The organism is Pseudomonas sp. NPDC086581, assembly GCF_044746165.1.
Classification (GTDB): Bacteria; Pseudomonadota; Gammaproteobacteria; order Pseudomonadales; family Pseudomonadaceae; genus Pseudomonas.
Genome location: NZ_JBIVBR010000002.1, coordinates 333,622 through 391,292, shown reverse-complemented (window position 1 = coordinate 391,292; position 57,671 = coordinate 333,622). Strand labels below are relative to the sequence as shown.

Here is a 57,671-nt window from a genome sequence, read left to right as displayed (position 1 = left end):
CCTTCAAACCTTCTTGATCGTCCGGCTGCGCTGCCCGTCGATGCCCACCGGCACGTCGCCTTCGAGGGTCACGCGGCGCACGATGCGCGGCTGGGTGCCGTAGTCGTCCACGGCGTAGTGCTGGGTCGCGCGGTTGTCCCAGATGGCCACGTCGCCCGGCTGCCAGCGCCAGCGCACGGTGTTCTCCAGGCGGGTGACGTGGCCCTGCAGCACCGCGAACAGGTGCGCCGAGTCATGCTGCGACAGGCCTTTCAGGCGCTTGACGAAATGCCCCAGCAGCAGGGTCCGCTCGCCACTGACCGGGTGCACGCGCACCACCGGGTGTTCGGTTTCGTAGACGGTGGAGGTGAAGATCTTGCGGTACTCCTCCAGGCGCGCCGGGTCGACGTTCGGGCGCACGCTGGCGTAGTCGTACTCGTTGCTGTGCACCGCCCACAGCGAGTCGGCCAGCGCCTTGAGTTCCGGCGACAGGTCGTCGTAAGCCGTGGCGGTGTTGGCCCATACGGTGTCGCCGCCGGCCTCGGGAGCGACCACGTTGCGCAGGATCGAAGCCTTGGGGTAAGCCTCGACGAAGGTCACGTCGGTGTGCCAGGAATTGGCGCGGCGGCCCTGGGCGCCGTCCAGCTCCAGCAGGTAGTGGGTGCCGTCCTGCACCGGCACGGTGGGGTGCGCCACCGGCTTGCCGAGCAGGTGAGCGAAGGCCTCCTGGCCCTGGTCGTCCAACTGTGTCTGGCCGCGGAAGAAGATCACCTTGTGCTTCACCAGCGCCGCCTGGATGGCGTCGACGGTGGCGGCGTCCAGCTCGCCGGAGAGCGTCACGCCGCGAATCTCCGCGCCGATGCGCCCAGCGACCGGGTGGATGTCCAGATTGACGAGGTCTTGCTTGATAGCCTGTGCTGCGTTGCTCATCTCATCGTCCTCTTGCTGTGCAATGGCGCCGCGCACTCTGGCGCGGCGGATGGGGATCAGAAGTCGTAGCGAACCGAGGCGCCCAGCGTGCGCGGCTGCCCCACCGAGGCGGTGTAGGAGCCGTTGATGCTGGCGAAGGCGGCCAGGTAGTAGTCCTTGTCGAAGGCGTTCTTCAGCCAGACGGAAGCGTCCAGCTGGCCGTCGCCGATGTCCTTGCGCAGGCCGACGGAAAAGTTCGCGAGGCCGTAGCCGTCGATCTTCGACAGGTCGGAGTTGTCCAGCGTGCCTTCGGCCTCGGAGCGGTAGGCATAGCTGCCGGTCACGTAGGGGCGGATGCCGTCGTCGAGGTTCCAGGCGTATTCGCCGTTGAGGTTGGCGATCCACTTCGACGCGCCGACCACGCGCTGGCCGGTTAGGTCGCAGCTGGCCGGGGCATTGGGTTGAGTGGAGACTTCCGCCGGGCACGGGGCGTCCTTGAACGACAGGTAGGTGACGTCGTTGTAGGAACCGTTGAAGTTCAGCGTGAGGCCACGGATCGGCAGGGCGGTGGCCTCGAACTCCAGGCCGCGCGAGCGCACGCTGCCGGCGTTGGAAAGCACCGAGACCAGCTGGGTCGAGCCCGGCGGCTGGTACAGGGTGGTCGCCTGGTAGCCGTGGATGCCGGTCCAGAAAATGTTGGTGTTGAGCTGCAGGCGGTTGTCGAACAGGGTGGTCTTGATCCCCAGTTCGGCGTCGTTGGCGCGCTCCGGGCCGACCAGCAGGGAGTCCGCGCCCGCCGTCGGCGCACTGGCCACGGCCAGGTTGACGCCGCCGGATTTCTCGCCGTGGGACAGCGAGGCATAGCCCAGCAGGTCATCGGTGAACTGGTAGCTCAGGCTCAGCAACGCCGAGGGGGCGAAGCTGTAGAGGCTCAGGTCGCCCGAGTCGTAGGCACCCAGCTGGTTGCGCCGCACCACCGCGCCGACACCGGTCACGGGCGCGCCGCCCAGCGGCGAGAAGCGCTCGACCTTGGCATCCTTCTCCTCGTAGGTACCGCGCAAGCCGGCGGTGAAGTCCAGCTTGTCGGTGAGGTGCCAGGTGCCCTGGGCGAACAGCGCGAAGCTGTCGGTCTCGATCTTGCCGTTGGCTTTCGAGTAGGTGTTGTTCAGCGCATTCAGGTCGGTGCCCAGCAGGTAGCGGTCGGCCAGCGGGCCGTAGCTGGTGAAGGTCTTGTTGCCCAGGTTCTGATTGAACGCATAGGCGCCCAGCACGTAGTCGAAGAAGCCGCCGGTGGGCGAGGCCAGGCGGATTTCCTGGGAGAACTGGCGGTCGTGGACTTCCACGCCGGTGTTGTTGATCGCCGAGACGTCGAGCTGCTCGTCGTTGGCCGGGGTGAAGTGCCAGTAGCGGTAGGCGCTGATGGAGGTCAGCTTGTAGCCGCCATTGAGGTTCCAGTTGGCCTCCACCGAGCTGCCGCCCTGGTGCACGCTGACATGCTGGCGAGCGTTGATGTTGACCTTGTGCCGGTCTGGATCGCGCACCGGCGAGGCACCCACCGAGGCGGCGCGCTGCCAGAAGCGGTCGGCGGCGCCGTACACCACCATGCTGCCGTTGCTGGAGTCCTCCTCGTTGTAGTCGTTGATCCAGCGCAGGTCGAAATCTTCGTTGGGCTTGAACAGCAGCTGCCCGCGGATGCCCTGGCGCTCGCCGCCATTGAGGGTGTTGTCGTCGTGGATGTTCTTGATGTAGCCGTCATCGCGGGTGCGGTAGGCCGAGACGCGCCCGGCCAGGGTGTCGGTCAGGGCGCCGGAGACGCTGCCCTTGCCCTGGAAGTAGCCGTCCTGGCCACCGGAGACCTCGACGCTGCGCTCGGGGGTGAAGGTCGGCGCGCGGGTGCTGATGTTCAGCACGCCGGCCGTGGTGTTCTTGCCGAACAGCGTGCCCTGTGGGCCGCGCAGCAGCTCAAGCTGCTCGATGTCCAGCAGGTCGAACACCGCCATGCCGGGGCGGCCGAGGTAGACGTTGTCCAGGTAGACCCCGGCGCTGCCTTCCAGCCCGTCGCTGGCCGGGTTGTTGCCGATGCCGCGCACGGCAATGCTCGATTGCCGCGCGTGAATGAAGGCCACGTTCACGCTGGGCAGGATCTGCTGCAGGTCCTGCACCTTGTAGACGCGCTGGGTCTCCAGGGTCTCGCCGCCGACCACGGTGATCGGCGTGGGCACCTTCTGCGAGTCCTCCTCGCGACGGCGGGCGGTGACGGTGACCTTGCCCAGGGTGGCGTCGGCCTTGGCTGGCGCGGCGCTGACGGGCTTGCTGGTTTCGCTGCCGGTGGCGGCGTCCTCGGTTTCCTCGGCAAGCACGGGCAAGGCGCCGCCCAGGGCCAGCAGCAGGACTACGGCATAGTCCGGAGCACGCAGACGGCGCGGCTTGAAGGGGAAGGGCGAATGTCTCGAAGTCATGCTGTGTCCTTGTCTCTGCACGCTGTTCGCGGGCAAAAGGGGGCCGCGCCACGCAAAAGTGGCGAACGACGTTTTTCGTAGTGGGTGGGTGCGGCTTTTGCTGTCAGCGACAGCGGGACAGGCACATTCGCGAGGAAAGGAGGTGCAAGGCTGGCATCGGGCGACTCCTGGTCTGAGCTATATTCTTAGTTCATAAAAGAATAGATGCTTGCTTTATTCTTCGTTGACGGAATAAGAGCTTGCATTTAAAACCAGCGCATACCCAGCGGCAAATGCCTTTGCCCACTATTTTCTATGCCGGAAATGCATCATGGATTTGCGCCAACTCCGCTACTTCATCGCCCTCAACGAACACCGCAGCTTCGTTCGCGCCGCCGATGCCATGGGCATCACCCAGCCAGCGTTCAGCCGCAGCATCCAGGGCCTGGAGCAGGAGCTGGGCTGCCGTCTGGTGGATCGCGGCAGCAAGGACCTGCGCCCGACCCCCGAGGGCCAGGTGGTGCTGCAGCATGCGCTGAGCCTGGTGCAGGGCGCCAATAACCTGAGCCACGCGGTGGCCCGTCTGAACAAGCTGGACTCTGGCGAGCTGCGATTCGGCAGCGGGCCGGCGCCGGCGCAGAAGCTGGTGTCCGATGCGGTGTCACGCTTCGTCCAGCGCTACCCGCGCATCCACATCCAGTTCGGCGTGGACAACTGGGAGCGCCTGGCGCGCAGCCTGAGCCGCGAGGAGATCGAATTCTTCGTCGCCGACATCCGCCATTTCGAAGCCGACCCGAACTTCCAGACCCGCGCGCTGAAGCCGCGCAGCGGGCTGTTCTTCTGCCGCGAGGGGCACCCGCTGCTGGCCAAGGAAAGCCTCTCCACCAACGACATGTTCGCCTATCCGCTGGCGGCTACGCTGATTCCGCCCAGCGCGAGGAAGATGCTTGCCAACCTCAGCGGCAAGATCGACATCACCACCAATGTGCAGTGCGAGGACATGGCCTCGCTGGTGCGCATCGTCGGCCAGACCGATGCCATCGGCATCGCCGTGGAGGAGGCGCTGAGCGAACCGATGGCACGCGGGGAACTGGTGCGACTGCACTTTCGCAACCTGCCGCAGAATGTCGATATTCTCCAGGCGCGCTGCGGCATCGTCACCCGCAGCGGCGACCGCCTTTCGGCGGCGGCGCGGGCGATGATCGAGTTGCTGGTGGATCTCGATGCGGGGGTGGAGAGTGAGGTGGCGTAGAGCGTCGCTGAACCTGCTGGAGAGGGTTATGCCCGCGGTCTGCTGGCAGTGTTCCTGACCTCCTGACCTCCTGACCTCCTGACCTCCTGACCTCCTGACCTCCTGACCTCCTGACCTCCTGACCTCCTGAGCTGCAATTATGCTGCCTCGGGCTGGGTGTTCCAGCGCCGCTTCGGCGTACGCGCGGACTTCTGGTTTCGCCCCCTCGGGCGACCTTCTTTGGCAAACGACCCAAAGAAGGCAAAGGTCTTGCCCCAATCATCCGGTTTTTCGCTTGGGGCGAAAAATACCCTCGTTGAAGCGCAGTTTAAGGGGCCCGCGTTGACGGGCCATCCCTCGCCCGACAACGCTCTCGCGACATCCATGTCGCTCAACCCCTGAAACTCCGCTTCAACGAGGCCTCCTGAACGGGGCAGTCGGAGTGTGCGGTCATTTCCCTGGAAGACTTAAGAGTCAAAGCCAAAGCTGGATCGGTGGGCTCTTCGTAGGACCGAGGGGGACGCCTGGTCCTTGCTCGCGAACCGCCCAACGCTGAACGGCCCCTGCAGGAGCAATTGTCCTTCCCCGTTAGCTCCGTGTTTGTGCTTCCCCCTCACCCCAGCCCTCTCCCTCAGGGAGAAGGGGCGGATCGTGCCGGTGGGAACCATGGTTTCATCCTGCCCCGAACGGTCCCGGAGGGAGTAGATCGTGCCGGCTGACGCTGGGGCTTCAACCGGCACCGCACAGTCCCCTCTCCCTCTGGAGCGGGGCGCGCAGCCAGGGTTAGGGTGAGGGCCGATCCGAGCGCAGGAGTATCTGCTGGGAGCTAAAACCCACTCTCCCGCAAAGCCACCGCCAGCAATCTCGTAAACCCTTCGCCCAGCCAGCTGCGCCGGGCGCCTTCGATCTGCAGGTGGCCGCGGGTTTCGTGCAGGCCCGGTGGTGCGCCGTCGAGTTTCACCAGCACATGGAACAGCGCCGGGTTGGGCACCAGTGCCTCGCCCTGGGGATTGACGTTCAGCGGGCCGCCGTAGCGCGAGGCGAGCATCGGCTGTTCCAGCTGGCTGATGCGCGTGGTGCCGATCAGCACCACCTGGCCGTCGATGGGGTTCGGCACGCCTTCGGGATAGAAGTGCACATGGCCGCCGTCGGTGAGACGCTGCACTTCGTCCTGTTTGACGTAGGCGTCCACCAGCCAGTGCTGCGGGTCCACCAGCACGCCGATGGGTTCGCGGGTGTTGATCCACTGGCCGGGCTTCCAGTCGGGGTTGACGTCCATCCAGCGTCCGCTGAAGGGAGCCTGCAGGTTGAGGCGGGCCATCTCGTTGCGCGCGGCGCGGGCCTGCTGGTACTCCACGCCCAGGCGCTGGCGGGTAACGGCTTCCTCGGAGAGACCCGAAGGATCGGCCAGCATGCCGGCCAGGCGCCCTTGATAACCACGAATGCTGGCCTCGCTGCCGGCCACCTTGGCGGCGATATCGGGCTCTTCCATCACCGCCAGGGTTTCTCCCTTGCTCACCTCGCCGCCGGGGCGCAGGTCGCGCAGCAGCGCGGGGAAGGGCGCGTAGACGTGCAACTGCTGCGCTGCACGCGCCACGCCAATCGCATGCACCTGGGTGCGCCAGGGAATGGCGAGCAGCAGCACGATGGCGCCGAGCAGCGCGATGCACACCAGCTTGCGCCGCGGCTTCACTTCCGCACGGCGCTGCCACCAGACCTTGAGTTCGCGCCACACGGGCTGAACGATGAACCAGCTGATTTCCACGGCGAACAGGAAGATCCCCAGCAGTTTGAAGAAGAAGTAGTAGACCGCCACGGCGATGCCGAGGAACAGCAGCAGGCGGTAGACCCAGGTACCGAAGGCGAAGGCCACCAGCAGGCGGCGCTTGCCGGCGGGGAAGTGCTCCGGCCAGGGTTCGTCCAGCCCCAGCAGGTTGCGTCTTAGCGTGGTGCGCGCCAGTGCGCCGGCGCGTTCGTGCAGGTTGGGGAAGTCCAGCAGGTCGGAGAAGATGAAATAGCCGTCGAAGCGCATGAAGGGGCTGGCGTTCAGCGCCAGCGACAGCGCCCAACTGGTGGTCGCCAGGTACAGCAGGGCGTTGCGCAGCGGGCCTGGGTCGGCCAGCGCCCAGCCCAGCGTCGATAGCCCGGCCAGGCCCAGCTCGGTGATGATCCCGGCGCTGGCAATCGCCAGGCGCTGGCGGTTGCTGCGCAGCTTCCAGCTCTCGCCGGTATCGGTGTAGAGCATGGGCCACATCACCACGAAGGCGATGCCCATGTGCGCAACCTTCAGCCCCAGCCGCGTCGCCACCAGTGCGTGACCCAGCTCATGCAGCGTCTTGGCCACCACCAGTGCGGCGGCGAAGCTGAGCAGGCCCTCGAAGGAGAAGGACTCCACGACGTCGTGGGTGAAGGTGTCCCACTGGTGCGCCACCAGCACGATGCCGGCGAGGCTGAGCAGCAGCACCAGCATCGCCACGTAGCGGTTGAACAGCCAGTCGAGGCTGCCGGCGACGGCGCGCAGGAAGCGCTGCGGGCGCAGCAGCGGGATACGGAAGAACAGGTAGTGGTGCAGCCACCAGTTCCAGGTCGTCCACTGCTTGCCTTCGCTGCGCGCGGCCAGCCGCGCCAGAGCTTCGGGGCCGGGACGGAGCAACTGGTGGCGTTCGAGGAACTGGCGGAAGCCCAGCACCTGCTCGGCGTCGGGCTTGAGCGCGGTCTGCTCGGCGATCTGCTCGCTGATCTGCCGGGGCGTCTGCTCCCAGCGCAGCAGACATTCGAACTCCAGCCAGCCGATGCGGTAGAAGCGGTTGAGCACGCTGTCCTGGATCACCCACACCGGCTCGCCATCCGGGCCGGGCGCGGCTTCGTCCAGGCGCAGATCGTCGCGTAGCGGCGGGGTGGGCAGGTCTTCGGCGGCGATGTCCATCGCTACTACCAACCGGTCCAGGCGCGCAGGGATGCCAGCGGGCGGCGCAGCAGGTAGTAGCCGAGCATCACTCGCTCGCCATACAGCTTGGCCGTGCCGTGCAGGCCGAGGCGGGCATGGGGCGGGGCGTCCTGCACGCTGGCCAGCAGGCGGTAGGAGGCCACGCCTTCATCGCTGGGCTTGGCCTGGTAGCTGGTGTCGAGGATTTCCCCGTGCAGCTGGTCGAGCGGGTAGGCGGTGAGGAACAGCGCCACGGGTGCCCCCGGCTCCAGCGCGATGGCATCGGCCACCGGCAGCTGGATGCGCATACCCGGTGCCTTCGGGTCGGCGATCTGCAGGATGCGCTCGCCGGTCACCACCGGCTTGCCCAGCCAGTCGTTGGGGTCGCTGTACACGGCCACGCCGGCGCGCGGCGCGAGTACGCGGGTGCGCGCCAGTTGCGCCTGCACGGCGGCCAGTTCGGCGCGGCGCTGTCGCGAGCGGCCGTCGAGCACCGACAGTTCGCTCTTGCTCTGCGGGTTGTCGAAGGCGCGCTGGCTGGCGGCCATGAGTTCGGCGTCGGCCACGGCAACTTCCTTGGCCAGCACGTCGGCGCGACTGCGCAGGGTGGTTTCGTCCAGCTCGAAAAGAGGCGTGCCGACCTCGACGCTCTGGTTCGGGCGCACCAGCATCTTGACGATCACGCCGTCGATGGGCGAGCTGATCACCTGAGCGTTGCGCGAGACTATTTCCGCCGGCGCCAGGGCGGTCTGTCGCACCGGAATCAGCAGCAGCGCGGCCAATGCAATGACGCCGACCATTACCTGGCGCGTGCTCGGTCGCCAGTAGCGCAGGCGGGTGCGGGGCCCGAACGACGCCCAGGCGTGCGCCCAGGTCTGCCAGATGCCCTGCAGAAGCGGTTGCAGGTTGCGCGCCGGCGGCTCGTCGAGCAGGAACAGCACCAGCCCCAGGCGCTTGCCGGCGCGGTCGTGCAGCGGCACGCACCAGAGTCCGGCTGGCCACCATTCGCTCCAGCCCTCGGCGATGTCGGCGGGCGGCTCGATGGCGTCGCGGGCGAGCCAGGTGGGTGTGGCGTCGGGTAGTTGTCCGGCGACCCAGCGGCTGGCGCGTTCCAGCCAGACCAGATAGGGCGAGTCTTCCGTGGGCTTGGCCAGGCCGGACACCGCCAGCAGCTCGTTGCGCGATTCATGGCAGGCGAACACCAGCGCCTGGTGGAAACGCAGCAGCGGGAACAGGTCATTGGCGATGCTGAAAGCGAGGCCTCCGAGGGAGTCGGCCGTCAGCGCCTTGTCCCGCACATTGGCCAGGCTCAGCAGCAGCTGGGGTGGCGGCAGCAGCTCACTCATGGCTTTCGGGGAAGCGCGCGACCCCGCTCATGCCGGCGATCAGTTCGGGGTAGCTGGCGTCCAGCTTCGCTTCCAGCTCGACGGTTTGCGCCACGGCGTCGACCCGCGCGTTGATCACGCTGACCTTGGCCGGGTAGTGCTTGCCGGTTTCGTGGATGTCCACTTCCAGCGGCATGTCCGGGCGCAGGCTGGGCAGCATGGACGAGGGCACGTTGAGGCGGACCTTCAGCGCGCCGTCGCTGACCAGGTCGAACAGCGGCGTGCCGGCGGTCACCGTCTGGTACGGCTTGACGTAGACCTTGGCGATACGCCCGGAGAAGGGCGCATCGACCAGGCAGTAGCCGGCCTGGGCGCGGGCCAGGGTGAGGGCGCCGTCGGCCTTCTGCACTTCAGTGTTGGCCATGGCGACTTCGAGGTCGCCCACGGCATCGAGCTTGCGCAGGTTCTGCTTGGCGGCGAGGTTGGAGCGGGCCATGGTCAGTTCGGCGGCGGCGACCTTGGCGCGGGCGTTGACCTCCACGCAGTTGAGCTGGGCCAGCTCGGCGTCCTTGGCGACCTTGTCGCCCAGGCTCGCCTTGAGCGCGCCGAGGGTGCCGTTCATTTGCGCGGAAAGGGTGGTTTCCAGGTTGGACACCAGCAGCACGCGGATGGCGCCGGGGTCTTGGTTGTCCGGCAGCGGCGGCAGGCCGTCGGGGGCGTCATCGGCCAGCGCCGGCTGGAGCAACATCAGGCAGAGCGGGAGGAGCAGGTACGGCTTACTGCGCGGCATTGGCGGTTCCTTCTGTGCCACTGGAGGTGCTGCTGGCGAGCAGGTTGGTACTGGTCTGTTGTTCCAGCGTGCGCTGGATTTCCCGCGCCAGGGTCTTCACGTCGTGGTTCTCGATTTCCTTGGGCATCACCTCGAAGCCCACCGAGTTGTATAGCCGGCCCCATGCGGCCTGGGCGTCGGAGTAGGCGGCTTCGCGCTGGTAGCGCGAGAGCAGGAAGCGGCCTTCGGCGCGGATCAGCTCCAACTCGCTGCCCAGGGCGGCGCCACGGGCGGACTGGGCATAGCTGAGCAGGCTCTGGTCGACGCGCAGGCTCTCGTCGGCGAACTCCACTTCCTGCCTGGCCAGCTGATAGCGCAGCAGGCCGACGCGAACCTGGGTGAGGATGGCCATGGACAGCGCGGTGCGGCGCATGTCGTCAGTCTTTTCCTGGCTGGCCTCGGCGGCCTTGATGTCCGGATACTGTGCCAGGCGCAGCAGGTTCATCGAGACGTTGATGCCGGTCTGGTTCCAGTCGTTGTTGTACAGGTACTTGTTGGAGTCGTACTCGTAGCCGTAGTTGAAGCTGACGTTGGGCCACAGCTGGGCCTTGGCGATCTTCAGGTCGTTCATGTCGACCCGCTTTCTGTACCACTCCTCCATGATTTCCGGGCGGCGCTCCAGGGATAGGCGTTCGAGCTGTTCGACGTTGTTGGTTACCAGCGGCAGCGGCTGCTCGCCGATGTCGGCCAGGACCATTTTCGTGTTCGGCGGCAGCGACATCAGTGCGGCCAGTTCGGCGCGGGCGAATTCCAGGTCCTGGCGGCGTACGGTGAGCATGTACACCGAGTCGAGCAGGGCGCGCTGGTAGGCGAGGATGTCCTGGCGCGGCAGCAGGCCCTTGCCCTCGGCCTCGCGGGCGGAAGTCAGCGCGCGGTGGGTGCGCATCAGCAGGCCGTCCACTTCCGGCAGCAGACGCTGGGCGCCCAGCGCGCGCCAGTAGGCGTTGCGCACGTCCTGCAGGACGTTCTGCGCGACCTTCTCGCGGCGCTCTTCGGCCATCAGCATCTGGTCGTTCTTCTGCTGGGTGCGGTAGTAGGCGACGCCGAAGTCCAGCAGGCTCCAGGACAGGCCCAGGCTGTAGAGCTGGCGGTAACGCTCTTCCGAGGTGGACGGACGCAGGCTGACCTGGCGGTCCTCAATGCCGATGGAGGTGCCGCCCGAATCGTTGTTGCGCCCGGCGTAGCCGGCGGAGGCGACCACCCGCGGCAGCATCTCGTGACTGGTGACATCGCGCAGGTCGGAGGCTAGCGCGCTTTCCAGCAGTTTCAGGCGGTAGTCGAGGTTGTATTTCAGGGCGCGCGCCGAGGCTTCGTAGAAGGTGATCGGCCCGCTGACCGGCTCCTGCTCCTTGTACATCCGCGCCTGGTCGTCGATCACCCGCTGGCGCATTTCCTCCTCGGTGTAGGGCTTGGGCTCGAACGCCGAGCATGCGCTGAGCAGGATGCTGACGGTGATGGTGGCGCTCAGGCATTTCAGTGCGTAGGCGGGCATGGTCTGTCCTTGATCGATCCTAAAGAGTCGCGAGTTCCTCATTGGCCGCTCCTGCGCTGGGCGGCCTCGCGCAGCTGGGCGCGGAAGCCCTGGGTGTTCTGCGCTTTGTCGGGCTTGCCGACCATGTCGGCGGGGAAGGGAGCCCACAGCGACGGGTCGGGCAGCAGTCCGTCGGCGCTGAGGCTGATGACGCCGTGGCGGCCGTCCACCCAGTTCTTGTCCAGGGCCGCTGCGCGGCGGCTTTCGGCCACGGCGCGGGCTACAAACTGACCCTTCACCACGCCAAGCTGCGCGCCCAGTGAGGGGCTTTCGATTTCCGGCGTGGCGAAGATGTCGATGTTGCTGCCGTCGGCACCCCAGGCGGAAAGCGACAGGCGATCGTCGATACGCTCGACCACTGGTTGCACGAAGATCGCCGGGTCCACATCGGGAAGTCGATCACGCGGATAGCCGTCGTCGCCGAAGCGATCGAAATGCGGGCCCGGCGGGATGTACGGCGTGGCGATGTCCAGGGTAATGGTCAGCACGGCATCGTCGGTGGCGCCGGCCAGGTCGCTGATGGTGTAGGTGAAGTAGTCCTTGAGCACCTGCCCGAGCCCGGCCGCCGCCAGCACTTCGCGGTTGCTCAGGTCGATGGTGTAGGTGTAGCTGCCGTCGGCATTGAGGACGAGCGTGCCGTAGCGCCCGGCAATCGGCTGGCCGATCACACCCGCAGTGCCGCTGCCGGTTTCCTGGCCGGTGCGGATGCCGGTGACAGTCAGCGAATCGCCGCCATCCACGTCGCTGTCGTTGGGCAGCACGTTGCCGGTGGCCTGCGGGGCCGGCGTCTGGTCGGTGGCGCTGTTGCTGTCGTCGCGTGCCACCGGGTTGTCGTTGGCGCCCTGGATGACCACCGTCAGGCGTGCGTCGGAAGTCGCGCCGGCGGTGTCGCGCATGCGGTAGATGAAGACTTCCTGCAGCTTCTCGTTGGCGCTGCGCATGGCCTGTACGGTCGGATTATCGTTGTCGACGCGGTACTCGTAGCTGCCGTCGGCGTTGATCGTCAGCTTGCCGTAGAGACCTTGCAGCACGTTGCCGGCATTGGTCGTGGCGCCATTCTGGTTGGTGAAGTTCACCACCGACTTGGTTTCGCCGTACTGCACGCCATCGACATCGGTGTCGTTGTCCAGCACGTTGCCGCGCGGGTCGAAACCAGGCGTGCCGTTGTTGATCCCGCCCGCTTCCACGGCCAGTGCGTTGTCGTCGCTGGCAATCGGCGTGTCGTTGCGCCCGTCGATGGTGATGGTCAGCACTCCTGGCGTGGCGCCGCCCCAGATGTCCGCGCTCAGGTAGGTGAACTTGTCCTGCAGGGTCTGGCCGCTGGCGCGCAGGGCTTCGACTTCCGGCAGGGAGTTGTCCAGCTCGTAGCTCCAGCTGCCGTCGTAATTGATCGTCAGGGTGCCGTACAGGCCGCGCAGACTCTGGCCGGGAACGGTGGCATCGGGCGGAACGGGGCCGTCGCCGGCCCAGTACGAGACGACGTGCATCACATCCTGCGGGATGGTGGTGATGGTGTCCGGATCGGTGTCGTTGGCCAGCACGTTGCCCGATGGATTGCTGCCCGGCACGTTGTTGTGCAGGCCGCCGTCTTCGACCGCCGTGCCGAAGTCCGGCGCGGTGTCCGGTGGCTGGTTCTGGCCACGGATCAGGATGATCAGCGTGGCCTGGTCGTTGAGGCCGCCATCGTCGGTGACCTGGTAGGTGAAGGATTCCAGGGCGAACGCCAGCGGGCCGAGGGCGATGATGTCCGCGTTGGAGTTGTCGACGAAGTACTGGTAGCTGCCGTCGGCATTGATCACCAGGGTGCCGAACGCGCCGACGATGGTCTGCGGGCTGCCGGGTGTCACCACCACGGTGTTCACCTGCGCACCCTCCGGGCCCACCGCGATGGTGGTGACACGCATGTGATCGCCGGCATCGACATCGGTGTCGGCACCGATGCCGGCGAAGATCCCGGTCAGGCCGGTGATCACGTTGCCGGTGGGGTTGCGCCCGCCGCTGCCGTCGAGGTTGGCCACCGCGTAGTTGATGTCGTCGTTGGCCACCGGGGCGTCGTAGCGGCCTTCGATGGTGATGGTCAGCTGGGCAATGGAAGTGGCGCCAGCGGTGTCGTGCATGCGGTAGGTGAAGGCTTCGGTCAGCGAGTCGCCGTTCTTCAGCGCCTGCACGGCGACCAGGCTGTCGTTGACGGTGTAGGTATAGGTGCCGTTGGCGTTGAGGGTCAGGGTGCCGTAGGTCCCTGCGATCACGCCGCCGCTGGCGGTCAGGTCGATCAGCGTGCCGCCGGCGCCTTTGGTGCCAGTGCGCACAGCGTCGACCACATGGGCTTCTCCGTAAGCCGCGCCGTCCACATCCAGATCGTTGGGCAGCACGTTGCCGGTGGCGGGCGCGCCGGGCGTGGTGTTCAGCGTGCCGCCGGCCTCGATGGCGGCCCCCGTGTCGTCGGCAGCGATGGGAGTATCGTTCTGCCCGTGGATGATGACGGTGAAGGTGCGGGTGACGGTCTTGCCGTTCCCATCGCTGACGCTGTATGTGAAGACTTCGCTGAGCGTATCGTTGTAGGTGCGCAGCGACTGCACCGCCGGATCCAGGTTGTTGACTACGAAGCGGTAGCTGCCGTCGGCGTTGAGCAATAGCACGCCGTAGTTTCCGGCCAGGTCCGTGCCCACGTTGCCACTGACGCCGTTGGGGTTGACCACGGCGGTGATGGTGAGGACATCGCCATCGGGGTCGGTATAGGAGCCTCGGATACTGCCGGTCGGGTCGAGCCCTGCGACGTTATTGAGCAGGCCGCCGGCTTCGGTGGCGTGGATGACGACGGGCTGCACGATGGGCGGGTCGTTGACCCCGAGCACGGTAATTACCAGCTGCGCCTGGTCGGTCAGCCCGCCCGTGTCATGGATGCGGTAGGTGAAGATCACGTCCAGGCTCTGGTTCGCGGTGAGTGCGCGGATGGCCGGGTCGGCGCTGTTGACCACGAAGGTGTAGGTGCCGTCGTCGTTCAGGCTGAGCTGGCCGAAGTTGCCGCTGATGATGCTGCCGTTGGACAGCCGGGCGACCGTGCCGGTGATGTTGGTGGTGATGCCGTTGACGACGCCGGTCAGGGTGCCACCGGCGGTTTCCAGCCCGGAGCGCACGCCGTCGACCTTGAGCTTGTCGGCGTTGGGCCGGTCGACAGTGTCGACATCGGTGTCGGTGCCCACCCCGGCGTTACCGGTGATCACATTGCCGCTGGCATTCACCGCTGCCGGGCTGCCGTCGCTGGCGCCGGCCGTGGCGTTGCCGTGATCGTCCACCGCCACCGGGGCGTCGTTGGCGCCCTGGATGCTCAGGGTCAGCGTAGTGATGGCGCTCAGGCCGCCCTTGTCGGTGAGCTGGTAGGTGAACTGTTCGGTAAGTGGAGGATCGCTGGGAGCCAGCGCTTGGACCACGGGGTTGCTGTTGTCGACCACGTAGCGGTAAGTGCCGTCGGCGTTGATCGTCAGGCTGCCGTAGAGACCGGCGACGGTGGTCGGTGAGCCGGGGGCGACCGGGAGGATAGCGCCACCGCCGGTGCCGTCGAAGCGCACCAGGGTGACGGATTTGGTTTCGCCCAGGGCCACGGAGTCCACGTCGGTGTCATTGGTCAGTACATTGCCGGTGGCGTCCTGCCCCGGCGTGCCGTTGTTGGTGCCGCCGGCCTCGATGGCCGTGGCGGTATCCGGCACCGCCACGGGGGTATCGTTGGCGCCGTGGATGTCGATGGTCAGGGACGTGGAGCTGGAAAGCCCGCCGGTGTCGGTGATGAAGTAGCCGAACGAATCGCGCAGTACGTCGCCCGCGGTGCGCAGCGCCTGGACTTCGGCATTGGTGTTGTCGACCACGTACTGGAAGCCGCCGGTCGCGGTGATGTAGAGCGTGCCGTAGCGGCCGGCGAGGCTGACGACACCGGCAGCGGGCACCACCACGAAGCCGCCGGTGGAATTCTCCAGGCGGGTGACCTTGAGGATGTCGCCGTTGGTGGCGATGTCCACGTCGGTGTCGTTGTCCAGCACGTTGCCCGTGGGGTCGACGCCGACCGTGGCGTTGTTCGAGCCGCCGGCTTCGATGGCGATGGCAATGTCGGGACGGGCGATGGGCGCGTCGTTCACCGGGTCGATGACGATGTTCAGGGTGTCGGTGTCTTTCAGGGCGTCGTCGGGGTTTTCGCCGGGGATGCCATCGCCGTCCGCGTCACCGAAGTTACCCTGGTCGTTGGTGACCATGGTGAGGGTTTCGGCATTGCGGGCGGTGTTGAAGTCCTGGTCGCCCTTGTAATAAATCTGGCTGAGCAACACGTTGATCTGCTGCAGGGTGCCAGTGAGCACCAGGGTGCGGCCGGCGCCGGCCGGAGGTGCATCGTTGGCGCCGGGCGTCGTTGCGCTCTGCCAGAGCACGCCGTGCACCACGCTGAGGGTGACGGTCATGACGCCGTCGGTATTGCCGGCGTTGACGTCGACATCGCTGGTGGCGAGGCCGACGATGTGCAGCACCGTGTCTTCCTGGCCGTGCTGGTCGGCGACGGTGTTGATCGGCGCTTCGTTGAGATGCACGTAGCCGGCATCGGCGATGCCGATGGCCCCTTCGGCGAGGTTCAGGTTGATGTTGCCCAGGCCGACGGTGGAGGTCCCGCTGTCGGAGTCGACGCGCACGTGGAAGCGGTTGTTGCTCGCCTGGGCGAAGTTCTGCGCCACCGCCACCAGGTAATTGCCCGAGGGCAGGATGGCGAACTGGTAGGTGCCGTCGGCGGCGGTCACCGTGCTGAAGGTGCGGTCGTCGGCGTTGCCGAACACGCCGTCGTCGCCGGCCCAGGTCAGGGTTACGTCGATGCCGCCAAGGCCAGGGCCGTCAGGCGTCACGCTATCGGTGGCCGACTTCGTGTCATCCCACAGGGTGCCTTGCACCACGCCCATGCCGGCGCCGTCGCTGAGGATGTAGTTGTTCAGCCCGCTGACGCCGTCCTGGCCGGTGCGCTCGCCGTCGGCGCCGCCGGCGGTCAGTGGCAGCGAGCCGCCCCAGCCGGCGTTCTCGAAGCTGGTGGGTAGGCTGGTCCAGGTCAGGACCGCGGAGCTGGTGACGTCGTCGGGAACGGTGGTGTTGGGCAGGGTGACGCTGTAGATCACCTGCACCTTGTCGTTGACGTTCAACTGGTCGAAGTTGAGCACCACCTGACCGCCCACCACGCTGGCGGTGACGCCTGCCGGCAGGTTGCCGGTGGTGTAGTTGGTGCCGTTGATGACGATGCTCTGGATCGCGTAGTCGCTGCCGTTGGGGAACTGGTCGCGCAGCACGACGTTGTACGCCGGTACTTCGCCGTTCTGGGTGAAGCTGACCGAGACTGTCGCGTTGGTGGTGCCGGCGACGCTGCCGGCAGCGATGTCGATCACCGACTTGTCCATGCCGGTGAAGCTCGGTTCCACGACGTGCTCGAAGATCGTGGCGCTGTGGCCGCGGTCGACCCCCGCGCCGTCGCCGACATGTTCGAACACATTCATGCTCAGCTGCGCGCCGCTCTGGTTGCTGGCGATGTTGGCGACACGGACGTTGAACTCGAGGATCACCCCTTCGATGTCGCCGTCGTTCACCTCGGTGTTGGTCAGGTTGCCGAGGTTGAAGGTGATGGTCCGGCCGTCAGGAGAAATCTGCAGGCGCCCGCTGTTGATATTGAAAATGCCGGTGGGCTTGTCACCGGAGAGGTCCGGATGGATCGGCAGCGAGACGTCGCTGTTCTGGTTGCCGATCATGGTCAGCGAGCCGCCGCTGATCAGATTGGTGGCGTCCGTGGTGAGCCCGCCCGTGCTGGAACCCAACGCGATGAGAATGTTGTTGAGGTCGGCGGGAATGAATTCCAGTCCGGGGGCCAATTCGATACGAATCTGGTAGTTGGGGTTGTCGCCGGTGGGCACTACGATCGCCACGCGGTAGCGGACGATCTCGCCGACCACCACGGTTTCCTGCAGGCCGGCGGTATCGGTGGCGCCCGAGGAGTTGGTCGCTGGCGGCGTGGCGTCGAGACCGCCGACGCGGGAGACCTGGATGCCGTTGGTGACGGGAATCAACAGTGTGTTGATCTGCCGGTAGTCGTTGAGCACCCCGGAATTGAGCAGTCCGTCGTCGCCGCCGCGCTCGCCCGCGAGGGTGTCGGTGGTGTTGCTCAGGCCGTCCAGGCTGGTCCAGCGCACCACGACGTTGTTCGTGATGACCGCCTGGCCGGCTGCCGAGGCGTTCACCACGCCCGACAGGGAAATGATGATGCTGCCGCCATTGGCGATATCGATGTTGGCGCCGCTGGCGGTGACCAGTTGGCCGTTCTGGATGATGAAGTCCACGCCGCCGTTGTTGGTAGCGCCGTTGTAGACCTTGCCGGTGATCACGATGTTGTCCATCTGCGTGGGCAGTATGTTCAGCAGGCTGAGATCGAAGGCATTGGTGCCGGAAGTGTTGCTGATGGTGATGGTGTAGGTGACCGTGTCGCCCTCGTCGAAGCCGCCGTAGGTGGGGGGGGCCGTGACCTGCTGGCTCACCGTCAGGGTCGGCTCGACGATGGTCACCGAAGGCTGCTGCGGGCTGGCGACGGTGCGGTCCACCGCCGTGGCGCCGTTGGGGGTATCGCCGTCGGGGTCGCTGTAGGTCAGCTGCGCGCCGTTGTTCAGGGTGACGCCCTGCTGGTTGCCCTGCACGTTGCTCGCCACCAGCACCAGGCGGATGACGAAGGCGTTGTTACCGATGTTGTTGTCCGCCGTGGAGCCGGCGGCACTGAACAGCAGGTTCAGGTCGCCGCCATCGCTGCCGCCGCCGCTGAAGGTCAGCACCGAGACGTTGCCACCGAAATCCTGGCCCAGCGCGCCGCTGCCGGCGACCGTGGTGATGATCTGGTAGCCCGCACCGCCGAAGGCCGTGAGATCCAGGCGCAGACCCGGCGGAATCAGGTCGGACAGTCGCAGGTTGGCGGTGCTTCCTTCGGGCAGGGTGACGACGATGTCGTAGGTCATCTTCTCGCCGATCACCAGGTTGCTGCCGGTGGTGTGCCCGGCGCTGGAGTCGTCGTCGGTGAGGCTGCCGTTCTGGTAGGTCTTGGTGATGGTCGGCGCGGCCACCTGCTGGTTGGCGACTTCGACGATGTCCACCGGCGTGAAGTCCTGGCCGCCCTCGACGCTGGCGTAGTGGGTCAGCGCGGCACTGCTCTGCAAGGTGCGTGAGGCGAGGATGGCGTTGTCTACGGTGACATCGTAGGTGATCACCACGACGTTGGCACCGGAGAGGTCGTTGGCCGTGCCGGCGCGGCCGGCGAGCAGGGTGCCCTGGTTGTTGGCATCGAGGAAGGTAATGCTGTTGCCGCTGACGCTGTAGTCGACGCCCTGCACCAGCAGAGAGCCGTCGCCGCGATGGATCTGCAGGTTGGCGGTCGACAGGCTGCCGCCGACGAAGGCCAGGCCCGCCGGCAGGGTGATGCTGGTGGCGACATCGTAGGCGTTGCCACCGCCGCTGTTCTTGATGGCGGTAGCCAGGCGCAGGGTGTCGGCGCCGTCTATGCCGCTGACGTTGCCGTCCACCGCCGCCAGGCTGGTGACGCTGCCGCTGAAAGGTGTGCCGGTGGTGCCTGGCTGGGCCCAGGTGCCGGTGGTGCCGGTGACCGTGCCGTTGGTGGTGGAGACCACGCCGTGCTTGATGTCCAGCACTGGCTCGGCGACCGATTCGATGACCGCCACGTCCGAGGAAATCAGCACCGTCTTGTCGATGGTGGTGGTCTGGCTGGACTGTGCCAGCACGTCGAGTTCGCGCTGGTCCGCAAAGGGCTGGTCACCCACGACCATGGTGAACTGCACCTGTACGCGGCCACCGTTGAGGCCGCCGGAGGTGAAGTTGCCGAAATTGAAAATGATCGAGTTGCCCGGTCCGGTGCTTACGCTGTCGGGAATGTCGGCAATGTTGTTGCCGGCCCCGAAGGTCCACTGACCCACACCTGTGCCCTGTGCCCAGTTGACGCCCGGGGCTGCCAGCAGGGGCAGTGGCAGGTAGGCGGTGAGGGTGAAGTTCTCGTAGTCGGCCACTAACAGGTCGTAGGTGATGGTGAAGGTCACTACGTCGCCAGGGCGCAGCTCGCTGTTGGCCGGTGGCGCGCCGCCGTTCACCTGGGTCAGGCTGATATCGATCTGCGAGGTCTTGATGGTGCTGGTGGTGCTCGAACCATCGGTCTGCTCGCCGCCGATGTTCAGCGAATCGCGCAGCACGCTGGCATCTACCACCGCGTTGTTGCTGACGCTATCGCCTTCGTTGAGAGGGTCGTGGGGCGGGTGGTCGGAGGTGTAGGCGGTGTCGATGGTTGCGTCGTAGACCAGGGTCAGGCGCGTCGCGCCTTCCTGCACGTCGCCATCCCACAGATCACCGAACAGCGCGTAGAGTCCCGGCCCCTGGACGGCGGCGGCGATGGAAGCGCCGATGTCGAAGATCAGGGTGGTGCTGCCATCGGCGTTCACCGTGGCGGTGTAGATCACCGGGATGACCTGCGACGCGCCGTGTTGCTGGATGACGATGCTCGGCGGATTGGCGGCGGAGAAGGTCTGGCCGTCGCTGAGCAAGTCGGTGACGGTAAAGCGGCCCTGGCCGAGGATGTTCTTGCCGAAGGCGTAGAAGTCCGAGATGGCCACGTCCATGGTGTAGCGCAGGGTATCGCCGGGGGTGATGCCGGGGGTGCCGACATCGGTCTGCAGGTTGACCGTCTTGAGCAGGGTGATCGACTTGGCGACGAAGGTGACGCCCGCGCCGTTGCCGGTAACGGTGAAGGGATAACCGTCCGGGTCGGTCGGGCGATCGCGCACGTCCAGCGGGTTCCAGTCGCCGTTCACGGTAGCGGTGCCGAAGGTGATAGTGCGCGGGTTGCCCGTGGCGGGGTCGAGCACCGGTCGCCCGGCGGCGTCGATCTCCGGCACGTAGAAGCCGACCGTGGTGGTGCTGGCTGCGCTCAGCGTGTCGTAGTGAATCGTGTAGCTGGCGACGAAGGCGTTGGGGTTGTTCAGCGCCGCGGCGATTAGCGTCGGATTGGTCAGTACGGTGCCATCGTGCAGGGTGATCGAAGTCAGGGTGCCGCCGGCGCCGGGGGTGATGGAGCTGACGTGAACCTGGTCGGGCACCGTCTGGGTGACGGTCACGTTGGTCAGGGTCTGGCCGGGCGCTGGCGTCACGGTGACCGTCTCGGTACGGGTGAAGTTCGGCCCGGTGACGGTCTCGCCTTCGGGCATGTCCACCGTCTGGGTCACAGACAGAAGGGTCGGGGTGACCACGAAGCTGTGCAGCGCCGCTTCCACCAGCGTCGGGTCCTGGGCTGGGTTGTTCAGCGAATCGTTACCGTATTCGAAGCCGCCGCGAGCGTTGATGGTGAGGTTGGGGGCGCCATCGGAATAGCTGGTGTCGGCCAGGTTGCTCAGTTGCGCGGTGACCTGGATGTCGATGGCCGGCTGGCCGCTGGTGACGCTGGCGTAGGGCAATTGCAGCACCACCATCTGGTCGCCGGGCTTCATGCCGACACTGGCCGCATTGATCACCAGGGCATTGCCGTTGGCGTCCTTGGCCAGCGGGTGGGTGGCGTTGCCATTGGCGTCGAAGGTGATCACATAGCTGTTTACCGCCTGGCCAAGGTAGGTGGCGGAAACGAAAGTGGCGCCGTCATTGCCGTCGCGGCCGGTGGCGGGCATGAACAGATCGATGTACGGCGCGAAACCAACCTGGCTGGATGGGTTGCTGAATATGACGTCGAAGGTAAAGGTATCGCCCAGCCGCACTGCCGCGCCGCCGCTGCCCATGGCCACGGTGGGACTGGCATCGGCGAGCAGGCCCTGGAAACTCACCAGGGTGTCGGCGCTCAGGGCGATTGACTTGTCCACGTCGCCCGCGCGCACCTCCAGGTTCCAGTCGCCGCCCGCGCCAGTGGAACCGGTGGCATTGCTGGAGGCTCCGACGTCCGCGCCGGTCCAGCGCGCCAGCTCGTTGACCAGCGCCTGTCCGGCGCTACCCGCGCCGACGTCGCAACCATAGAGCTGGATGTCCGCACCTGCGTTGAGTTCGCCGCGCCAGGCGCTCAGGCGATCGCCGAGCTGGTCTACGCTCTGGCTGGTGAAGGTCTGGTTACCCAGGGTGAATTGGCCGGTGGCGCCGTGAGAGAAGATCTGGATCGAATCGACCTTGCCCAATTGGGCCAGCGCGTTGCTGATGGCCGCGATGGCGTCCTGCCCGGCGTCCACCACCAGGGCGGTGGTGCCTACCGGCAGGTTGGCGGCGAGTTGGTCGCGGTTTTCCAGCCGGGCATCGATCACCACCAGGTTGCGCGGCGCCGCCTGCGTGGGCGCGGCTGCCTGCGCGCGAGCCTCGACGGCGGTGGTCGGCTTGGTCGTATCCTTCGCCTCGGCGGCGGTGCTGTCGTGATGTTGCTGATCGACCGCCGCGGCCGCGGCACCGTCGAAAAGGATACGTTGTTCCAGCGCCAGGGCGTGGGCGACTGGCTGGAAGAGCTTCGAGCGGTATTTGGCCTGCATTTCCCTAATTCCGGCTAGTAATTCCCCAGAGAAAAGCAGTCCTACGCATATCTGCTTACGGAATTGACGCTAGTCGGGATTGGAATTTTCGCCAGCAGAACAGAGACATAACCGACACACTGGCGCCGAAAATGTCGCGGAAATGTAACGGCGATCCTACAGGGGCATGGCAAAACACCTGTCAGACAAAGCATCTGGAGAGGAGTCGGGCGAATTGCCCGATCTAGAGCCTGTGCGAGTTTGTGCCGAGCGCGGCGCGCAGTGATCAGGCCCAACAGGCGCTGTTTTTCTGCAGCGTAGTGCGGGAGCAACTGGCAGCCGGTGGAAACCAGCGCCTATTCTCATTCCTTTCTCCGCTCCCCGGCTCACTGCGGGGGTTCTGTCATTCCCACCGTTGGAGGCACCATGAACCTGTACCTGTCAGACAAGCTCGCCTTGGTCAGCGGCTCGACCAAGGGCATCGGTTTCGCCATCGCCCAGGGTCTGGCCCGCGAAGGGGCGAGGGTGATCCTCAATGGCCGCAGCCAGTCCTCGGTGGACCAGGCGCTGGCACGTATACGCGCGCAGCAGGCCGATGCGAAAGTCGAGGGCTTCGCCGGTGATCTGTCCGACCCGCAGCAGATTGCCGCGCTGGTGCAGCGTTATCCGGCGGTAGATGTGTTGGTGAACAACCTGGGTATCTTCGATCCCAAGCCCTTCGAGGAGATTGCCGACGAGGAGTGGCTGCGCTTTCTCGACGTCAACCTGCTCTCCGGCGTGCGCCTGTCCCGTGCCTACCTGCCGGGCATGAAGCAGAAGAACTGGGGGCGGGTGGTATTCATCAGCAGCGAGAGCGGTATCCAGATTCCCCTTGAGATGATCCATTACGGCGTCACCAAGACTGCCCAGCTCGGTCTGTCCCGCGGTCTGGCCGAATACTGCGCGGGTACCGGGGTGACGGTGAACGCCGTGCTGCCGGGGCCGACCGCCTCCGAGGGGGTGGGTGATTTCGTCGACAAGCTCTCCGGCGGCCAGCCATTCGAGCAATTCGAGGCGGAGTTCTTCCGCACCGCGCGGCCGGGCTCGCTGCTGCAGCGCTTCGCCCGCCCCGAGGAGATTGCCAACCTGGTGATCTACGTCTGCTCGGAGCTTTCCTCAGCCACCAATGGCGCGGCGCTGCGGGTGGATGGCGGGCTGGTGCGCACGGCGTTCTGAGTCACTCGGCGCTGCGGCTTTCGAATTCCAGTCCCAGCGCCAGGTCGCCACAGCCGAGCCGGCCGAGCCACTGTTGTGCTTTCGGGCCGGACAGGTGCGCCTCCAGCTCGGCCTGGCTGGTCCAGCGGGTCAGCACCTGCCAGCGGTCGGCGGCCAGTTCCTGCAACTCGCTGCCCTGGCAGCCGGGTTGCTGGCGGACCTGGGTGACGAGTTGATTGAGGTGCTCGCCCAGCGCGGCAGCCTGACCGGGGAATGCCTGGACGCGAACGATGGCGATGGCGGACGGGGACATGGCGGGGCTCCTTTGTGCTGGGGTGGCCATTGGGCGCTGAAGCTGAAGCCCGGTAAAGGCCGGAACCGGCTTTCAAAACCGATGCTGGAAGATTACGTGCCCGCTGGCGGCGGCTGAACAGCCAATTCCGGGGAAAACCACAGGGCCAATACGCGTGATTTGAACTCACCCAGCAGAGCCCGCGACCGCCTATCGGTACGGGCCGCTTTTCGTAGGAGCGAGCTTGCTCGCGAACCCACTCAACAGCAGGGGCTGTTCGCGAGCAAGCTCGCTCCCACAGTCCATATCCTTTAGCCGTGCGGCTCAGGCCAACTGCTGCAACAGGTCGCGAACCTTGTCCAGCGCCGGGTCGATGTCCAGCGTGTCGATGGCGCCGAAACCCAGCAACAGCCCGTCGCGCACTGGCACCTGATGGTGGAAAGGCGCCAGCCCGTAGAGGCCGACCTCGACCTTGCGCGCCAGCTCGCAGAGCAACGCCACGTTGAGCGGCTCGCGCAGGAGAGCCGTGAGGTGGAAGCCGGCCACCGAGGGCACCGTTTTCAGCCAGGGCGACAGGTCGCTCGCCAGCCGAGCCAGGATGCGCTCGCGGCGGCCAGCGTAGATGACGTGGCAGCGGCGAATGTGCTTGAGCAGGTAGCCCTCGCTGATGAACTTGGCCAGTGCCCACTGCGGCAGCGTCGAGCTGTGCCAGTCGGAAATCTGCCGCGCCCGCACCAGCGCCGGGAACAGGCTGGGCGGCGGAATCAGGTAACCCAGGCGCAACTCCGGCAGCAGCACCTTGGAAAAGGTGCCGATGTAGGCCACCACGCCGTGGCGATCGAGGCTTTGCAGCGCGTCGGTGGGCCGTCCTTCGTAGCGGAACTCGCTGTCGTAGTCGTCCTCGATCACCAGCGCGCCCAGTTCCAGCGCCCGTGTAAGCAGCGCTTCGCGGCGTGCCGGGCTCATCGGCATGCCCAGCGGGAACTGGTGCGAGGGTGTGGTGTAGATCATCCGCGTACCCTCGGGGATCAGTTCGACGCAGATACCCTCGGCATCCACCGGCACGCTGGCCACCTCGGCGCCGAGGGTCTGGAAGATCAGTCGCGCCGGGGTATAGCCAGGGTCTTCCATGGCCACCTTGTCACCGGGGCGGAGCATGACGCGGGCGAGCAGGTCCAACGCCTGTTGCGCGCCGTTGCAGACCATCACGTCGTCCAACTGGCAGTTCACCCCGCGGGCATAGGAGATGTGCTGAGCGATTCCGTCCCTTAGCGGGGCGATGCCTTCGGGCGCGCTGTAATGCCCGCGCAAGCCGGTCATCTGGCGCATGGCATGGTTTACGCAGCGCCGCCATTCCTCCTGGGGGAACTGCAGTTGGGTCGTGGCGCCACCGATGAAGTCGGCCTTGGCGGTGCCTTCGGCACCGGGATGGCGCAGGCGTGTGTCGAGGTTGGCCCAGCGATCAATGTTGTCCTGGCTGGCGAAGCGCACGCCGTCCTGGCGCCTGTCGTGGCGCGGCAGGTGGGTGTTGACGAAGGTGCCACTGCCGATCTTGCCCACCAGCACGCCTTCGTAGGTGAGTTGGGCGTAGGTGTCGGAGATGGTCTTGCGCGAGATGCCCAGCTGCTCGGCCAGCAGCCGGCTGGGCGGCAGGCGGGTGCCGGCTGCCAGGCGACCGGAGTCGATGGCTTCGCGCAGCTGGCGATAGAGTTGCCCGGCGAGATCCTTCTGGCCGTGGATGATCAGGTGCAGTTCCAAGGACGAACTCCGCAGCTTCTGGGCAGTGGCGCAAGCGTAGCGTCGACGGCTGGTACGGTGAAGTTGCGCGGTGGAAATTCCGCGGATTGGTCACCGTGTGCTGGTGAAGCGGGGCGCACAATGGCCGGGTCATCTACTGGAGTGCCGTCATGGAGCCGCGTCTGGATTACTACACCGCCTCGCCGGAAGCGCTGAAGGCGGTGCTGGCGCTGGAAGCCGCCATCTTCGAGCTGTCGCTGGAGAAGCCGCTGCTGGAGCTGGTGCGTCTGCGGGTGTCGCAGGTGAACAACTGTGCGTTCTGCGCCGACATGCACGCCATGGAAGCCCGGCGCAACGGCGAGACCGAGCGACGCCTGTTCGCCGTCAGCGTCTGGCGCGAGTCGCCGTTCTTCAGCGAACGCGAGCGGGCGGCGCTGGCCTGGTGCGAGTCGGTGACGCTGCTGTCCGAGTCGAAGGTGCCGCTGGAGGTCTTCGAACTGGCCCGCGAGCAGTTCAGCGAGCGCGAACTGGTGGACCTGACCGTGGCCATCGGCGCGATCAACGTCTGGAACCGCCTGGGCGTGTCCTTCCGCCAGCAGCCGACTGCGTGAGTTGCGCCTTGCGTGCTGGAACTCCTGCGCTCAGGGCTGGGGTGAGGGGATGCACGCGCACGGACTTGCCCGGTGCAAAGCGCGCCCTTACAACGGCCGGCCAAGCGCCTCAGTCCTGCGCAGCGGCAAACAGCACAACGCCCCAACCAGCAACGCGCTGGCCGCAGCTCCCAGCGCCGGGATGAAGCTGCCGGTCAACCCACGCAGAGCGCTCGCCGCCAGCGGCCCGACGATCTGCCCGACGCCATACAGTGCGGTCATCGCCGCGAGCATGTTGAAGCGTACCTGCGCGGCGACCATGCGGGCCGCCGGCATGGCGATGGTCACCGTCCCCATGAAGCTGCCGCCCACCAACACCGCGCTGCCCAGATAAAGGAAGGCCGAGTCGCCCAGCGCCGGCAGCATCACGCCTACCGCCTGCACCAGCAGGTTGAGCGCCAATGCACGCCGACCCCCGAGCTTGAGGTGTAAGCGGTGCCAGAGGAAGCACGATGGCGCAGCGCCCAGGCCGAACGCGGCCCAGACCTGCAACGGGTCGATGGCGCCCAGGCCACTCTTCATCAGCAGCGGCAGGTAGGTGGCAGTGATGATGTAGCCGAAGCCGGCCACCCCGTAGACCAGCAGGATGATCGGCGCGGACAATTCGGCCGCCGGCCCCGTGCCGCCCGCGGCCTGGTGCGGCGCGGCCGGCGCTTCCCGGCTGAGCGCGGGCGCGGCCAGCAGCGACAACACCAGCCCCGCTAGCGCCAGCACGCACCAGATCGCTGCGCTGCCGAGGCCGAAGGCGTTGCCGGCGGCGATCAGTTCCGCCGAGACCAGGATGCCGATCCCCACGCCGGCAAACATTATCGGCGCGCCGTGGCTTTCGCCCATGCTCTGCAACAGCCATTGCGCGGCGCTGACCAGGGCCATGGCGCTGAGCACGCCAGCCAGCAGGCGCACGCCGATGGCGAACCAGGCTGGAGCTGGAATGGCCATGGCGGCCAGTGTGGCCAGGGTGCCGACCAGGGCGATCACGCAGATACGTGCGGCATGCCGTTCGTGGCTGCGCGCCAGCACTAGCGCGCCAAGCAGGTAGCCGGCGTAGTTGGCCGAGGCGGCCAGGGAACCGCCGGTGACGCTGAGGACGCCGTCGCTCACCATCAGCGGGTAGAGCCCGGTGAAGGCGAAACGGCCGAAACCCATGCCGACGGCCAGGATGAGTGCCGCCGACAGCGCGGCGGGTAGGCGACGAATGCGGCTCATGGGCGTGCCTCCAGGGCTTCCCGCCAGCGCTGGAAGGCGCCGGTGGCGTAGCCGTCGCGCCAAATCAGCAGGGTGTCCACTTCCAGTAGCGGCACCACCTGCAGGTCCGGCATTTCCCGTTGCAGCTCCAGCACCGAGCGCGGCAATACGCCAAAGCAGGAACCGGCGTTCACGCAGGCGAGGATGCCGTGGTAAGAGCCGACTTCCTGCACGGCGAGCGAGGCTCCCTTCAACCAGCGTTCGAGCAATTGCCGGTACGTGCAGCCGCGAGCGAAGCCCACCAGGGTGCGAATCTGCACATCCTCGGGACGGGTTACCGGCGGGTGGTCCCCAGGCAACACCAGCAGCAGCTGCTCGCGAAACACCGGTTCAGCGCAAAGGCCGCGCTCGAGTAGCGATTCGAAGCCCGGCTCGGCGTGGAGGATGTCAGGGTGGGAGATCAGCGCGCAGTCCAGTTGGCGGTCCAGCACCTGATTGATCAGCTTCTGGCTGTGCCCTGTGCTGATGTGCAGTTCCACCTCCGGATAGGCGCGGTGAAAGCGCGCGAGGATTTCCGGCAACCGGCTGGCGGCGGCGGCCTCCATGCTGCCCAGGCGCAAGCTGCCGGTAGCGCTTTGCGGGTGCAGCGACTGCCGCGCTTCGTTGGCCAGGGCCAGTAGCTGCTCGGCGTAGCGGAGGAATTCACGGCCCTGGTCGGTCAGCGTCATGCGCTTGCCGTCGCGCAGGAACAGCGCTGCGCCGAGGTCTTCCTCGAGCTGGCGAATGCGTGTGGTGACGTTCGATTGCACGCGCTGCAGGCGCGCCGCGGCGCGGGTGACGCTCTGCTCCTCGGCCACGCAGCGGAAGATTTCCAGGCTGGAGAGATCCATGATTGATCTTCATTAGAGAACAAGTTGAAGTTAATATTCTCTTTATGAGATTGTTGGTCAAGTGCCAATCAGCCAGGCGGCCCTGTCGCCGGCTCCGACCCCGAGGACCCCGTCATGCCCATCACCGAACTGCTCGGCATCCAGCACCCCATCATCCAGGCGCCCATGGTTGGCGTATCCACCCCGGCGCTGGCGGCGGCGGTGTCCAATGCCGGCGGGCTGGGTTCCATCGGCCTGGGCGCGAGCAACGCGATGCAGGCCCGCGCCCTGCTGGAGCAGACCCGCGCACTGACCGACAAGCCGCTCAACCTCAACCTGTTCTGCCACCGTCCGGCCGTGGCGGACCCGGCGCGCGAAGCCGCCTGGCTGGAACATCTGCGGCCGCTGTTCGCCGAGTTCGATGCGCAGCCGCCGGTGCAGATCACCGAGATCTACCGCAGCTTCCTGGCCGATCCGCGGATGCTGGAATTCCTCATCGAGGCGCGCCCGGCGGTGGTCAGCTTCCACTTCGGCCTGCCGCCGCAGGACTGGATCGACCGCCTGAAAGCCGCTGGCATCCGTTTGCTGGCTACCGCTACCTGCCTGGCGGAAGGCCGCGCCATCGAGGCCGCGGGCATCGACGCCATCGTCGCGCAAGGCTATGAGGCCGGCGGCCACCGGGGCGTGTTCGAGCCGGAGAAGGACGCTCGTATCGGCACCTTTGCGCTGGTCCGTACGCTGGTGAAAGGCACCGGGCTGCCGGTGATCGCGGCGGGCGGAATCATGGACGGGCAGGGCATGCGCGCGGTGTTCGAGTTGGGCGCGCAGGCAGTACAGATGGGCACGGCGTTCATCTCCGCCGACGAATCCTCGGCCAGCGCCGCGTTCAAGGCGGCACTGCGAGGCGAGCGCGGGGAGCACACCGAAGTGACGGCGGCGATTTCCGGCCGCGCCGCGCGGGGCATGGTCAACCGGCTGTTCACCGACCTGGGTAGTGCCGATGCGCCAGCGCTGCCGGACTACCCGATCACCTATGACGCTGCCAAGTCGCTGACCGCCGCCGCGACCGCCAAGGGCAACACGGACTTCGCCGTGCAATGGGCCGGGCAGGGCGCGCCGCTGTCGCGGGAAATGTCGGCGGCGAAGCTGGTCGCGACCCTTATGGCCGAGTTCCGTGCCGGCGCTGACCGGTCGGCTTGACACGTAGGTCGGATAACCTGGAACAGGTTATCCGCCGGTCCACTCCCGGCGGATAACGCTGGCGCGTTATGCGCCCTACAAGAGCCCCCGACTCAACGTGCGCTGACGGCTGTGGCGGGCTTCTCCCGAGGCCGCCACAGCTCGGCCAGCAGCACGCCGGCCAGGGTCAGCGCGCCGCCCACCAGGTGGTAGCTGGTCAGCCGTTCGCCCAGCACCACGGCGGCGATGGCGGCGGTCAGCACCGGCAGCAGGTTGAAGAACAGCGCCATGCGGCTCGGCCCCATGCGCTGCACGCCCTGCATCCAGGCCAGTGCGCCGACGATGGACGCGAGGAGCCCTGCGTAGAGGATCAGCGGGATATTCTCCGCGCTCAGACCATGGTGGGGCGAGGCCACATACAGCGGCGCCAGCGCAACGATGGCCACCAGTACCTGCAGGTAGAGCATCAGCAGCGGCGGCAAGGGCAGATTCCACTTCTTCAGCAGCACGCCGTACACGCCGTAGGCGAGGGTGGCGATGATCATCATACCGTCCCCCAGGTTCACGCCGTGGCTGATCAGTTGCTTCGGGTTGCCCTGGGTAATCACCAGCAGCACGCCGCCCAGAGAAACGAGGGCGCCCAGCACGGCAGCGACGCTCAGCTTGTGGCGCAGCAGCACCGAGGCCAGCGCGAGGGACATCAGCGGCATCAGCGAGAGGATGATGCCCATGTTGGTCGCCGAGGTCAGCGCGGCGGCGTAGTAGGCCAGGCACTGGTAGACGGCCATGCCGAGCAGGCCGAGGGTGATGATCCTGCCCAGGTTGGCGCGGATCACCGTCCAGTGAGCGAGGGTCGCGCGCAGCAGGAAGGGCGTCAGCAGCGCGCCGGCCAGCAGCCAGCGGAAAAAGCCGATCTCCGCCGGGGCGATCTGCCCCACGGCGAGCTTGTTGACGACGGTGTTGCCGGACCAGATGACCACGGCCAGCAGGGGGAACAGGTAGTTCATTGAGGAGCACTTCCGGGGATAACGGTGCGTATTGTCCGTCCGTCCGAATCGAGACGTATAATGAAATCCGGACAATCCACCCCGGCTTTCGGACATGACCCGCATCCTGCCGCTCCCGCTTCCCGATATCGACCGGCTGCCCTCCGATCTCTACTTCCGCTACGACGAGTTCGACGCCGGCAGCCACTCGCCCAGCCACCGCCACGCCTGGGGGCAGCTCAACTACGCGTCCCACGGGGTGATGGAGTTGGAAGTGGATGGCCAGCGCTTCCTCTCGCCGCCGCAATACGCCGTGTGGGTGCCGCCGGGGCGTGAACACAGCTGCTACAACCGCCAGGCCATCATCTACCGCTCGCTTTACGTGTCCGCCGAGCTGGCGCGCAAGCTGCCGCAGAGCCCCTGCACGCTGGCGATCAGCGATATCCTCAAGGCGATCCTCTCCGACTTCGCTGCGCGCGGGGTGAACATCCCGCAAAGCGCCGCCGACCAGCGCCTGGCCGACGTCGTAATCGACCAATTGCAGGCCGCGCAGCCTCATGACGATTACCTGCCGTACGCGAGTGGCGGCGCGCTGGGTGAGGTGCTGGCCGCGTTGCAGGCCGAGCCCGGCGACAACCGCACCCTCGCGCAGTGGGCCGAGCAAGTGCACAGCACTGAGCGCACCCTGGCGCGAGCCTGTCAGCGGGAATTGGGAATGTCGTTCGGCGAATGGCGTCAGCGCCTGCGTTTTCTCGCCGCCATCGAGGCACTGGCATCGGGGGAAGGGGTACAGCAGATTGCCTTCAACCTGGGCTATAGCAGCCCTTCGGCGTTCATCGCGATGTTCCGGCGGTTGTCCGGCACCACGCCGGAGCAGTATCGCTCGACCTTCCGCGCCCTGGCGGAAGGCTGAGTATTACAACTTGCCGTCTTCCAGCCCCTTCAGGGTCTTGCGGCAGTGAATCAGCGCATCGCGCACCATGAAGTTCACCAGGGTTGGGGAAACACCCAGCTCCTCGGCGATCTCCTTCTGCGTGTGGCCGTGCAGGCGGTACATCTCGAAGGCGTAGCGAGTGCGCTCGGGCAGCGTCTGCAGGGCGCTGGAGATGGCTTCGAGGGTCTGCCTGTCCTCGTGCTCGATCTCCGGTGACGCGGACGCCGTCGCGATGTGCATGCCTTCTTCCTCGCTACCCGAGTAGCGCTTCTCCAGCGCCTGGCGGCGATAGAGGTCGATGGCCAGGTTGCGCACCACGCGCATCAGGTAGCCGCTCTGCGACTGGATGCCGGGAGTGAGGTCGCTCGCATTGAGCTTGATGTACGCATCGTGGACCACGTCTTCGGCATGGCTGCGGCAGCCGAGGATGCGTGCGGCCGCATTGATGAAGGTCTGCCGGTGGGTAGCGAACAGCTCGTGGAGAGCGGGGCGCGGCTCGGCGGGCATTGGCTTGGACATGCAAGGTTTCCTATGCGGCGGCGGAGGCGGGGACGTCCACATGGGTTGAGGCGGCCAATCTAGATCAAATGATAATTATTATCAATTTATTCGGAAGACTCCGACTATCGCTCTGCGACAGGGTTCCCGCACAAGTGTGAAGATTTTTCATTCGCATCCGTTCGTCAGATATCTCAGCGCTCGGGTGAAGGACAAGCCAGAAAATTTCGCCGGCGCATATCTTATGAGAATTAATCGCATCCGAGAACACTAACTATTTCATCGCCTCCCTCGTCTTCATGGCAGAGCTGGAAAACATCGGTAATGGCCGGTGGCCGGCATCCCATACAGCGGAAGGAGAAGGGCGATGGCGTTCGATCGCGAAGATGCGATTTACAAGGTGCTGGTCAACGGTGAAGAGCAGTACTCGCTGTGGCCGCAGTACAAGGAAGTTCCGGCCGGCTGGCGCGAAGCCGGCAAGCAGGGGAGCAAGGCCGACTGCCTGGCCTTCGTCGAAGCCAACTGGACCGACATGCGCCCGCTCAGCCTGCGGCAGAAGATGGCCGAGGGGCAGTAACCCATGCTGCGTCTGTTCTGCCTGCCGTACTCCGGCGCCAGCGCCATGGTCTATGCACGCTGGAAGCGCCAGCTGCCGAGCTGGATCGACGTCTGCCCGGTGGAGCTGCCCGGCCGTGGCCGGCGCTTCGCCGAAAGCCTGCAGACCGACTTGCGCGCCCTGGCCAGCCAACTGGCCGATGAAATTGCCGCACGCCTGGACCAGCCCTACGCCCTCTTCGGCCACAGCCTCGGCGGCCTGCTGGCCTTCGAGCTGGCCCATGCGCTGCGTGAGCGCGGTCTGCCGATGCCGCAGGCGCTGTTCGCCTCGGCGGCCTCCGCGCCGGCGCGCCGCGACAGTCATCGCGAGCTGGCGCAGGAGCAGAGCGACGCCCAGTTGATCGAGCGCATGCGCCGCCTCGGCGGCACCCCCGAAGCGGTGTTCGCCGACCAGGAAATGCTGCGCCTGACCCTGCCGGTGATGCGCGCCGACTTCCTCCTCTGCGGCCTCTACGACTACCGCCGCCGCGCGCCGCTGGCCTGCCCGATCCACGTGTTCGGCGGCAAGGGCGACCGGCTCTCGGTGGAGTCCCTGTCCGCGTGGCAGGACGAGACCAGCGCTGGCTTCTCCCTGGAGATGCTCGACGGCGGCCACTTCTTCCTCAATGCCGGCGAGGCGCGTTTGCTCGAGCTGCTGCTCGGCCACCTGCGCCAGCCCGGCCAGTCGACCAGCGCAGCGCTGGCCTGATCGATTCAAGCGGAGACCCAGATGCCCAGCTCCACTCTGTTCGACATTGCTCCCCTGGCCGAAGCGCGCGGTGGTCTGCCACTGCTGGTGCAGGCCCGCGGCGACGGCATCGACCTGCTCGACGCCCTGGCCGAACTTTGCCCGCTGGTGGATGAGCGCCTGCCGGTCTGTGCCGGCATTCTCTTCCGTGGCTTCCAGGTCGGCGCGCCGGAGCGCTTCCGCGAGTTCGCCGCCGGCTTCGGCCATCCGCTGCTCAATTACGAGTTCGGCTCCACCCCGCGCAGCAACGTCACCAGCGGCATCTACACCTCCACCGAGTACCCGCCGCACCAGCACATCCCGCTGCACAACGAGCAGGCCTACACCCGCGAGTGGCCGATGAAGATCTGGTTCTACTGCGTGCAGGCCGCGCAAAGCGGCGGCGAAACGCCGATCGCCGACAGCCGTGAGATCTATCGCCGGGTCGATGAAGGCATCCGCCGCCGCTTCACCGAGCGCGGGCTGATGTACACCCGCAACTTTGGCAACGGCCTGGACGTGGCCTGGGAACAGGTGTTCAACAGCGCCGATCCGGCGGTGGTCGAGGCCTACTGCAAGGCCCACAAGATCGCCTGGGAGTGGAAGGAAGACGGCGAACTCCGTACCCGCCAGGTCTGCCAGGCAGTGGCGCAGCATCCGGTCACCCGAGATTGGGTCTGGTTCAACCAGGCGCACCTGTTCCACGTCTCGAATCTTCCGCCGGAAGTGCGCGAGAGCCTGCTGGAAATCGTCGACGAGGAAGACCTGCCCCGCAACGTCTACTACGGCGACGGCAGCCCCATCGAGCCCTCGGTGCTCGACGAAATCCGCGGTGTGCTGGAGGAGGCCAAGGTGAGTTTCCCCTGGACCAGCGGCGACGTCCTGATGCTCGACAACATGCTTGCCGCCCACGCGCGCTCGCCTTTCAGCGGCCCGCGAAAGGTGGTGGTGGCGATGGCGGAAGGGCATGGCGCTGACGCGTAAGCCTCAAGGTTGCACGGATAGCTCCCTCTCCCTTCGGAGCGGGGCGCGCAGCCAGGGCCGGGGGTGAGGGAAATGGCCGAGCACAGAAGTCGCCGGCAGCACCCTCACCCTAACCCTCTCCCAGGGGGAGAGGGGACTGATCGGAGTGGATGGATATACCAGGAGTACGCCGGACCTTTCAGCCGGCACGGATGGCTCCCTCTCCCTCTGGGAGAGGGCGGGGGGAGAGGGAAGTGGCCGAGCACAGAAGCCGCCGGTAGCACCCTCACCCTAACCCTCTCCCAGGGGGAGAGGGGACCGGTCGGAGCGAGTCAGCAGTTCGGCTCTCCGATCCCAAAAGCGCAAACCAGCTGAACCCACGAATTTCCCTCCGGCGGGCCCCACGCGCCCGCCGACAGAACAGGTGATGTCATGAACGACCGCTACGAAGCCGCAGGAAACCTGGTCGAGGCCCTGCTGCAACGCGCCTGCGAAATGCCGCGCAAGACCGCCCTGCGATTCATCGCCGAGGACCTCGAACAGCCCATCAGCTTCCGCGAGCTGGACGAGCGCGCCCGCGCCATGGCCGCCTGGATGCTGCGCCACGGCCAGCACGGCGACCGCGCCGTATTGCTGCTGCCCAGCGGCCCGGAGTACGTCACCGCATTCTTCGCCTGCCTCTACTCGGGGATCATCGCCGTGCCGGCCTACCCGCCGGAATCCGTGCGCCCGCAGCACCTGGCGCGCCTGCGCTCGATCCTCGATGACGCGCAGCCGAGCCTGGTGCTCACCGATTCCACGTTGATCGACGCCCTGCGCCCGGCCTGCGAGCGCGAGAACGGCGACAGCCCGCTGCTGCTGGCGGTGGACCAGGCCGACCCGGCGCTGGCCGTCGAATGGCAGATGCCCGAGCTGGCCGACGACGACATCGCCTTCCTGCAATACACCTCCGGCTCCACCTCGACGCCCAAGGGCGTGCAGGTCAGCCACGGCAACCTGGTGGCCAACGAGCGCCTGATCCGCCACGGCTTCGGCATCGGTGACGACGACGTGATCGTCAGCTGGCTGCCGTTGTTCCACGACATGGGCCTGATCGGCGGCCTGCTGCAACCGATCTACAGCGGAATCGAATGCGTACTGATGTCGCCGCGCTACTTCCTCGAACGCCCGCGCCGCTGGCTGGAAGCCATCGCCCGCTTCGGCGGCACCGTCAGCGGCGGGCCGGACTTCGCCTACCGCCTGTGCTGCGAACGGGTCAACGAGGCGGCCATGGAAGGTCTCGACCTGAGCAAATGGCGTGTGGCCTTCTCCGGCTCCGAGCCGATCCGCCCGGACACCCTGGAGCGCTTCGCCGCCTGGTTCGCCCCGGCTCAGTTCGACGCCTCGTCCTTCTACGCCTGCTACGGCCTCGCCGAAGCGACCCTGTTCGTCACCGGTGGCGTACGCGGCGACGGCATCGGCCAGCTGGAAGTGGACCTCGATGCCCTGGGCGAGAACATCGCCCGTCCGGGTCGCGGCACCTCGCTGATCAACTGCGGCCGCGCCCAGCCCGATCATGAAATCCAGCTGGTCGACCCGCTGAGCGGCGAAGCCCTCGGCCCGGACCGCGTCGGCGAAATCTGGAGCAGCGGCCCCAGCGTCGCCCTCGGCTACTGGCGCAACCCGGAGGCCAGCGCACGCACCTTCGTCGAGAAGGACGGCCGCACCTGGCTGCGCACCGGCGACCTGGGCTTCCTGCATAACGACGAACTCTTCGTCACCGGCCGCCTCAAGGACATGCTCATCGTCCGTGGCCAGAACCTCTACCCGCAGGACCTGGAGCGCTGCGTCGAGGAAGAGGTGGACCTGGTGCGCAAGGGCCGCGTCTCCGCCTTCGCCATCGAGCATCAGGGCCGCGAGGGCATCGGCATCGCCGCCGAAGTCGGGCGCAGCGTGCGCAAGCTGATCTCCGCCGAGGCACTGGCCAAAGCCATTTCTGCCGCCGTGGCGGAAACCTTCCAGGAAGCGCCGCTGGTGGTGGCGCTGCTGGAACCGGGCGCACTGCCCAAGACCTCCAGCGGCAAGCTGCAACGCTCGGCCTGCCGCACCCAGCTGCTCGACGGCAGCCTGCAGGCCTACGCCATCCAGCGCGCTGGCGAGCCGATCAGCGATGGTGCCAGCGCCAAGCCGGTTGCGCCGTTGTCGGCCGAGGAGCAAGCCATCGCCGCGCTGTGGAGCGAAGTGCTGGAGCTGCCGGCGATCCGCCGCGACGACAACTTCTTCGCCCTCGGCGGCAACTCGATCAAGGCCACCCAGCTGATGGCGCGTCTGCGCGAGCGTCTCGGTCGCGCCGTGGAATTGCGCCTGCTGTTCGAGGCGCCGGAGCTGGGCGCCTTCGCCGCCGCCCTGGCAGCCTTGCCGACTGCTGCAGTCGAAAGCGTGCCGCAGGTTCCGCGTGACGGCCTGCTGCCGCTGTCGCCGGCCCAGCGCCGCCTGTGGTTCCTCTGGAAGCTGGAGCCGGAAAGCGCCGTCTACCACATCGCCGGGCGCATGAACCTGCGCGGCGAACTGCGCCGCCCGGCGGTGGAGCAGGCCTTCGCCGTGCTGCTGGGCCGCCATGAAACCCTGCGCAGCCGCTTCATCGAACAGGCCGATGGCGAGGTGTCGCTGAGCCTGTCCAATGCCGCGCAAGTGGAGCTGACCGAGAGCGACTTCAGCTCCCTGGGCAATGCCCGCCGCGACATCGCCGCCCGCGAGGACGCCGATACCTTCGCCGCGCAACCCTTCGACCTGGCCAGCGGCCCGCTGCTGCGCCTGCGCCTGCAGAACCTCGGCGCTGGCCGCCAGGCACTGCTGCTCTGCGTGCACCACATCATCGCCGACGGCTGGTCGCTGAACCTGCTGCTGGACGAGTTCGCCGAGTGCTACCGCGCCATCGTCGAACAGCGCGAGCCGGTGCTGCCGGCGCTGCCGCGCCAGTACCTCGACCTCGCCGCCGCCCAGCAGCACAAGCTGGAAGCGGGCGAGGGCGCGCGTCTGCTGGACTGGTGGAGCGAGCGCCTGGGCAACCAGCATTCGCCGTTGGAGCTGCCTTTCACGACGGGAGAGAAAGGCCAGAGCGCCGAGCTGATCGAACGCGAAGTGGACGCCGAGCTGACCGCGAAACTGCGCAGCCTGGCCCAGGCCCACGGCGCGACCCTGCCGATGCTCCTGCTCAGTGCCTACAACCTGCTGCTGCAGCGCTACAGCGGCCAGCACGACCTGCGCATCGGCCTGACCCAGGCCGGCCGCGAGCAGCTCGACAGCGAGCGACTGGTCGGCTTCTTCGTCAACCTTCTGGTGCTGCGCAGGGAGCTGCCCGAAGGCGCCAGCCTGCGCGGCGTGCTCCGCCAACTGCGCGACGACCTCCTGCAAGCCCAGGCGCACCAGGGCCTGCCGTTCGAGCAACTGGTAGAGGCGCTGCAACCCGAACGCGGCCACGGCCGCCATCCACTGTGCCAGGTCGCCTTCGACCACCAGTGGCAGCCTCGCGCCGGCAACGGCCTGCCCGGCGTCAGCGTGGAAGCCCTGGAACAGATCGACCTGGAAACACCGTTCGACCTGGTGCTGCGGGTCCGCGAGGGCGAACAGACCCTGCGGCTGAGCTTCTGCTATGCCCGCGAGCGGTACGCCGCCAACGGCATGCAGCGCCTCGTCGGGCACTTCCTCGACCTGCTGCGCGCCTTGCCGCAGCTCAATGCCGACGCCGTGCTGGACGCCCGTGACTGGCTGCCCGCCAGTGACTGGAGCATCGCCGTGGCCGGTGACGCGCCGGCTTTCGAGGCGCTGAGCGAGACCATCGCCGCCCAGGCCCGCCGCCATCCGGCCAAGGTCGCGCTGCTCGACGAGCAGCGCGAAGTGAATTTCGCCGAGCTGGAGGATCGCTCCAACCGCCTGGCGCAACGCCTGATCCAGCGTGGCATCGGCGCCGAGCGCCGAGTCGCCGTGGCGCTGCCGCGCGGCGTGGACATCCCGCTGGCCCTGCTGGCCGTCATGAAAGCTGGCGGCGCCTACCTGCCGCTGGACATCGACTACCCCGAAGAGCGCCTGGCCTGGCTGATGCAGGACGCCGGCGTCGACCTGCTGCTGACCAACGCCGAGCTGGCCGAACGCCTGCCGCTGCCCGAAGGCGTTGAGCGTCTGGTGCTGGAAGAGGCCGACCTCGGCAACGCCCTGGCCGTGCGTCCGCTGGTGCGCATCCAGGCGCAGAACCTCGCCTACCTGATCTACACCTCCGGTTCCACCGGCCAGCCCAAGGGCGTTGCCGTCGCCCACGGCGAGATCGCCGCGCACTGCCGCGCCATCGGCCAGCGCTACGCCATGAGCGAGGCGGACCGCGAGCTGATCTTCATGTCCTTTGCCTTCGACGGCGCCCACGAACGCTGGCTCACCGCGCTGTCCCACGGCGGCAGCCTGCTGATCCGCAATGACGCGCTGTGGACCGCCGAGCAGACCCTGGAACAGCTGCGCCGCCATGCCGTGACGGTCGCCGCCTTCCCGCCGGCCTACCTGCAGCAGTTGGCTGAGCAAGCTCTGATCACCGGTCACGCGCCGAGCATGCGCATCTATTGCTTTGGCGGTGATGCAGTGCCGGAGGCGGCCTATCACCTGGCGCACCGGGCGCTCAAACCCGAACACCTGATCAACGGCTACGGTCCGACCGAAACCGTGGTCACCCCCATGCTGTGGAAAGCGGACGCACACACGGCTTGCGGCGCGGCCTACGCGCCCATCGGCGAAGTGGTCGGCGAACGCAGCCTGTACATCCTCGACGACCGCCTGCAGCCACTGCCGCGCGGTGTGGCCGGCGAGCTGTACATCGGCGGCCACGGCCTGGCCCGTGGTTACCACCAGCGCGCCGGCATGACCGCCGAACGCTTCGTCGCCGATCCTTATGCCGACGGCCTTCGCCTGTACCGCAGCGGCGACCGCGTGCGCTGGCGTGAAGACGGCGCGCTGGACTACCTCGGTCGCGTCGACCAGCAGGTGAAGATTCGCGGCTTCCGTATCGAGCCGGGCGAGATCGAAGCCCGCCTGCGCGCGCTGCCCGACGTGCGCGAAGCGGCGGTGATCGCCCGCGACAGCGAACGCGGCAAGCGCCTGCTGGGTTACGTCTGTGGTGACAGCCTCGCCGAGGACGCCCTGAGAGCCGCCCTGCGCGCACAGCTGCCGGACTACATGGTGCCGTCGCGCATCCTCGTGCTGGAACAGATGCCGCTCAACGCCAACGGCAAGATCGATCGCAAGGCGCTGCCCGACCCGCAGGAAACCGCCAGCACCACCGAAGCCCCGCGCGACGGGCTGGAAAGCCGCGTCGCCGCCGTCTGGGCCGAAGTACTCGGCGTGCCCGCGGTGGGCCGCGAGGACGACTTCTTCGAGCTGGGCGGCCACTCGCTGCTGGCCACGCAAGTGATTTCCCGACTGCGCCGTGACCTGGGCTGCGAAGTGCCGCTGCGCGACCTGTTCGAAGCCAGCCGCCTGGACGAATTCGCTGCACGGCTGACGGCTCTCGCGCCCAGCGCTCGTCCGGCACTGCGCGCCGTGGCCCGCGACGGCGACCTGCCGTTGTCCGCCGCCCAGAGCCGCCTATGGTTCTTCTGGCAGATGGAACCGGCCAGCGCCGCCTACAACGTGCCGGGCGCGCTGCGCCTGCGTGGTCAGCTCGACGAGTCCGCGCTGCGCCGTGCCTTCGACGTCCTGGTGGCGCGCCACGAAACCCTGCGCACCGCCTTCGATGAGGTGGACGGCCAGGCCTTCCAGCGCATCCAGCCGGCGCAGCCCCTGGATATGGCATGGGTCGACCTGTCCGCTGAAAAAGATGCAGAAAGCGCCGCCCGCAAGCTGGCCGAGGAAGAAGCACAGCGTCCGTTCGACCTGCGCAACGGCCCGCTGCTGCGCCTGACCCTGCTCAAGCTGGCCGACGCCGACCACGTATTGCTGCTGACGATGCACCACATCGTCTCCGATGGCTGGTCGATCCGCGTGCTGGTGGATGAGTTCAGCCGCCTCTATGGCGCCTTCGCAGCAGGCGAAGAACTGCAACTGCCGGAGCTGCCGGTGCAATACGCCGACTACGCCCAGTGGCAGCGCGAGCTGCTGGCGGGCGAGGAGGGCCAGCGTCAGCTGAGCTGGTGGACCGAGCAACTGAGCCGTGCTGATTCCGAAAAAGAATCGCCCGTGCTGGAACTGGCCGCCGACCGCCCGCGCCCGGCCGTGCAGAGCTACCGCGGCGGCAGCCTCGGTTTCAGCCTGGACGCCGGACTTGGCAGCCGCCTCAAGCAACTGGCCCGCGAGCAGGACGTCACCCTGTTCATGCTGCTGCTCGGCGCCTACGCCGTGCTGATGCAGCGCTACAGCGGCCAGCGCGACCTGCGCATCGCCGTGCCCGTCGCCAACCGCCAGCAGCTGGAAACCGAAGGGCTGATCGGCTTCTTCGTCAACACCCAGGTCATGCCGTTCGCCCTCGGCGACGACGAATCCTTCGCCGCGCTGCTGGCCCGTCTCAAGCCGCTGGCCCTGGGCGCCCAGGCGAATCAGGACCTGCCTTTCGAGCAATTGGTTGAAGCCCTGCAGCCCGAGCGCAGCCTGGCCTACAACCCGCTGGTGCAGGTGAAGTTCAACTTCGGCTTCGACGTCAGCCGCCTGCCCGATGCCGGTGCGCTGAAGCTGGAACTGTTCAGCGAAGAACAGTACGGCGCGCGCTTCGACCTCGCCCTGGACATGGCCGAGGCGCTGGACGCCAGCGGCCAACCGGGCGATGAGCTGCGCGGCAGCTTCGTCTATGCCCGCGACCTGTTCGACGAGGACAGCGTCGCTGCCATCGCCGGCCAGTTCGAAGCGCTGCTGCGCCAGCTTTGTGCCGAACCGCAGCGCGCCCTCGGCGAACTGCCGCGCCCGGTGGCCTCGCTCCGTCGTGGCGAAGCCCGCCAGTGGCCGCAGCAGGACGTGCTCGGCCTGTTCGCCGCACAGGTTGCCGCGCAGCCGGACGCCATCGCCGTGCAGGACGACCGCATCCGCTACAGCTATGCCGAGCTGGACCAGCGCAGCAATCGCCTGGCCAACGCGCTGATCGCCAGCGGGGTGGAGCAGGGCGAGTGCGTCGCCATCTGCCAGGAGCGCAGCGCGCAGTGGGTGCTCCTGCTGCTGGGCGTGCTCAAGGCCGGCGCCACCTATGTGCCGCTGGACCCGGCGCAACCGGCCGAGCGCCTGCGCCAGTTGCTCGCCGACAACGGCATCGGCCGCGTGCTGGTGAGCGATGCCGCGCTGCTGGAAACCTTCGGCGACGCCGCCACGCTGATCCCGGCCGGTGGCCCGGAGCAGGGCAGCGCTGCCGCACCTGCGCGGAGCATCGACCCGCAGCAGGCCGCCTATGTGATCTTCACATCCGGCTCCACCGGCCAGCCCAAGGGCGTGCGCATCAGCCACGCCGCGCTGGCCAACTATGTGCAGGCCGTGCTCGAACGCCTGCAACTGGACCAGGGCAGCGCCCAGGGCCTGGGCATGGCGATGGTTTCCTCGGTGGCGGCCGACCTCGGCCACACCACGCTGTTCGGTGCGCTGTGCGGCGGCGGTCGCCTGCACCTGGCGGATGCCCAGGCCGTGGCCGATGCCGAGCGCTTCGCCGCGTTCATGCAGGACGTGGACGTGCTGAAGATCGTCCCCAGTCATCTCGCCGGCCTGCTGGCCGCCGCACCCAACGCCGCCGCCGTACTGCCGCGGCGTCTGCTGGTGGTCGGCGGTGAAGCCTGCGACCGCGCGCTGTTGCAGCCGATCCGCGACCTTGCGCCCAAGCTGCGCATCGTCAACCACTACGGCCCCAGTGAATCCACCGTCGGCGTGCTGACCCACGAGTGGTCGCTGCTGGACGACCTGCCGGCAGCCAGCCTGCCCATCGGTACGCCGCTGGCCAACAGTGCCATTCGCGTGCTCGACGAGAACGGCCGCGACCTGCTGCTGGGCGTGCCCGGCGAGCTGTACATCGGCGGCGCGGGCCTGGCGCTGGGTTATCTCGGCCTGCCGGAAATGACCGCCGAGCGCTTCGTGGCGATTGAGGGCGAGCGCCTGTACCGCAGTGGCGACCGCGTGCGGCTGAGCCGTCGCGGCGTCGTGGAATTCCTCGGCCGCGTCGATGATCAGGTGAAGATCCGTGGTTACCGCGTCGAGCCGGGTGAACTGGCGCAAGCGCTCAAGCGTCTGCCTGGCGTGCGTGATGCCGTGGCGCTGGCCGAGCGTGACAACGACGGCCCGATGAAGCTGCTGGCCTGGGTCGTGGGTGAAGGACAGAGCGTGGAAAGCCTGCGCGAAGCCCTGGCCGCTGCCGTTCCGGAATACCTGCTGCCGGCCCAGCTGATGCTGCTGGATCGCCTGCCGCTGAACGCCAACGGCAAGGTCGACCGCAAGGCGCTCCCGCGCGCCGAGGCGGTCGCCAAGGCCGTGGACAGCGCACCGCTTAGCGAACTGGAGCAGCGCATCGCTGATATCTGGCAAGCGGTGCTGAAGGTCGAGCGCGTCGGTGCCGAAGACAACTTCTTCGAGCTGGGCGGCGACTCCATCCTTAGCCTGCAGATCATCGCGCGCATCCGCAAACTCGGTTACAAGCTCAGCCCGAAGCAGCTGTTCGAGCGGCAGAGCGTCCGCCAACTGGCGCAGTGGCTGGAAAACCGCGCTCCGGCCGCGCCGGCAGCACCCGTGCCGGTTGCTGCGGTCAGCGGTGAAGTGGCGCTGTCGCCGGTGCAGGCGCGCTTCTTCGAGCGCGTGCCGAGCGCCCAGCGTCACCACTGGAACCAGGCTTTGCTGCTGCAACCGCGTGAAGCGCTGGACGGCGACGTCCTCGCCCGCGCGCTGCACTGGCTGGTCGACCATCACGATGCGTTGCGCCTGCGTTTCGACGGCAACCGCCAGCGTTACGCCGAACACGGCCCGCTGGATATGACGCTGCTGTGGCGGCGCCGCGCGGCGGACGCCCGTACCCTGGAACGCCTGTGCGACGACGCCCAGGCCAGCCTGGATATCGCCAATGGCCCGCTGCTGCGCGCCATGCAGGTCGGCCTGGAGGATGGCAGCGAGCGCCTGCTGCTGGTGATCCATCACCTGGCGGTGGACGGCGTGTCCTGGCGCATCCTGCTGGAAGACCTGCAATACGCCTACCGCGAACTACGCGCCGGCCGCACGCCTGCCGCATTGCCGCGCAGCGACAGCTATCAGGCCTGGAGCGCCCGCCAGCAGGCGGCGGCGAACAGTGCCGAAGTGGCCGCCGAGCTGGACTACTGGCAGGCCCGGCTGCGCGATGCGCCGCGTCTGACCCGCGCCCGCAGCGGCGCCCCGGCCACCTGGAAGGAAGCCGCCAACGCGCGCTTCAGCCTCGACGCCGAGACCACCCGCCAACTGCTCGGCCCGGCACTGAAAGCGCAGCGCCTGCAGATCAACGACCTGCTGCTGACCGCGCTGGCCCGCGCCCTGTGCGCCTGGACCGGTGAAAGCTCGGCGCTGGTAGAGATGGAAGGCCACGGCCGCGACGTCTTCGATGGCGAAGCCGCTCTGGACCTGAGCCGTTCCGTGGGCTGGTTCACCGCGCTCTATCCCGTACGCCTGCAGGCCGGTGGCGAGCCGGGTGCGGACCTGCGCGCCACCCGTGAACACCTGCGCGAACTGCCGCGTGCCGGTATCGGCTACGGCCAGCTGCGCTACCTCAGCCAGCACGCCGCCAGCCTGCGAGACTTGGCGGCGCCGCAGGTGACCTTCAACTACCTCGGCCAGCTCGACCAGGCCTTCGCCGACGCCGATTTCCTGCCGGCCTTCGAAGGCGTGGGCCGCAGCCAGCCGCTGAACGCTGCGCTGGGTAACGCGCTGGTCTACGCCGGCCGCGTGCTCGGCGGCGAACTGAGCCTGGAGGTCACCTACAGCAGCGCCATGTTCGATGCAGCAGACATCGATGAGCTGCAAGCGCTGCTGCGCGCCGAGCTGCAAGCACTGGTTGCTTACTGCCTGAGCCATCCCTACAAGCTCGGCGCAAATGACCTGCCGCTGCTCGATCTCGACCAGCAACAGCTCGACGCACTGCCGTTGCCGGCCGGGGTGGAAGACCTCTATCCGCTGTCGCCGATGCAACAGGGCATGCTGTTCCACGCCCTCGACGTGCCGGGCTCCTCGCTCTACGTCAACCAACTGCGCGTCGATCTGGAGGGTCTCGACGAGGCTCGTTTCCTCGATGCCTGGCGCGCGGTCATCGCCCGCCATGCCAGCCTGCGCACCGGCTTCCTCGCGAGTGCCGACACCGCGCCGCTGCAGTTCGTCCTGCGCGACGTGCAGTTGCCGGTGCAGTCCTTCGACTGGCGCGACCAGCAGGTCAGCGCACAGCAACTTGAAAAGGTCGCTGACGCCCAGCGCAACCTCGGCTTCGACCTGGCCAAACCGCCGCTGCAACGCCTGGCGCTGGTACGCCTGGGCGAGCGCCGCTACCACCTGATCTGGACCTGCCACCACCTGCTGCTGGACGGCTGGAGCAGCGCGCGGCTGATCGGCGAAGTGCTCGCGCTCTACCGGGGCGAAGCACTGCCGGCGCCGGCGGGGCAGTACGGCGACTACATCGGCTGGCTGCACGCCCAGGACGGCGCGGCGGGCGAGGGCTTCTGGCGCGAGCGGCTGAAGGGCTTCGACGAGCCGACCCTGCTGGCCACCGCCTGCAACGCCGGTTTCCGCGAGGAGCCGCTGCGCGAGCTGCACAGCCGCCTCGACAGCGCGCCGCTGCAACGCTTTGCCCAGGCCCAGCGCATTACCCTCAACACCCTGGTGCAGGGCGCCTGGGCGCTGCTGCTGCAACGCTACTGCGGCCAGCGCAGCGTGACCTTCGGCGCCACCGTGGCAGGGCGCCCGGCCACGCTGCCGGGGGCGGAAGAGAGCCTCGGCCTGTTCATCAACACCCTGCCGATCCTGCAAAGCCCGGATGACGCCCAGCGCGTGGGCGACTGGCTGCGCGAGCTGCAGGCCTTCAACCTCGACGTGCGCGAGTTCGAGCACACGCCGCTGTACGACATCCAGCGCTGGGCCGGCCGTGGCGGGCAGGCGCTGTTCGACAGCATCATCGTGTTCGAGAACTTCCCCATGGATGCGGCGCTGTCCTCGTCCAGCGAGGACGACCTGCGCATCCTCGGCCACCACCCGGTGGACGGTACCAACTACGCCCTGGCCCTGGTAGCCAGCGCCGGCGAACAGCTGGACGTGCGCTACACTTACCGCGCCGACCGCTTGAGCGCGAGCCAGATCGAGCAGCTGCGCGGGCACTTCGAGCACCTGCTGCTGGCCCTGGTGGAAGATGCCGAGCGCCCGTTGGGCCGGGTCAGCCAACTGGCCGACGCCGAGCGCAACGAACTGCTGCAGCGCTTCAACGACACCGAGGCGAAATTCCCCGCCGACGTGCAACTACAGGAGCTGATCGAGCGGCAGGTCGCGGCGACCCCGGAGGCGCTGGCCGTACAATTCGGTGATGAGCGCCTGAGCTACGCCCAGCTCAATGCCCGTGCCAACCAGCTCGCGCACTGGTTGCGTGGTCAGGGCGTCGGCCCGGACGTACTGGTCGGTGTGGCCGCCGAGCGTTCGGTGGAACTGGTGGTGGCCCTGCTGGGCATCGTCAAGGCCGGCGGCGCCTACGTGCCGATGGACCCGGACTACCCGCAGGAACGCCTGCAGCACATGCTGGCCGATAGCGGCGTGAGCCTGCTGCTGACCCAGCAGCACCTGCTGGATCGCCTGCCGGCGAGCACTGCTGAGCTGATCTGCCTGGACAGCCAGTGGGGCGAGATCGCCACGGCCTCCGAGCAGAACCCGGCCAGCGCCGGCAGACCGCAGAACCTGGCGTACCTGATCTACACCTCCGGCTCCACCGGCAAGCCCAAGGGCGCCGGCAACAGCCATCGCGCGCTGGTCAATCGCCTGAACTGGATGCAGAAGGCCTACGCGCTGGACGCCTCCGATCGCGTGCTGCAGAAGACCCCGTTCAGCTTCGACGTGTCGGTGTGGGAGTTCTTCTGGCCGCTGCTGACCGGCGCCGCCCTGGTGGTCGCCGCGCCCGGCGCGCATCGCGATCCGCTGGCGCTGCGTCAGGTGATCGAGGCGGGGCAGGTCACGACGTTGCACTTCGTGCCGTCGATGCTGCAGGCCTTCGTCGCCTCCGGTGAACTGGAGCGCTGCCCGTCGCTTCAGCAGGTGATGTGCTCCGGCGAGGCACTGCCCTATGAGCTGCAACAGCAGTTCCGCCAGCGCAGCAGTGCGAAGCTGCACAACCTCTACGGCCCGACCGAAGCGGCGATCGACGTCAGCTTCTGGGCCTGTGACGAGGACAACGCGCGGCAGGTCGTGCCCATCGGCCGGCCCATCGACAACCTGCGCCTGGTGCTGCTGGATGAGCGCCTGGAACCGGTGCCGCAAGGCGTGGCCGGCGAGCTGTACATCGGCGGAGTCGGTCTGGCACGCGGTTATCACGCTCGTCCCGGCCTGACTGCCGAGCGTTTCATTGCCGACCCGTTCGGCAGTGGAGAACGCCTGTACCGTACCGGCGATCTGGCTCGCCAGCGCGAAGACGGCGCCATCGAATACCTCGGCCGTCTCGATCACCAGGTGAAGATTCGCGGCCTGCGTATCGAACTGGGCGAGATCGAGGCGCGCCTGCAGGCCCATCCGCAGGTCAGCGAAGCGGTAGTGGTGGCCAAGGACGGCGTGCTGCTGGCCTACGTGGTCGCCAGCGCCGAGCCCGAAGCCCTGCGCCAGGCGCTGCAAGGCGAATTGCCGGACTACATGGTGCCGTCGCGAATCATCGCCCTCGACGCCATGCCGCTGTCGCCCAACGGCAAGCTTGACCGCAGGGCCCTGCCGGACCCGCAGCTGGGCGACAGCCTGCGCGAGTACAGGGCGCCGCGCAGCGACCTGGAAGTCGAACTGGCCGGTATCTGGCAGCACGTGCTGCAGGTGGACCGCGTCGGCCTGCACGACGACTTCTTCGAACTGGGCGGCCATTCGCTGCTGCTCACCCAGGTCGGCCTGACCCTGCGTCAGCGCCTGGGCCTGGAACTGCCGCTGCACCGCCTGTTCGAGCTGAGCAATATCGAGGCGCTGGCCGCCTGGATCGAAGCCCAGCGGGCAGGCGCCGCCAGCGCGGAAGAGGAACTGGACCTGATGGACGAACTGCTCGGCGAGCTGGAGAATCTTTGATGAGTGGGGGAATGAACCAGCCGATGGACGCCCAGCTGAAACAGGTCGCGGAGCGCCTTGGTGCGCTGTCCGAGGACAAGCAGATCATTTTCCTGCGTCAGCTGCGAGAGAAGGGCGTGAGCCTGTCGCGCCTGCCGATCCTCCGCGAGGGGCGCGAGCACGCGCCGCTCTCGGCGGCCCAGGCGCGCCTGTGGTTCCTCTGGCAGATGGAGCCGCACAGCGCCGCCTACAACATTCCCGCTGCCGTGCGCCTGCGCGGCGCGCTGGACGAGGGTGCGCTCCAGCGCGCCTTCGCCGCGCTGATCGCGCGCCATGAAAGCCTGCGCACGGTGTTCCGCGCGGCGCAGTCTGGGCACGCTTCCTCGGCGGATAACGCTGGCGCGTTATCCGCCCTACGGGAACCCGCTGGCGAGGTGCTGCAATGCATCCTGCCTCCCGGCCCGGCGCATCTGGAGGCGAAGGATTTCAGTAGCGAAGCCGAGGCGCGGCAATGGCTCAACGAGTGCGCCCAGCGCTCCTTCGATCTCGCCGAAGGCCCGCTGCTGCGCCTGCACCTGGCGCGCCTGCCGGGCGAAGCGCTGCTGCTGGTGAACCTGCACCACATCGTTGCCGACGGCTGGTCCATCGGCGTGCTGATTGACGAGTTCGCTGCGCTCTACAGCGCCGAGGTGCAAGGCACCCAGGCCCAGCTGGGCGCCTTGCCGATCCAGTACAGCGACATCGCCCGCTGGCAGCGCCTGTGGCTGGCGGCCGGCGAGGGCGAGCGGCAGCTGGCCTATTGGAAGGAGCAATTGGGCGACGAATCCCTTTTGCTGACCTTGCCGGGCGACCGGCCGCGCCCGCTGGTGCAGAGCTACCGCGGCGCGACGCTGGACTTCGAGCTGCCCCGCGCGCTCTGCGACGCCCTGCGCGAACTGGCGCGGGGGCAGGGCGCCACGCTGTTCATGCTGATCCTCGCGGCCTACCAGCTGCTGCTGTCGCGCTACAGCGGCCAGCGCGAGCTGCGCGTCGGCGTGCCCATCGCCGGTCGGGGCCGCGCCGAGAGCGAACGGCTGATCGGCTTCTTCGTGAATACCCAGGTGCTGTCGGCGCGCATCAACGGCGACGAATCCTTCAACGCCTTCCTCGCCTGCACCCGCGAAGCCGTGCTGGGCGCCCAGGCCAACCCGGACCTGCCGTTCGAGCAACTGGTGGATGCGCTGCAACCCGAGCGCAGCCTGAGCTACAACCCGCTGTTCCAGGTGGCCTGCAACCACCAGCCGAGCCGCCGCGACGCCTTGCGCGAGCTGCCCGGCGGCCTGCAGCTGGAAAGCCTGGAGCTGGACAGCGGCATCGCCAAGTTCGACCTGACCCTGAACACCGAGGAGAGCCGCGACGGCCAGATACGCGGGCAGTTCATGTACGCCACCGACCAGTTCGACGCGGCGACCATCCAGCGCCTCAGCGGGCACTTCCTCAACCTGCTGCAGGCCCTGGTGCGCGACCCGCAATGCCCGGTGGCGCGCCTGCCATTGCTGGACGGCAGCGAGCGCGAGCAACTGCTCTACGGCTGGAATACCACCGCGATGGACTTTCCGCGCGATGCCTGTCTGCACCAGCTGATCGAACAGCAGGTGCAGCGCTCGCCTGCCGACGTGGCGCTCACCGATGGCCAGCGCAGCTTCAGCTACGCCGAGCTGAACCGTCGCGCCAACCGCCTCGCGCACTGGCTGCGCGAGCAGGGCGTCGGCCCGGACCGTCGTGTCGGCGTCGCCCTGGAACGCTCGGTGGAGCTGCCGGTGGCCCTGCTGGCGGTGCTCAAGGCCGGCGGCGCCTACGTGCCGCTCGACCCGGAGTTCCCCGCCGAACGCCTGGCGCACATGCTCGAAGACGGCGGCGTGCGCCTGCTGCTGACCCAGCAGCACCTGCTCGGCGAGCTGCCGCAGACGGGCGCCCGCGCGTTCTGCCTGGACCGCGACTGGGCGCAGCTCGACGGTTACGCCGACAACGATCTGGCAAACCTCGCCAAGCCGGATGATCTGGCCTACGTCATCTATACCTCTGGCTCCACCGGCAAGCCCAAGGGCGTCGCCGTGCGCCACGGCGGCGTGATCAACTTCATGCTGAGCATGGCCCGCGAGCCGGGCCTGGACGCGCGGGACCGCGTGCTCGCGCTGACCTCGCTGTCCTTCGATATCTCTGCGCTCGAACTGTACCTGCCACTGCTGGTCGGCGGCCGCGTGGTGCTGGTCGACCGCGATGTCGCCCGCGACCCGACACGTCTGCTCGGGGTGGCGCTGGAGCAAGGCGTGACGGTGATCCAGGCGACCCCCAGCACCTGGACGCTGCTCAGCGGCCACGAAGACTTCCCGCGCCTGCGCGGTTGTCGCTTCTTCTGCGGCGGTGAGGCACTGTCCGCCGAGCTGGCGGACAAGCTGACCGCACAAACTGATGCTTTGTGGAACCTCTACGGTCCTACCGAAACCACCATCTGGTCGGCGGCCTGGAAGATAGAAAAGGGCGCCCGCGCACTGCTCGGCAAGCCCATCGCCAACACCCAGCTGTACATCCTCGATGGCGAGCTGCAACCCGCACCGATCGGCGTGGCGGGCGAGCTGTATATCGCCGGCGACGGCCTGGCGCGCGGTTACCACGGGCGCCCGGAGCTGACCTGCGAGCGTTTCATCGCCGATCCCTACGGTAGGGAATCCGGCGCGCGCATGTACCGCACCGGCGACCTCGCGCGCTGGCGTGCAGACGGCGTGCTGGAATACCTCGGCCGAATCGACCACCAGGTGAAGATTCGCGGCTTCCGCATCGAGCTGGGCGAGATCGAATCGCGCCTGCTCGGCCAGCCCGGCGTGCGCGAGGCGGTGGTCATCGCCCGCGACGCTGGGCAGGTGAAGCAACTGGTGGGCTACGTGACCGGCCAGATCGATACAGACCTGCGTGCCGCATTGCTGGAGGACCTGCCGGACTACATGGTCCCCGCGCAGATCGTCCAGCTCGAGCGCATGCCGCTGACCCCCAACGGCAAGCTCGACCGCAAGGCTCTGCCGGAGCCGGACTTCAGCCGGTTGCAGAAGACCTACCGCGCACCCGAGAGCGAGCGCGAGCAGACCCTGGCGGCCATCTGGTGCGCGGTGCTCGGCCTTGAACGGGTGGGGCTGGACGACAACTTCTTCGAGCTGGGCGGCGACTCCATCGTCTCCATCCAGGTGGTCAGCCGCGCCCGCGCCGCCGGCCTGCAACTGAGTCCGAAGGACCTGTTCCAGCACCAGACGCTGCAGGCGCTGGCCCGTGTGGCCGGTGACTTCGTAGCGACCGATGCGCCGGTTGCGATTGCCGCCATTGAGGCGCCGAACGCTGCGCAACTGGCGGTGCTCGGTCTGAATTCAGATCAGATCGAAGACCTCTATCCGCTGTCGCCGATGCAGCAGGGCATGCTGTTCCACGGCGTGGATGGCAGCGAGGGCGGCGTCTACGTCAACCAGCTTCGCGTGGAAGTGCAGGACCTCGACGTGGAACGCTTCCGCGCCGCCTGGCAGGCCGCGCTGGATGCCCACGACAACCTGCGTGCCGGGGTGCACTGGCAGGGCCTTGATCAGCCGGTGCAGGCCGTGCACAAGCATGTCCAGCTGCCGCTGGAAGTCCTTGACTGGCGCGGTCGCGAGGACATGGACGCGGCGCTGGACCAGCTGGCTGCCGCCGAGCGCAGCCGCAGCTTTGACCTGGAACAGCCGCCGCTGCTGCGCCTGGTGCTGGTGCGCAGCGCCGGGGCCAGCCACCAGCTGATCTACACCCACCACCACATCCTGCTCGACGGCTGGAGCAACGCCCAGCTGTTCGCCGAAGCATTGCGCCGCTACAACGGCGAGAGCATCGCCGAGCAGGGCCGCTACCGCGACTACATCCACTGGCTGCAGGTGCAGGACCAGCAGCAGGCCCAGAACTTCTGGAGCGGTCGCCTGCAAGGCTTTGCCCAGCCCACCGTACTCGCCGAAAGCCTGGCGCGCCCGGTCGAAGGCAGCGGCCACGGCCTGGAATACAGCCGCTACGACGCGGCGGCCACCGAACGCCTGAAGGCCTTCGCCCGCAGCCAGCGGGTAACGCTCAATACCCTGGTGCAGGCGGCGTGGATCCTCCTGCTGCAACGCTACACCGGGCAACAGCGCGTGGCCTTCGGCGCCACCGTGGCCGGGCGTCCTGCTCAACTGGCCGGCGCCGACAGCCTGCTGGGGCTGTTCATCAACACGTTGCCCATCGTCCAGGCGCCGGCAGAGCAAGCCGACCTCGGCGACTGGCTGCGCGAGCTGCAGGCCTACAACCTGGACGTCCGCGAGTTCGAGCACACGCCGCTGTACGACATCCAGCGCTGGGCCGGCCAGGCCGGGCAGGCGCTGTTCGACAGCATCATCGTGTTCGAGAACTATCCGGTCGACGAGGTGCTGCGCAGCGCCCAGGGGCCGCGTTTCGGCGAGCTGAAGTCGAAGGACGAGACCAGTATCCCCATGGACCTTGCCGTGCGTGTCGGCGAACGCCTTGAGATCGAGTACCAGTACCTGCGTGCGCACTTCAGCGCAGCCGCCGTAACGCGCCTGCGCTGCAATATGGAGCAGGTGCTGGAGAGCCTGCTGCACGGCGCCGGCAAGCGCGTCGGCGAAGTGCAATGCCTGTCCGCCAGCGACCGTGCGGCCCTGGCTGCCTGTTGTGGCCCGCACCAGTCGCTGCCGCCGGCCGAGCCGGTGCACCTGGCCATCGCCCGCCAGGCTGCGCTGCGTGGCGATGAGGTGGCGCTGATCTGCGGTGACGAGGAGATCGATTACGCGGCACTGGAGCGCGACTCCAACCGCCTGGCCCATCGCCTGATGGCGTTGGGTGTCGGCCCGGAAGTTCGCGTCGGCGTAGCCTTGCCGCGCAGCGTGTGCATTCCGCTGGCGCTGCTGGCGGTGCTCAAGGCTGGCGGCGCCTACGTGCCGCTGGACGCCGAGTACCCGCGCGAGCGCCTGGAGTTCCAGATGTCCGATGCCGGCATTGCGCTGCTGATCACCGACAGCCGCCTGCGCGAGCGCCTCCCGGTGCCGCCGGGCGTGACCTGCCTGGAGCTGGACGGCCTTGATCTGACCGACGAAGACAGTGACCTGCCGGTGGTGGCGCTGGAGGCGGAAAACCTCGCCTACCTGATCTACACCTCCGGCTCCACCGGCAGGCCCAAGGGCGTGGCGGTCAGCCATGGCCCGCTGGCGATGCACTGCGCGGCCATCGGCGAGCTGTACCGGATGGATGCAGCGACCCGCGAGCTGCACTTCATGTCCTTCGCCTTCGATGGCGCCCACGAGCGCTGGCTGACCACGCTGGTGCACGGCGGCAGTCTGGTGCTGCGCGGCGACGAGCTGTGGACGCCGGAGCAGACCTACCGCGTGCTGCACGACAAGCAGGTGAGCGTGGCGGCCTTCCCGCCGGTTTACCTGCAGCAACTGGCCGAACACGCGCTGCGTGACGGCAACCCGCCGCCGGTGCGCATCTACTGCTTCGGCGGCGACGCAGTGCCCAATGCCAGCTTCGAACTGGCCAAGCGCGCACTGCGTGCCGAGCAGCTGATCAACGGCTACGGCCCCACGGAAACCGTGGTCACGCCGCTGCTGTGGAAGGCCGACCGCGCGACATCCTGCGATGCGGCCTATGCGCCCATCGGCAAGGGCGTCGGTGCGCGCAAGCTGTACATCCTTGACGAGCAACTGCGTCAGGTGCCGCTGGGTGTGGCCGGCGAGCTGTACATCGGCGGCGACGGCCTGGCGCGCGGTTACCACGAGCGCGCCGGGCTGACGGCCGAGCGCTTCGTTGCCGATCCGTTCGATGCGAGCGGTGGCCGCCTGTACCGCTCCGGCGACCTGGTGCGCGGCCGCGCCGATGGCGTGATCGACTACGTTGGGCGCATCGATCATCAGGTGAAGATTCGCGGCTTCCGCATCGAACTGGGCGAGATCGAGGCGCGCCTGCAGGATCACCCGCAGGTCAGCGAGGCGTTGGTAGTGGCCCGCGACGGCATCAGCGGCAAGCAACTGGTTGGCTACGTAGTCGGCGAAGCGGAAGGCGATGCGCTGCGCAACTTCCTCCGCGAGCAGGTGCCGGACTACATGGTGCCGGCGCAGATCCTGCGGCTGGAACGCTTCCCGCTGTCGCCCAACGGCAAGATCGACCGCAAGGCGCTGCCTGAGCCGACCTGGCAGGGTGAGGCCTACGAGGCGCCGCGCAACGAGCGCGAGCGTGCCCTGGCGGTCATCTGGCAGGACGTGCTGCAAGTGGAGCGCGTCGGCATCCGAGACAACTTCTTCGACCTCGGCGGCGACTCCATCCTCAGCCTGCAGATCGTCTCCCGCGCCCGCCAGGCGCTGGGCGAGGGCGTGGAAATCCGCCTGCGCGACCTGCTGCAGTACCAGACCATCGCCGGCCTGCTGGAGCGCGCCGAGAGCGTGGCCGAGGCGGCGCCAACGACCGTGGCAGTGGCCGATGACGGTGAATCCTTCGGCCTGGTGCCTATCCAGCAATGGATGTTCGAGCAGCAGCTGGAAGAGCCGAACCACTTCAACCAGGCGGTGTTGCTGGAGTGCCGCCAGCGTCTCGATGCCGAGGCGCTGGAAGCGGCGCTGCAGGGCCTGCTGGCCGAGCACGGCAGCCTGCGCCTGTCGTTCGCCCGTGGAGCCGATGGCCTCTGGCGCCAGCGCTATCGCGAGGCCAGCGAGATTACCGGTGCGCTGCTCTGGCAGCGGCAAGCGGCAAATGCCGAGGAGGCGCTGCTGATCGCCAACCAGGCGCAGCGCAGCCTGGACTTGAGCGAAGGCCGGCTGCTGCGCGGCGTGCTCACCGACATGGCCGACGGCACCCAGCGCCTGTTGCTGGTGATCCACCACCTGGGCGTGGACGGCGTGTCCTGGCGCATCCTGCTGGAGGAACTGCAGCAGCGTTACGTTGCACAGCTCTCGGGCGAGGCGGCGCCGCGCTTCGAGCGCACCAGCGCCTACCGCGCCTGGGCCGAGGGTCTGCGCGACTACGCCGACAGCCAACTGGCCCAGGCCGATCTGCCGTACTGGCTGGAGCAGACCGACACCGCCGGCCTCGGCGAGCCGCAACGCGACAACCCGCGCGGCGCCGAGCGCATGACGCACCTGGAGCAGCTGTTCCTGCGCCTGGACCGCCAGCAGACCCAGCGCCTGCTGAAGGTGGCGCCCGAGGCCTATCGCACGCAGATCAACGACCTGCTGCTGACTGCTCTTGGGCGCACGCTTTGCCAATGGTGCGACAGCGACTCGGTGCTGATCGGCCTGGAAGGCCACGGCCGCGAGGATATCCTCGACGAGGTCGACCACAGCCGCACCCTGGGCTGGTTCACCAGCCTGTTCCCGCTGCGCCTGACGCCGGGGCAGGGCGACTACGCCCAGGCCATCCCGGCGATCCGCCAGCAACTGCGCGCGGTGCCGGACAAGGGCATCGGCTACGGCGCCCTGCGCTATCTGGGTGACAGCGCGCTGCGCCGCCAGCTCGCCGCTCGCGCCGAGCCGCGCGTTACCTTCAACTACCTCGGCCAGTTCGACCAAAGCTTCGACGACAAGGCACTGCTCGTGCCGTTGCAGGAGAAGCCCGGCGACACCTACGCCGCCAGTACGCCGATGAACAACTGGCTGGAGATCGTCGGCCAGGTCTATGACGGCGAGCTGACGCTGCGCTGCATGTTCAGCCGCCGGGTGTTCCGCCCGTCGCGCATCGAGTCGCTGATGGCGCAGCTGCGCACGGAACTGGAAGGGGTGATCGGCCATTGCTGCGCCCAGGTAGAAAGCGGCGCGCGCCAGGAGCAAGCCACGGTATGAACGCAATGATGAAAGAGGTTGGCATGCTGCATCCGGAGATTTCCGCCTTCCTGGACATGGTCGATGACGGCCGCCGCACGGGCCGCCCGGCGCTGCACGAACTGCCGGTGGAGCAGGCGCGACGGGACTTCGAGGCTTCCTCGGAGTCACTCAAGGCCGGCGCACCGTCGATGCCGGTGGAAGACCTGCTGATCCCGGTGCGGGAGAGCCGCCAGCTGCCGGTACGTCTGTACCGGCCAGTGGGAGCTGGTGACGCGGCGATCCTGTATTTCCACGGTGGCGGCTACACGGTCGGCAGCCTGGATTCCCATGACGGGCTGTGCCGGTGGCTGGCGAAGCACTGCGATTGCGCGGTGATTTCGGTGGGTTACCGGTTGGCACCGGAGGCACCGTTCCCGGCTGCGACCCATGACGCCCGTGATGCCTGGAACTGGTTGCTGGAGTCCGCCGCCAACCTCGGCCTGAATCCGCGCCGCCTTGCGGTTGGCGGCGACAGCGCGGGCGCCACGCTGGCTACCGTGCTCAGCGCGGAGCTGGCGGGCGAGGGCGCCGAGCAGCCCTGTGCCCAGCTGTTGTTCTATCCGGCAGCGGACGCCAGTGTGCGCAGCGAATCCCAGGAGCTGTTCGCCGAGGGCTATCTGCTGGAAACGGCCAGCCTGGACTGGTTCTACCAGCAGTACGTGCCTGACGTTACGCAGCGAGGTGATTGGCGCTGCTCTCCGGTCCATGCCGGTGCAGCTTTGCAAGGTAGCGCTCCGGTATTGCTGTTCGCGGCCGAGTTCGATCCCTTGCTGGACGAAGGCCTGGCCTACGCCCGCGCCCTGGTGGAGCAGGGCGTGGAAGTGGAAGCGGAGCGTTGCTGTGGGATGACCCATGATTTCCTGCGCATGGGCAATCTGGTGCCGGAGGTGGAGGGCTATTACCAGCGCGTCGCGGAATTTCTCGCGGCGCGCCGGTAATGGTCGCGTGCCCTTCCTGCGCGAAGTTCTTCGCGAGAGTCTTCCCTCTCCCATCGGGGCGGGAGGCGCTGGCATGCGTCTTCGGAGGAAGGCTGATGTTCCTATGGACAGATCGCATTATCAGCAGGCATCAAAAAACCGGCCCTGGGGCCGGTTGAAGATGAAACGGAGGCTGAAGCCGCCCGGCATCAGTCGCGCTTGAGTACCAGCGTCAGGATGTCGTAGCTGGCTACCAGCTCGCCGAGCTGGTTGGTGACTTCCACGTCCCAGGCCACCACGCCCTGCGGTTCGCCCTTGGGGCTCTTCTTGCCCTGGTCGATCTTGCGTTTGCAGGTCAGGCGGGCCTGGATGGTGTCGCCGATGCCCACCGGGTTGATGAAGCGCAGGGTGTCCAGGCCATAGTTGGCCAGCACCGGGCCGACGCCGGGGGAGACGAACAGGCCGGCCGCCGCCGAGAGCACGAAGTAGCCGTGGGCGATGCGCTTGCCGAACTGCGAGTCCTTCGCCGCCAGCTCGTCGAAGTGCATGTAGAAGTGGTCGCCCGACAGGCAGCCGAAGTTGACCAGGTCAGCTTCGGTGACGGTGCGGCGGTGGGTCAGTAGCGACTCGCCGATCTTCAGGTCGTCGAAGTAGCGGCGGAACGGGTGCACTTCGGTCTCGTAGACCTTGGCGCCGCGCACGTATTCGCCGGTGACGGCCATCAGCATGGTCGGCGAGCCCTGTACCGCGGTGCGTTGCAGGTAGTGCTTCACTGCGCGCAGGCCGCCCAGTTCTTCACCGCCACCGGCGCGACCCGGGCCGCCGTGCTTGAGCACCGGCAGCGGCGAGCCGTGGCCGGTGGATTCGGCGGCGGATTCGCGGTCGAGAATATGCAGACGCCCGTGCAGCGCGCCCATGGCCGGGACGACCTTGGCGGCTACCTGCGGATCACGGGTGACCAGGCTCGCCACCAGGCTGCCCTTGCCGCGGGCGGCGAGGGCGATGGCTTCGTCGATGTCGTCGTAGGCCATCAGAGTGCTCACCGGGCCGAAGGCCTCGATGTCGTGGGCGCCGCCTTCGGCATGCGGGTCGCGGCTGCGCAGCAGGGTCGGGGCGAAGAACGCGCCTTCGCTGACGCCGTCGCCACGCGGGGCGAAGCCATCCTTGGCGCCAAAGATCAGCTCGCTGGACTTCAGCAGCGCTTCGACGCGCTCGGCGACGTCGGACTGCTGGGCGTGGGAGGCCAGGGCGCCCATCTTCACGCCTTCCACCGACGGGTCACCGATCACGACCTTGGCCAGGCGCTCACGCAGGCGCTCGGCCACGGCGTCGATGTGCTTGGCCGGAACGATGGCTCGGCGGATGGCGGTGCATTTCTGCCCAGCCTTGGTGGTCATCTCGCGGGCCACCTCCTTGACGAAGAGGTCGAACTCCTCGTCGTCCGGGGTGACGTCCGGGGCGAGGATGGCGCAGTTCAGCGAGTCGGCCTCGGCGTTGAATGGCACCGAGTTGCGGATCAGGTTGGGGTTCACGCGCAGCTTGGCGGCGGTGTCGGCGGAGCCGGTGAAGGTCACCACGTCCTGGCCCTGCAGGCGGTCCAGCAGGTCGCCGGTGCCGCCGATGATCAGCTGCAGGCTGCCGGCGGGCAGCAGGCCGGACTCGTGCATCACGCGCACGGCGGCTTCGGTGATGTAGCTGGTGGCGGTGGCTGGTTTGACGATGCACGGCATGCCGGCGAGGAAGCTCGGCGCGAACTTCTCCAGCATCCCCCAGATGGGGAAGTTGAAGGCGTTGATGTGCACGGCGATGCCGCCGCGCGGTACCAGGATGTGGCTGCCGGCGAACTTGCCAGTCTTGCCCAGCGGGGTGGCCGGGCCTTCATGGACGACGTTGCCCGACGGCAGCTCGCGGCCGCCGACGCCGGCGTAGGCGAACAGGGTGCCGGCGCCGCCTTCGATGTCGATCCAGCTGTCGGCGCGGGTGGCGCCGCTGTGGCGGGAGATCTCGTAGAGCTGTTCCTTGCGCTCGGTCAGGTACAGCGCCAGGGCCTTCAGGCGCTGGGCGCGCTGCTGGAAGTCCATGGACATCAGTTCTTTCAGGCCCTGCTCACGGGCATGGGCGACGGCTTGCCCGAAGTCCAGCGCCTCTTCGTGGGTGCGCGCGACG

Annotated in this window: 25 protein-coding genes (1 of these 25 running past the window's edge); 11 read left to right on the top strand and 14 right to left on the bottom strand. The window is 67.4% G+C overall.

Features of this window, described 5'->3' with window-relative positions; translation table 11 throughout:
• Nucleotides 1–3 precede the first annotated feature (3 nt).
• On the bottom strand, nt 4–909 hold the full coding sequence (locus ACIPK7_RS05900) for a TauD/TfdA dioxygenase family protein (RefSeq protein WP_401086291.1): 906 nt from the start codon (nt 907–909) through the stop codon (nt 4–6).
• Nucleotides 910–965: 56 nt separating this feature from the next.
• A complete protein-coding gene (locus ACIPK7_RS05895) occupies nt 966–3,347 on the bottom strand; it encodes a TonB-dependent receptor (RefSeq protein WP_401086288.1) in 2,382 nt (793 codons plus the stop codon).
• Between the two features lie 310 nt (nt 3,348–3,657).
• Between ACIPK7_RS05895 and ACIPK7_RS05890 the strand changes: the two genes are divergently transcribed.
• Nucleotides 3,658–4,578, top strand: coding sequence for a LysR family transcriptional regulator (locus ACIPK7_RS05890; RefSeq protein ID WP_192431212.1), 921 nt, complete (start codon nt 3,658–3,660; stop codon nt 4,576–4,578).
• A gap of 805 nt (nt 4,579–5,383) precedes the next feature.
• Here ACIPK7_RS05890 and ACIPK7_RS05885 read toward each other — a convergent pair.
• From ACIPK7_RS05885 to ACIPK7_RS05865, 5 genes are read right to left on the bottom strand one after another with little or no spacing between them, the layout of a single operon-like run.
• Nucleotides 5,384–7,483 carry an HlyD family efflux transporter periplasmic adaptor subunit gene (locus ACIPK7_RS05885; protein ID WP_401086285.1) on the bottom strand — a complete coding sequence of 700 codons (2,100 nt, stop codon included), beginning with the start codon at nt 7,481–7,483 and terminating at the stop codon, nt 5,384–5,386.
• A 5-nt stretch (nt 7,484–7,488) separates the two neighbouring features.
• Nucleotides 7,489–8,829 (bottom strand): efflux RND transporter periplasmic adaptor subunit, encoded by a 1,341-nt coding sequence (locus ACIPK7_RS05880; RefSeq protein ID WP_401086282.1) that lies wholly within the window; start codon nt 8,827–8,829, stop codon nt 7,489–7,491.
• Nucleotides 8,822–9,598 (bottom strand): efflux RND transporter periplasmic adaptor subunit, encoded by a 777-nt coding sequence (locus tag ACIPK7_RS05875; protein ID WP_192431215.1) that lies wholly within the window; start codon nt 9,596–9,598, stop codon nt 8,822–8,824. The genes ACIPK7_RS05880 and ACIPK7_RS05875 overlap by 8 nt, the downstream gene beginning before the upstream one ends.
• Nucleotides 9,585–11,129 (bottom strand): TolC family protein, encoded by a 1,545-nt coding sequence (locus tag ACIPK7_RS05870; RefSeq protein ID WP_401086279.1) that lies wholly within the window; start codon nt 11,127–11,129, stop codon nt 9,585–9,587. The genes ACIPK7_RS05875 and ACIPK7_RS05870 overlap by 14 nt, the downstream gene beginning before the upstream one ends.
• Nucleotides 11,130–11,167: 38 nt before the next feature.
• On the bottom strand, nt 11,168–21,715 hold the full coding sequence (locus ACIPK7_RS05865; protein WP_401086276.1) for a VCBS domain-containing protein: 10,548 nt from the start codon (nt 21,713–21,715) through the stop codon (nt 11,168–11,170).
• Nucleotides 21,716–22,120: 405 nt separating this feature from the next.
• Here ACIPK7_RS05865 and ACIPK7_RS05860 point away from each other — a divergent pair, with 405 nt between their 5' ends.
• Nucleotides 22,121–22,909 carry an SDR family NAD(P)-dependent oxidoreductase gene (locus tag ACIPK7_RS05860; RefSeq protein ID WP_401086273.1) on the top strand — a complete coding sequence of 263 codons (789 nt, stop codon included), beginning with the start codon at nt 22,121–22,123 and terminating at the stop codon, nt 22,907–22,909.
• Nucleotide 22,910: 1 nt separating this feature from the next.
• Here the strand turns inward: ACIPK7_RS05860 and ACIPK7_RS05855 are convergent, their stop codons facing one another.
• Nucleotides 22,911–23,201, bottom strand: a complete 291-nt coding sequence (locus ACIPK7_RS05855; protein ID WP_192431219.1) for a putative quinol monooxygenase — start codon at nt 23,199–23,201, stop codon at nt 22,911–22,913.
• A 303-nt stretch (nt 23,202–23,504) separates the two neighbouring features.
• Nucleotides 23,505–24,938, bottom strand: a complete 1,434-nt coding sequence (locus ACIPK7_RS05850) for a PLP-dependent aminotransferase family protein (protein ID WP_401086269.1) — start codon at nt 24,936–24,938, stop codon at nt 23,505–23,507.
• 149 nt (nt 24,939–25,087) lie between these two features.
• Here ACIPK7_RS05850 and ACIPK7_RS05845 point away from each other — a divergent pair, with 149 nt between their 5' ends.
• Nucleotides 25,088–25,528, top strand: a complete 441-nt coding sequence (locus tag ACIPK7_RS05845) for a carboxymuconolactone decarboxylase family protein (protein ID WP_192431221.1) — start codon at nt 25,088–25,090, stop codon at nt 25,526–25,528.
• A gap of 87 nt (nt 25,529–25,615) precedes the next feature.
• Here the strand turns inward: ACIPK7_RS05845 and ACIPK7_RS05840 are convergent, their stop codons facing one another.
• Together ACIPK7_RS05840 and ACIPK7_RS05835 are read right to left on the bottom strand one after the other, a co-directional pair.
• On the bottom strand, nt 25,616–26,773 hold the full coding sequence (locus ACIPK7_RS05840) for a YbfB/YjiJ family MFS transporter (protein WP_401086266.1): 1,158 nt from the start codon (nt 26,771–26,773) through the stop codon (nt 25,616–25,618).
• Nucleotides 26,770–27,642: a LysR substrate-binding domain-containing protein gene (locus tag ACIPK7_RS05835; RefSeq protein ID WP_401086263.1), complete on the bottom strand. Its 873-nt coding sequence runs from the start codon at nt 27,640–27,642 to the stop codon at nt 26,770–26,772. Before ACIPK7_RS05835 ends, ACIPK7_RS05840 begins: the two co-directional genes overlap by 4 nt.
• Before the next feature lie 114 nt (nt 27,643–27,756).
• On the opposite strand from ACIPK7_RS05835, the gene ACIPK7_RS05830 reads away from it, so the two are divergent.
• Nucleotides 27,757–28,821, top strand: a complete 1,065-nt coding sequence (locus tag ACIPK7_RS05830; protein WP_401086261.1) for an NAD(P)H-dependent flavin oxidoreductase — start codon at nt 27,757–27,759, stop codon at nt 28,819–28,821.
• A gap of 92 nt (nt 28,822–28,913) precedes the next feature.
• Here the strand turns inward: ACIPK7_RS05830 and ACIPK7_RS05825 are convergent, their stop codons facing one another.
• A complete protein-coding gene (locus ACIPK7_RS05825) occupies nt 28,914–29,807 on the bottom strand; it encodes a DMT family transporter (protein ID WP_401086259.1) in 894 nt (297 codons plus the stop codon).
• 94 nt (nt 29,808–29,901) lie between these two features.
• Here ACIPK7_RS05825 and ACIPK7_RS05820 point away from each other — a divergent pair, with 94 nt between their 5' ends.
• Nucleotides 29,902–30,699, top strand: a complete 798-nt coding sequence (locus ACIPK7_RS05820; RefSeq protein WP_401086256.1) for an AraC family transcriptional regulator — start codon at nt 29,902–29,904, stop codon at nt 30,697–30,699.
• A gap of 3 nt (nt 30,700–30,702) precedes the next feature.
• Here ACIPK7_RS05820 and ACIPK7_RS05815 read toward each other — a convergent pair whose 3' ends face one another.
• Entirely contained in the window at nt 30,703–31,239 is a 537-nt protein-coding gene (locus tag ACIPK7_RS05815; RefSeq protein ID WP_401086253.1) for an RNA polymerase factor sigma-70, read from the bottom strand.
• A gap of 346 nt (nt 31,240–31,585) precedes the next feature.
• Between ACIPK7_RS05815 and ACIPK7_RS05810 the strand changes: the two genes are divergently transcribed.
• The 6 genes from ACIPK7_RS05810 to ACIPK7_RS05785 all read left to right on the top strand — a co-directional run bounded on the left by ACIPK7_RS05810 (nt 31,586) and on the right by ACIPK7_RS05785 (nt 55,526).
• On the top strand, nt 31,586–31,795 hold the full coding sequence (locus ACIPK7_RS05810; RefSeq protein ID WP_401086250.1) for an MbtH family protein: 210 nt from the start codon (nt 31,586–31,588) through the stop codon (nt 31,793–31,795).
• 3 nt (nt 31,796–31,798) lie between these two features.
• On the top strand, nt 31,799–32,521 hold the full coding sequence (locus ACIPK7_RS05805; RefSeq protein ID WP_401086247.1) for a thioesterase II family protein: 723 nt from the start codon (nt 31,799–31,801) through the stop codon (nt 32,519–32,521).
• Between the two features lie 21 nt (nt 32,522–32,542).
• Nucleotides 32,543–33,523 (top strand): TauD/TfdA family dioxygenase, encoded by a 981-nt coding sequence (locus ACIPK7_RS05800; RefSeq protein WP_401086244.1) that lies wholly within the window; start codon nt 32,543–32,545, stop codon nt 33,521–33,523.
• A 411-nt stretch (nt 33,524–33,934) separates the two neighbouring features.
• A complete protein-coding gene (locus tag ACIPK7_RS05795) occupies nt 33,935–46,723 on the top strand; it encodes a non-ribosomal peptide synthase/polyketide synthase (RefSeq protein ID WP_401086241.1) in 12,789 nt (4,262 codons plus the stop codon).
• 11 nt (nt 46,724–46,734) lie between these two features.
• Nucleotides 46,735–54,567: an amino acid adenylation domain-containing protein gene (locus tag ACIPK7_RS05790; RefSeq protein ID WP_401086239.1), complete on the top strand. Its 7,833-nt coding sequence runs from the start codon at nt 46,735–46,737 to the stop codon at nt 54,565–54,567.
• Nucleotides 54,564–55,526 (top strand): alpha/beta hydrolase, encoded by a 963-nt coding sequence (locus tag ACIPK7_RS05785; RefSeq protein WP_401086236.1) that lies wholly within the window; start codon nt 54,564–54,566, stop codon nt 55,524–55,526. The genes ACIPK7_RS05790 and ACIPK7_RS05785 overlap by 4 nt, the downstream gene beginning before the upstream one ends.
• Nucleotides 55,527–55,714: 188 nt before the next feature.
• On the opposite strand, the gene paaZ is transcribed toward ACIPK7_RS05785, so the two are convergent.
• Nucleotides 55,715–57,671: the 3' portion of a phenylacetic acid degradation bifunctional protein PaaZ gene (gene paaZ / locus ACIPK7_RS05780; RefSeq protein WP_401086233.1), read on the bottom strand. 95 nt of this gene lie beyond the right edge of the window; 1,957 of the gene's 2,052 nt are visible here — the last part of the coding sequence; its start codon lies beyond the right edge, outside the window — the gene reads right to left on this strand; the stop codon is at nt 55,715–55,717.

Bases quoted from the DNA above. Each gene is read 5' to 3' on its own strand.
- ACIPK7_RS05900 (WP_401086291.1), bottom strand. From the start codon at position 909: ATGAGCAACGCAGCACAGGCTATCAAGCAAGACCTCGTCAATCTGGAC.
- ACIPK7_RS05895 (WP_401086288.1), bottom strand. From the start codon at position 3,347: ATGACTTCGAGACATTCGCCCTTCCCCTTCAAGCCGCGCCGTCTGCGT.
- ACIPK7_RS05890 (WP_192431212.1), top strand. From the start codon at position 3,658: ATGGATTTGCGCCAACTCCGCTACTTCATCGCCCTCAACGAACACCGC.
- ACIPK7_RS05885 (WP_401086285.1), bottom strand. From the start codon at position 7,483: ATGGACATCGCCGCCGAAGACCTGCCCACCCCGCCGCTACGCGACGAT.
- ACIPK7_RS05880 (WP_401086282.1), bottom strand. From the start codon at position 8,829: ATGAGTGAGCTGCTGCCGCCACCCCAGCTGCTGCTGAGCCTGGCCAAT.
- ACIPK7_RS05875 (WP_192431215.1), bottom strand. From the start codon at position 9,598: ATGCCGCGCAGTAAGCCGTACCTGCTCCTCCCGCTCTGCCTGATGTTG.
- ACIPK7_RS05870 (WP_401086279.1), bottom strand. From the start codon at position 11,129: ATGCCCGCCTACGCACTGAAATGCCTGAGCGCCACCATCACCGTCAGC.
- ACIPK7_RS05865 (WP_401086276.1), bottom strand. From the start codon at position 21,715: ATGCAGGCCAAATACCGCTCGAAGCTCTTCCAGCCAGTCGCCCACGCC.
- ACIPK7_RS05860 (WP_401086273.1), top strand. From the start codon at position 22,121: ATGAACCTGTACCTGTCAGACAAGCTCGCCTTGGTCAGCGGCTCGACC.
- ACIPK7_RS05855 (WP_192431219.1), bottom strand. From the start codon at position 23,201: ATGTCCCCGTCCGCCATCGCCATCGTTCGCGTCCAGGCATTCCCCGGT.
- ACIPK7_RS05845 (WP_192431221.1), top strand. From the start codon at position 25,088: ATGGAGCCGCGTCTGGATTACTACACCGCCTCGCCGGAAGCGCTGAAG.
- ACIPK7_RS05840 (WP_401086266.1), bottom strand. From the start codon at position 26,773: ATGAGCCGCATTCGTCGCCTACCCGCCGCGCTGTCGGCGGCACTCATC.
- ACIPK7_RS05835 (WP_401086263.1), bottom strand. From the start codon at position 27,642: ATGGATCTCTCCAGCCTGGAAATCTTCCGCTGCGTGGCCGAGGAGCAG.
- ACIPK7_RS05830 (WP_401086261.1), top strand. From the start codon at position 27,757: ATGCCCATCACCGAACTGCTCGGCATCCAGCACCCCATCATCCAGGCG.
- ACIPK7_RS05825 (WP_401086259.1), bottom strand. From the start codon at position 29,807: ATGAACTACCTGTTCCCCCTGCTGGCCGTGGTCATCTGGTCCGGCAAC.
- ACIPK7_RS05820 (WP_401086256.1), top strand. From the start codon at position 29,902: ATGACCCGCATCCTGCCGCTCCCGCTTCCCGATATCGACCGGCTGCCC.
- ACIPK7_RS05815 (WP_401086253.1), bottom strand. From the start codon at position 31,239: ATGTCCAAGCCAATGCCCGCCGAGCCGCGCCCCGCTCTCCACGAGCTG.
- ACIPK7_RS05810 (WP_401086250.1), top strand. From the start codon at position 31,586: ATGGCGTTCGATCGCGAAGATGCGATTTACAAGGTGCTGGTCAACGGT.
- ACIPK7_RS05805 (WP_401086247.1), top strand. From the start codon at position 31,799: ATGCTGCGTCTGTTCTGCCTGCCGTACTCCGGCGCCAGCGCCATGGTC.
- ACIPK7_RS05800 (WP_401086244.1), top strand. From the start codon at position 32,543: ATGCCCAGCTCCACTCTGTTCGACATTGCTCCCCTGGCCGAAGCGCGC.
- ACIPK7_RS05795 (WP_401086241.1), top strand. From the start codon at position 33,935: ATGAACGACCGCTACGAAGCCGCAGGAAACCTGGTCGAGGCCCTGCTG.
- ACIPK7_RS05790 (WP_401086239.1), top strand. From the start codon at position 46,735: ATGAACCAGCCGATGGACGCCCAGCTGAAACAGGTCGCGGAGCGCCTT.
- ACIPK7_RS05785 (WP_401086236.1), top strand. From the start codon at position 54,564: ATGAACGCAATGATGAAAGAGGTTGGCATGCTGCATCCGGAGATTTCC.